General features: G+C 63.0%; 54 protein-coding genes (1 of these 54 only partly in view). 26 read left to right on the top strand and 28 right to left on the bottom strand.

Annotation, left to right across the window (positions count from 1 at the left end; all coding sequences use genetic code 11):
• Nucleotides 1–82: 82 nt before the first annotated feature.
• Nucleotides 83–412, top strand: a complete 330-nt coding sequence (trxA, locus tag RCH91_RS18525) for a thioredoxin TrxA (RefSeq protein ID WP_306536473.1) — start codon at nt 83–85, stop codon at nt 410–412.
• Nucleotides 413–436: 24 nt separating this feature from the next.
• Complete coding sequence (locus RCH91_RS18520) at nt 437–949, top strand: TlpA disulfide reductase family protein (protein ID WP_306536472.1); 513 nt, start codon at nt 437–439, stop codon at nt 947–949.
• 36 nt (nt 950–985) lie between these two features.
• Here RCH91_RS18520 and uvrC read toward each other — a convergent pair whose 3' ends face one another.
• On the bottom strand, nt 986–2833 hold the full coding sequence (gene uvrC / locus RCH91_RS18515) for an excinuclease ABC subunit UvrC (RefSeq protein WP_306536471.1): 1848 nt from the start codon (nt 2831–2833) through the stop codon (nt 986–988).
• Between the two features lie 219 nt (nt 2834–3052).
• On the opposite strand from uvrC, the gene RCH91_RS18510 reads away from it, so the two are divergent.
• Both RCH91_RS18510 and RCH91_RS18505 read left to right on the top strand, forming a co-directional pair.
• A complete protein-coding gene (locus tag RCH91_RS18510; RefSeq protein ID WP_306536581.1) occupies nt 3053–5899 on the top strand; it encodes a tetratricopeptide repeat protein in 2847 nt (948 codons plus the stop codon).
• 1 nt (nt 5900) lies between these two features.
• Complete coding sequence (locus RCH91_RS18505) at nt 5901–6605, top strand: LysM peptidoglycan-binding domain-containing protein (RefSeq protein ID WP_306536470.1); 705 nt, start codon at nt 5901–5903, stop codon at nt 6603–6605.
• A gap of 208 nt (nt 6606–6813) precedes the next feature.
• On the opposite strand, the gene RCH91_RS18500 is transcribed toward RCH91_RS18505, so the two are convergent.
• The 7 genes from RCH91_RS18500 to RCH91_RS18470 form a co-directional block, all read right to left on the bottom strand.
• Nucleotides 6814–8502, bottom strand: a complete 1689-nt coding sequence (locus RCH91_RS18500) for a LysM domain-containing protein (protein WP_306536469.1) — start codon at nt 8500–8502, stop codon at nt 6814–6816.
• Between the two features lie 30 nt (nt 8503–8532).
• Nucleotides 8533–9921, bottom strand: coding sequence for a hypothetical protein (locus RCH91_RS18495; RefSeq protein ID WP_306536468.1), 1389 nt, complete (start codon nt 9919–9921; stop codon nt 8533–8535).
• A gap of 184 nt (nt 9922–10105) precedes the next feature.
• Nucleotides 10106–10771: an NAD(P)/FAD-dependent oxidoreductase gene (locus RCH91_RS18490; RefSeq protein WP_306536467.1), complete on the bottom strand. Its 666-nt coding sequence runs from the start codon at nt 10769–10771 to the stop codon at nt 10106–10108.
• Nucleotides 10772–10842: 71 nt separating this feature from the next.
• Entirely contained in the window at nt 10843–12096 is a 1254-nt protein-coding gene (locus RCH91_RS18485; RefSeq protein ID WP_306536466.1) for an MFS transporter, read from the bottom strand.
• A gap of 18 nt (nt 12097–12114) precedes the next feature.
• Nucleotides 12115–12816 carry a response regulator gene (locus RCH91_RS18480; RefSeq protein ID WP_306536465.1) on the bottom strand — a complete coding sequence of 234 codons (702 nt, stop codon included), beginning with the start codon at nt 12814–12816 and terminating at the stop codon, nt 12115–12117.
• Nucleotides 12817–12832: 16 nt separating this feature from the next.
• Nucleotides 12833–14830 (bottom strand): excinuclease ABC subunit UvrB, encoded by a 1998-nt coding sequence (gene uvrB / locus RCH91_RS18475; protein WP_306536579.1) that lies wholly within the window; start codon nt 14828–14830, stop codon nt 12833–12835.
• Between the two features lie 89 nt (nt 14831–14919).
• Complete coding sequence (locus tag RCH91_RS18470) at nt 14920–15372, bottom strand: response regulator (RefSeq protein WP_306536464.1); 453 nt, start codon at nt 15370–15372, stop codon at nt 14920–14922.
• 15 nt (nt 15373–15387) lie between these two features.
• Here RCH91_RS18470 and RCH91_RS18465 point away from each other — a divergent pair, with 15 nt between their 5' ends.
• Together RCH91_RS18465 and RCH91_RS18460 are read left to right on the top strand one after the other, a co-directional pair.
• Complete coding sequence (locus tag RCH91_RS18465) at nt 15388–15579, top strand: hypothetical protein (protein WP_306536463.1); 192 nt, start codon at nt 15388–15390, stop codon at nt 15577–15579.
• A 59-nt stretch (nt 15580–15638) separates the two neighbouring features.
• Complete coding sequence (locus RCH91_RS18460) at nt 15639–15824, top strand: twin-arginine translocase TatA/TatE family subunit (protein WP_306536462.1); 186 nt, start codon at nt 15639–15641, stop codon at nt 15822–15824.
• A gap of 97 nt (nt 15825–15921) precedes the next feature.
• On the opposite strand, the gene RCH91_RS18455 is transcribed toward RCH91_RS18460, so the two are convergent.
• Complete coding sequence (locus tag RCH91_RS18455) at nt 15922–17853, bottom strand: tetratricopeptide repeat protein (RefSeq protein WP_306536461.1); 1932 nt, start codon at nt 17851–17853, stop codon at nt 15922–15924.
• A gap of 482 nt (nt 17854–18335) precedes the next feature.
• Here RCH91_RS18455 and RCH91_RS18450 point away from each other — a divergent pair, with 482 nt between their 5' ends.
• From RCH91_RS18450 to RCH91_RS18380, 15 genes are all read left to right on the top strand, one after another.
• On the top strand, nt 18336–18800 hold the full coding sequence (locus tag RCH91_RS18450) for an Hsp20/alpha crystallin family protein (protein ID WP_306536460.1): 465 nt from the start codon (nt 18336–18338) through the stop codon (nt 18798–18800).
• Complete coding sequence (lon, locus tag RCH91_RS18445) at nt 18787–21258, top strand: endopeptidase La (protein ID WP_306536459.1); 2472 nt, start codon at nt 18787–18789, stop codon at nt 21256–21258. Before RCH91_RS18450 ends, lon begins: the two co-directional genes overlap by 14 nt.
• Nucleotides 21255–22247 (top strand): thiamine-phosphate kinase, encoded by a 993-nt coding sequence (thiL, locus tag RCH91_RS18440; protein ID WP_306536458.1) that lies wholly within the window; start codon nt 21255–21257, stop codon nt 22245–22247. The genes lon and thiL overlap by 4 nt, the downstream gene beginning before the upstream one ends.
• 77 nt (nt 22248–22324) lie before the next feature.
• Complete coding sequence (locus RCH91_RS18435) at nt 22325–23200, top strand: protein-glutamate O-methyltransferase CheR (RefSeq protein ID WP_306536457.1); 876 nt, start codon at nt 22325–22327, stop codon at nt 23198–23200.
• Nucleotides 23201–23262: 62 nt separating this feature from the next.
• A complete protein-coding gene (locus RCH91_RS18430; RefSeq protein WP_306536456.1) occupies nt 23263–24537 on the top strand; it encodes a methyl-accepting chemotaxis protein in 1275 nt (424 codons plus the stop codon).
• A complete protein-coding gene (locus RCH91_RS18425; protein WP_306536455.1) occupies nt 24534–24980 on the top strand; it encodes a chemotaxis protein CheW in 447 nt (148 codons plus the stop codon). The genes RCH91_RS18430 and RCH91_RS18425 overlap by 4 nt, the downstream gene beginning before the upstream one ends.
• Nucleotides 24973–25341, top strand: a complete 369-nt coding sequence (locus RCH91_RS18420; RefSeq protein ID WP_306536454.1) for a response regulator — start codon at nt 24973–24975, stop codon at nt 25339–25341. Before RCH91_RS18425 ends, RCH91_RS18420 begins: the two co-directional genes overlap by 8 nt.
• Before the next feature lie 4 nt (nt 25342–25345).
• On the top strand, nt 25346–27058 hold the full coding sequence (locus RCH91_RS18415; protein ID WP_306536453.1) for a chemotaxis protein CheA: 1713 nt from the start codon (nt 25346–25348) through the stop codon (nt 27056–27058).
• Nucleotides 27055–27669, top strand: a complete 615-nt coding sequence (locus RCH91_RS18410) for a chemotaxis protein CheC (protein ID WP_306536452.1) — start codon at nt 27055–27057, stop codon at nt 27667–27669. Before RCH91_RS18415 ends, RCH91_RS18410 begins: the two co-directional genes overlap by 4 nt.
• Nucleotides 27666–28154 (top strand): chemotaxis protein CheD, encoded by a 489-nt coding sequence (locus RCH91_RS18405; protein WP_306536451.1) that lies wholly within the window; start codon nt 27666–27668, stop codon nt 28152–28154. The genes RCH91_RS18410 and RCH91_RS18405 overlap by 4 nt, the downstream gene beginning before the upstream one ends.
• Nucleotides 28155–28172: 18 nt before the next feature.
• On the top strand, nt 28173–28988 hold the full coding sequence (locus RCH91_RS18400) for an outer membrane lipoprotein carrier protein LolA (protein ID WP_306536450.1): 816 nt from the start codon (nt 28173–28175) through the stop codon (nt 28986–28988).
• Nucleotides 28989–29081: 93 nt separating this feature from the next.
• Nucleotides 29082–29810: an outer membrane lipoprotein carrier protein LolA gene (locus RCH91_RS18395; protein ID WP_306536449.1), complete on the top strand. Its 729-nt coding sequence runs from the start codon at nt 29082–29084 to the stop codon at nt 29808–29810.
• A 19-nt stretch (nt 29811–29829) separates the two neighbouring features.
• Nucleotides 29830–30315 (top strand): YajQ family cyclic di-GMP-binding protein, encoded by a 486-nt coding sequence (locus RCH91_RS18390; RefSeq protein WP_306536448.1) that lies wholly within the window; start codon nt 29830–29832, stop codon nt 30313–30315.
• Nucleotides 30316–30348: 33 nt separating this feature from the next.
• On the top strand, nt 30349–31686 hold the full coding sequence (gene rimO, locus RCH91_RS18385) for a 30S ribosomal protein S12 methylthiotransferase RimO (RefSeq protein ID WP_306536447.1): 1338 nt from the start codon (nt 30349–30351) through the stop codon (nt 31684–31686).
• Nucleotides 31687–31773: 87 nt separating this feature from the next.
• Nucleotides 31774–32193 carry a TraR/DksA family transcriptional regulator gene (locus tag RCH91_RS18380; RefSeq protein WP_306536446.1) on the top strand — a complete coding sequence of 140 codons (420 nt, stop codon included), beginning with the start codon at nt 31774–31776 and terminating at the stop codon, nt 32191–32193.
• Between the two features lie 96 nt (nt 32194–32289).
• Here the strand turns inward: RCH91_RS18380 and gpmI are convergent, their stop codons facing one another.
• The 12 genes from gpmI to RCH91_RS18320 all read right to left on the bottom strand — a co-directional run bounded on the left by gpmI (nt 32290) and on the right by RCH91_RS18320 (nt 43962).
• On the bottom strand, nt 32290–33828 hold the full coding sequence (gene gpmI / locus RCH91_RS18375; RefSeq protein WP_306536445.1) for a 2,3-bisphosphoglycerate-independent phosphoglycerate mutase: 1539 nt from the start codon (nt 33826–33828) through the stop codon (nt 32290–32292).
• 33 nt (nt 33829–33861) lie between these two features.
• Nucleotides 33862–34323 carry a 23S rRNA (pseudouridine(1915)-N(3))-methyltransferase RlmH gene (locus RCH91_RS18370; protein WP_306536444.1) on the bottom strand — a complete coding sequence of 154 codons (462 nt, stop codon included), beginning with the start codon at nt 34321–34323 and terminating at the stop codon, nt 33862–33864.
• Entirely contained in the window at nt 34320–34715 is a 396-nt protein-coding gene (gene rsfS, locus RCH91_RS18365) for a ribosome silencing factor (RefSeq protein ID WP_306536443.1), read from the bottom strand. Before rsfS ends, RCH91_RS18370 begins: the two co-directional genes overlap by 4 nt.
• Complete coding sequence (gene nadD / locus RCH91_RS18360) at nt 34705–35355, bottom strand: nicotinate-nucleotide adenylyltransferase (protein WP_306536442.1); 651 nt, start codon at nt 35353–35355, stop codon at nt 34705–34707. Before nadD ends, rsfS begins: the two co-directional genes overlap by 11 nt.
• A 12-nt stretch (nt 35356–35367) precedes the next feature.
• The gene (locus RCH91_RS18355; RefSeq protein WP_306536441.1) at nt 35368–36624 is read right to left on the bottom strand and encodes a glutamate-5-semialdehyde dehydrogenase; all 1257 of its coding nucleotides are present in this window, start codon (nt 36622–36624) and stop codon (nt 35368–35370) included.
• A gap of 29 nt (nt 36625–36653) precedes the next feature.
• A complete protein-coding gene (gene proB, locus RCH91_RS18350) occupies nt 36654–37775 on the bottom strand; it encodes a glutamate 5-kinase (protein ID WP_306536440.1) in 1122 nt (373 codons plus the stop codon).
• A 10-nt stretch (nt 37776–37785) separates the two neighbouring features.
• Nucleotides 37786–38802: a GTPase ObgE gene (gene obgE / locus RCH91_RS18345; RefSeq protein ID WP_306536439.1), complete on the bottom strand. Its 1017-nt coding sequence runs from the start codon at nt 38800–38802 to the stop codon at nt 37786–37788.
• Between the two features lie 88 nt (nt 38803–38890).
• Nucleotides 38891–39148, bottom strand: a complete 258-nt coding sequence (gene rpmA, locus RCH91_RS18340) for a 50S ribosomal protein L27 (protein WP_306536438.1) — start codon at nt 39146–39148, stop codon at nt 38891–38893.
• A gap of 77 nt (nt 39149–39225) precedes the next feature.
• Entirely contained in the window at nt 39226–39534 is a 309-nt protein-coding gene (gene rplU / locus RCH91_RS18335; protein WP_306536437.1) for a 50S ribosomal protein L21, read from the bottom strand.
• Nucleotides 39535–39611: 77 nt separating this feature from the next.
• Nucleotides 39612–39914, bottom strand: coding sequence for a Rieske (2Fe-2S) protein (locus RCH91_RS18330; protein ID WP_306536436.1), 303 nt, complete (start codon nt 39912–39914; stop codon nt 39612–39614).
• A 27-nt stretch (nt 39915–39941) separates the two neighbouring features.
• A complete protein-coding gene (gene rng, locus RCH91_RS18325; RefSeq protein WP_306536435.1) occupies nt 39942–41444 on the bottom strand; it encodes a ribonuclease G in 1503 nt (500 codons plus the stop codon).
• Entirely contained in the window at nt 41434–43962 is a 2529-nt protein-coding gene (locus tag RCH91_RS18320) for a TIGR03960 family B12-binding radical SAM protein (RefSeq protein WP_306536434.1), read from the bottom strand. The genes rng and RCH91_RS18320 overlap by 11 nt, the downstream gene beginning before the upstream one ends.
• A 314-nt stretch (nt 43963–44276) precedes the next feature.
• Here RCH91_RS18320 and RCH91_RS18315 point away from each other — a divergent pair, with 314 nt between their 5' ends.
• Complete coding sequence (locus tag RCH91_RS18315; RefSeq protein ID WP_306536433.1) at nt 44277–44528, top strand: hypothetical protein; 252 nt, start codon at nt 44277–44279, stop codon at nt 44526–44528.
• A gap of 92 nt (nt 44529–44620) precedes the next feature.
• Here RCH91_RS18315 and RCH91_RS18310 read toward each other — a convergent pair whose 3' ends face one another.
• From RCH91_RS18310 to RCH91_RS18285, 6 genes are all read right to left on the bottom strand, one after another.
• Nucleotides 44621–44998 (bottom strand): exosortase system-associated protein, TIGR04073 family, encoded by a 378-nt coding sequence (locus tag RCH91_RS18310; RefSeq protein ID WP_306536432.1) that lies wholly within the window; start codon nt 44996–44998, stop codon nt 44621–44623.
• On the bottom strand, nt 44995–45411 hold the full coding sequence (locus tag RCH91_RS18305) for an exosortase system-associated protein, TIGR04073 family (RefSeq protein WP_306536431.1): 417 nt from the start codon (nt 45409–45411) through the stop codon (nt 44995–44997). The genes RCH91_RS18310 and RCH91_RS18305 overlap by 4 nt, the downstream gene beginning before the upstream one ends.
• 73 nt (nt 45412–45484) lie before the next feature.
• Nucleotides 45485–47719, bottom strand: a complete 2235-nt coding sequence (locus RCH91_RS18300) for a DNA polymerase domain-containing protein (RefSeq protein ID WP_306536430.1) — start codon at nt 47717–47719, stop codon at nt 45485–45487.
• 68 nt (nt 47720–47787) lie between these two features.
• A complete protein-coding gene (locus RCH91_RS18295) occupies nt 47788–48393 on the bottom strand; it encodes a peroxiredoxin (protein WP_306536429.1) in 606 nt (201 codons plus the stop codon).
• A gap of 123 nt (nt 48394–48516) precedes the next feature.
• The gene (locus RCH91_RS18290; protein ID WP_306536428.1) at nt 48517–49263 is read right to left on the bottom strand and encodes an ATP-binding protein; all 747 of its coding nucleotides are present in this window, start codon (nt 49261–49263) and stop codon (nt 48517–48519) included.
• Nucleotides 49264–49360: 97 nt separating this feature from the next.
• Nucleotides 49361–49717, bottom strand: a complete 357-nt coding sequence (locus tag RCH91_RS18285; RefSeq protein WP_306536427.1) for a nitrous oxide-stimulated promoter family protein — start codon at nt 49715–49717, stop codon at nt 49361–49363.
• Nucleotides 49718–49830: 113 nt separating this feature from the next.
• Here RCH91_RS18285 and pcnB point away from each other — a divergent pair, with 113 nt between their 5' ends.
• The gene (pcnB, locus tag RCH91_RS18280) at nt 49831–51207 is read left to right on the top strand and encodes a polynucleotide adenylyltransferase PcnB (RefSeq protein WP_306536426.1); all 1377 of its coding nucleotides are present in this window, start codon (nt 49831–49833) and stop codon (nt 51205–51207) included.
• A gap of 90 nt (nt 51208–51297) precedes the next feature.
• Here the strand turns inward: pcnB and RCH91_RS18275 are convergent, their stop codons facing one another.
• Entirely contained in the window at nt 51298–52257 is a 960-nt protein-coding gene (locus RCH91_RS18275) for a DUF523 and DUF1722 domain-containing protein (protein ID WP_306536425.1), read from the bottom strand.
• A 226-nt stretch (nt 52258–52483) separates the two neighbouring features.
• On the opposite strand from RCH91_RS18275, the gene RCH91_RS18270 reads away from it, so the two are divergent.
• The 3 genes in view from RCH91_RS18270 to RCH91_RS18260 are tightly spaced (at most 58 nt apart) and all read left to right on the top strand, a layout consistent with a single transcriptional unit that may run on beyond the window.
• Nucleotides 52484–54130 carry a sensor histidine kinase gene (locus RCH91_RS18270; protein ID WP_306536424.1) on the top strand — a complete coding sequence of 549 codons (1647 nt, stop codon included), beginning with the start codon at nt 52484–52486 and terminating at the stop codon, nt 54128–54130.
• Nucleotides 54108–54470 carry a response regulator gene (locus tag RCH91_RS18265; protein WP_306536423.1) on the top strand — a complete coding sequence of 121 codons (363 nt, stop codon included), beginning with the start codon at nt 54108–54110 and terminating at the stop codon, nt 54468–54470. The genes RCH91_RS18270 and RCH91_RS18265 overlap by 23 nt, the downstream gene beginning before the upstream one ends.
• Nucleotides 54471–54528: 58 nt before the next feature.
• Nucleotides 54529–56489: the 5' portion of a mannose-1-phosphate guanyltransferase gene (locus RCH91_RS18260; protein ID WP_306536422.1), read on the top strand. Its footprint extends 550 nt past the window's final position; 1961 of the gene's 2511 nt are visible here — the first part of the coding sequence; the start codon lies at nt 54529–54531; the stop codon falls past the right edge of the window.

Below are 56489 nucleotides of genomic sequence, written 5' to 3'. Positions count from 1 at the left end.
GGAATAGTCTTTTTCCTCCTTGATGTTTTGGGGAAGCTCGTCTATATTCTGAAAGTACAATTTGTCTGACAAGGAGGCTTCCATGGCCAGTGAAAAAGTGCTGACGTTCAACGATGATAACTTCGACGCCGATGTGCTCAAGGCGACTGTTCCGGTTCTTGTGGACTTCTGGGCCACCTGGTGCGCCCCGTGCAAGGCCATCGCCCCGGTCATCGACGCCATCGCCGATGAGTATGACGGCAAGGTGAAGGTCGGCAAGGTCAATGTGGACGACAACCCCGGCACTCCCGGCAAGTACGGCGTGCGCGGAATCCCGACCGTCATCCTGTTCAAGGACGGCAAGGTTGTCGACCAGGTCGTGGGGGCAGTCCCCAAGGCCCAGCTTGAGGCCCTCATCAAGAAGGCGCTCTAACGTACATCAGGAGTTGAGCCGTTTATGCGGATAGTTCGTGCATTAACCGCGTTCGTCGCGGCAGTCGGCCTCACAGCGGTGGTTGCCGCGCCGTCGTTTGCCATCCCCCAGAAGGGGCAGCCCGCCCCTCCCCTTAAGGTGGTGAGCACCTCGGGGCAGCAGATAAGTCTTGCCAATTACAAAGGGTATGTTCTCGTTATCGATTTCTTCGCCACCTGGTGCCCACCCTGCCGGGAGGCCATTCCGCACCTGAACGGCCTCAGCAGGAAGTACGGCAGGCAGGGGCTCCAGGTCCTGGGACTCTCTCTCGACGACGGCGATGAGGGGACGGTCAAGGACTTCATCGCCAGCAAGCGGATCGTCTATCCGGTGGCCCTTGCCGGCCAGGACGTTCAGACCGACTATGGTCTCCGGTCGCTCCCCACGGTGTATGTCATTGACAAAAAGGGAAACGTGGCCGACAAGTTCATGGGGGGATCGGACGAAACCCTCAAGACCATGGAAAACCTCATCAAGAAGCTTCTGGCCGAGAAGTAAGCCCGGTTCACAGCTGGTCGCCCGAAGGCGGCATCCCTATCCGGGGGTGCCGCCTTCGTCGTTTTCGTGGAGGGCGATCCAGATGCTCTCTGCCAGGGGGGGCGGGATCGACGGCGTGGCAGCCAGTTCCTCACGGCTCGCCTCCCGTATGTGTCTCAGGCTGCCAAATCGCCGCAGAAGCTCCCGGCGTCGCTTCGGGCCGATGCCCGGAATGGCGTCAAGGGTCGACCGGACGGTCTCCTTGCCCCTCAGCTTCTGGTGGTAGGTGATGGCAAAACGGTGGGCCTCGTCGCGGATCCTGGCCAGGAGCAGCAGGGGCGCACTGTTCTGGCGCAGTACCACCGGGTTTTTGCGGCCCGGGAGAAAAATCCGTTCGGTGCTCCGTGCCAGTTCATCCGCAGCCATGTCGCGCTCGACGCGGCTTTTGGCAAGGGAGGCGGCGTCGATTCCCTCCACGTGCAGATCCCGGAGAACAGCGATCAGGATGTTCAGTTGGCCGATGCCGCCGTCCACCACAATCAGGTCGGGGTGTGTGTCCTTTGCGGGGGTATCCCTGAACCGGCGGGAGAGTACTTCGTGCATCATGGCGAAATCGTCGGCTCCGGACACTGTTTTGATCCGGTAGTGACGGTAGCTCCCCTTGTCCGCTTTCCCGTCGAGAAACGAAACCCTGCTTCCCACCGCATAACTACCCTGGATGGTCGATATGTCATAGCACTCGATGCGTCGGGGGATGTTCCGCAGGTGGAGCCGCTCCTTCAATTCCGCCAGCACCGCCTCGGCCCCTTCCTCCCGTTTCCGCCTCTCCCTGAGAGCCGCCTCGGCGTTCTTCCCCGCGAGCCTGACAAGATCGGCCTTTGTGCCGCGCAGGGGGTGCGTGACGCTCATCCGCTTCCCCCGCCGTTCGGAGAGGAGTTCCTCCAGCGCCCCGCTGTCAGCGACGGGAAGCGGGGTGAATACCTGGTCGGGGATGAAGACCTCGCGGCTGTAGTAGTCGTTGAGAAAGGACGAGATAGCTTCGTCATCCTCCAGTTCCCAGGCCAGGTTGAAGCTTCGGCTGCCGATGAGCCGTCCTCCCCGGATGAAGAGGAGGGCCAGGGACAGGGCGCTCCCCTCCCGGTGCATGCCGAGGATGTCCGCATCCCCCCCCCCGGTCACCATTTTCTGCTTCTCCACCGTTACCTCGATGGCGTGGATGAGGTCCCGGAAACGGGCCGCTTCCTCGTAGCGCTGGTCCTCTGCCGCCGCGGCCATCCGTTCCCGGTAGATTTTCATCAAGTCCCGGTTCTTTCCTTCCAGGAAGAGGGCCGCCCCTTGGGCAAGGCCCTGGTACTCCTCAGTGGTGATGAGGCCGTGACATGGCGCCGAGCACTGCCTGAGCTGGTGGAAGAGGCAGGGGCGCCGGCGGCGCCGGCATGTCTCAAGGGGGTAGTGGCGGAGGGGGAAGAGCCTGTAGAGCTCCTTGAGGGCCTCGCGGGCCGAGGCGGCCGACGAGTAGGGGCCGAAATAGCGGGCGCCGTCCCGCAGTACCTTGCGGATGATGGTAAGGCGGGGGAATTCCTCACCCATGTCCATGCGGAGGGAAAAGTAGGTCTTGTCGTCCCGAAGATCCAGGTTGTAGCGGGGGCGATGCTTCTTGATGAGGGTGTTCTCGAGGATGAGGGCCTCTTTTTCCGTGTCGGTGACAATGACCTCCACGTTCGCAACCCGGGCCACGAGAAACCGGATGTGATAGCGGGATTCTCCGGCCGCGCCGAAATAGGAGCGAACCCGTTTCCTGAGGCTCTTGGCCTTTCCCGCATAGAGGATTGTGCCGTCAGAGCCCTTCATGAGGTAGACGCCGGGGGAGTCGGGGAGGGTGTCCAGTCGAGACTTGTCAAACATGGTGCCAGTATAGCGTTTGCCTGCTCCGTTGGAAAGGGGGTGCCGACAGCTTCGGCGTCCCCTAGCAACACCCGTTCCGTACGGCCGTTTTTCGCGTAGTTACAGGGCCTCGCGCCGGCATTCTTCGTTGACAAGCAGGTGTTATGATGCTATGTAACTGAAGCTAATTACTTTAATTCTTCCGCCCCTACGATGGGAAAGGTCAAGCCCGTGGATTTTATGAAATATTTCCGCACTGCCGCTTTCCGGTGCCTGACCGGATGTCTCATAATCGCGTCGCTCCTTTCCACCCCAGCCTATGCCGTCAATTCTGAAGATTCCCAGATCTTCATCGCCGGTTTCAACGCCTACCAGAAAAAAGACTACCAGACTGCCATCGAGCGGATGAAGTCGGTTCTTGAGAAATATCCCGACACGCCATTGCGTGACATGGCCATCTTCTGGCTTGCCCGGGCCAACTTCAAGGCGGGTTTCGAGCGGGACGCAGCCCGGTACATGTCCCAGTTCATGAAGGAGTATCCCGACAGTCCCCTCAAGGGAACCGTTGAGGATGATCTTCTCGGTCTCGTGGCCCGTTTCGACAAGGGAGAACAGCTTCCCACCGTGGCGAAGCGTCCTGTGACCGAGGCGGTGGCCGCCGCGCCGGCACCGGACCGGAAGGCTCTTGCGGACAAGACCGCCGCGGCTAAGCAGGCCGCGGAGCAGGCGGCACGTAGTGTGACCGACGCCGAGCGCATCGCGGCCCAAAAGGTGGCTGCCGAAAAAGTCGCTGCCGAACGGGCGGCTGCCGAAAAAATCGCTGCGGAGCGTGCGGCGGCGGAGAAGTCCGCGGCGGAACGGGTTGCCGCCGAGCGTCTGGCAGCGGAAAAGCTGGCACGGGAGAAGGCCGAGGCCGAACGCGTGGCGACCGAGAAGGCGGCCCGGGAGAAGGCGGAAGCCCAGCGTCTTGCCCTCGAGAAGGCCGCGGCCGAAAAAGCTGCGGCTGAACGTGCCGCGGCCGAAAAAGCAGCTTCGGTGCGGGCTGCTGCAGAAAAGGCTGCCGCTGAGCGGGCTGCTGCCGAGCGTCTGGCAGCGGAGAAGCTCGCACGGGAAAAAACCGAGGCGGAGCGTCTGGCTGCGCTGAAAGCCGCCGACGAAAAAACAGCTGCCGAACGTCTGGTTGCGGAGAAAGCCGCTGCCGAGCGCCTGGCCGCGGAGAAGAGTGCGCGGGAGACAGCTGCTGCTGAACAGGCCGCACGGGAGAAGGCTGAAGCTGAGAAACTGGCCGCCGACCGTATCGCTGCCGAGAAGGTGGCCGCTGAAAAGGCCGCCGCAGAGTTGCGGCTTGCCGAGCAGGCCGCCCGGGAGAAGGCTGAGGCCGGTCGCCTCGCAGCCGAGCAGGCCACGAGGGAGCGTGCTGCCGCGGAAAAAATGTCCGCCGAGAAGGCGGAAGACGGCAAGCGTGCGGCACTCAGGGAAAAGGCCATCGCCGAATACAAGTCGCTCATCGATCGGTTCCCGGGAACGAGGGCCGCAGCCTCGGCGGTGGACAAGCTGAAGGCCCTTGGCATCGTCTACCCGGTTCCGGGAGCCGCGGTTGCTGCGGTCCTGCCGGCGCCCGCCGAGAAAAACGCCCAGGTGCTCTCCCTGGAGGTGGGCCAGTTTGCCGAGGCAGACCTGACCGTCATTTCCGCGGCCCAGAGTCTGGAAGCCGGGAAGCGGCACGACATTCCCTTCGAGGTGGTCAACAGGGGGAACGGTACCGACAGCTTCTATCTCGAATCGGGCTTTCCGGCCGAGTTCGGTGCCCAGTTCGCCGATGCCGCCAGGAAGGAGATGCCGATCAACCTGACCCCCTCCCTCGCGCCGGATGAGCGGTTCAGGGGCGTCATTTCCATTACGGTGCCGCGCGAATGCATCGACGGCCAGAAGATCATCTATCCCATCAAGATCGCTTCGCGGCTCGACCGTGATGCCACCCAGGCGCGGGACATCATGCTTGCCGCTTCGGCGCCGCTCCTGCGCGCCGTGGTCAAGACCGACAAAGGTCAGATCCTTCCGGGCGAAAAGGTTTCCTATCGGGTGGCGCTCTTGAACATCGGTACCGCCACCGCCCAGGACGTGAGCCTGCGACTCAACTACCCCCCCCAGTATGAGCCGGTGAGCCCGGTGGAAACGGGCTTCAAGCAGGAGATGAAGGCGGCTCTGGTTCTGGACGGCCTCCGTCTCGCCTCGGGCGAGAGCAGGGAGTTCGAGGTGGCCTTCCAGTTGAAGGAAGAGGCCATCGCCCAGCAGGAACTCTTCCTGCGGGCCGATGTGGTCAACACCGAGCTTCAGACCCGGGATTCATTCATCTCGGCGGCATCCTTCGTGAAACCGGTGAGCGGTGTCGCCGTGAGGACCAACAGCGACAGGCTGGTCGTCATTCCCGGCCAGTCCATTGCCGTTCCCCTCATCGTCACCAACACCGGCAACGTGCGGGAGGATTTCCTCATCAAGCCGCAACTTCCGCCCAACGTGATCTACACCTTTTACCAGGACCTGAACCGCGACGGCATCCGCCAGGCGAACGAGCCGATCATCAACCACGTGGGGCCGCTGGCGCCGAAGGAGGAGTCCTACGTGATCCTCGATCTTGCCACGCCTGCCACCGAGGCCGATGGGGCCGGCGTTGCCGTAACAATGGCCTTCGAACCCGAGAGCGACAAGGCCAAAAGCACCGTTGCGAACCTGCGGCTCGTCTACTCGCGGCCGGTGGTCGAGCTGGCCATGAGCGGCAAGGGGGGACGGCTCAAGCCGGGAGAGGTTTCCTCCTTCGAGCTCAATTTCACCAACCACGGCTCAAGCATGGCGAAGGCGGTGGAGTTGCAGAGCGTTCTACCAGCCGACCTGGAACTGGTTGCTTCCGATCCTTCCTTCGGCCGCGGGGCAAGCGGCGATTACCTCTGGAGGTTCGACGAACTGGGGGCAGGCGAGAAACGGATCATCAAGGTGACCTTCCGGGTCAAGGCGGGAACTGCGGTCGGCAGAAACATTCAGGTGAAGAACGTCCTGAAGTACCAGGACCAACTCGGGAACAGGTACTGATATGAACGGCACCCTCAGGCTTGTCGCGACGTCCCTTGTGCTCTCCCTCGCTTCGCTGGCCCCCGCCGACGGCGCGGAGTACCTCCGTTACGCCCCCCAGCCGTCGGACGGCAAGCCCCTGGCGGGCCCTGATGAGGGAGTTCTTGTCAAGCGCATCACGATCGAGAAGGGTGATACCCTCTATGCCCTGTCACGCAAGTACAGTGGCAAGGGGACCTACTTTTCCCAGATACTTCTCTTCAACGAGATTGCGAATCCCAACCTGATCTACGCAGGCAACCGGCTTCTGGTTCCGCTGCCGCCTGGTCGCGGGGAGGGAGTGGCGCCATCGCCCCGGCGCGCCAAGCGTGCGGTGAAGGGGAAGAGCGAACGTGGACACCAGGCGGTGACCTCCAAGGTGCGGAAGGCTCCCAAGGAGTCGAAGCAGGAGGCCAAGGTACCGGCTACGGCTCCCCGGGTTGCCCTGCCACCGAAGGTGTCCGACGCGCCGGCTCCGAAGACGGTTTCTCCCCCCCCCGCCCCCCGGAAGGGCGAAGAGAACGAGCAGACCCTCTTCGCGAAGGGGGTGAGCGCCTACAAATTGGGCCAGTACCAGCAGTCGCTCGATGCGTTTGACCGGTTCCTGGCCCGTTACCCTGCCTCTCCCCTCGTGCCCGATGCAACCCTCTATCGGGCCGATGCCCTCCTGAAGCTGGCGGAACAGTAGGGGACTTTTTCACTTCCTCAATGCTCGCGGAAGCTTGATGTGTTGCTCCGGAGCACGCGTTCGCCAGAATCATCTATCCCCGAACCTTCTGCACGTTTCGGTTCGTTGATCTTTCGGCAACGTCTCCCAATAAAGCTCACAATCCCACCACAGATCGTCCGTTTCTTTTCTCACACTGTCGCGAGTTCGCCTCTCCACCCTGTTCCCCTTACTTTTTGGCAGTCGGTTCCCATCGCAGAAGCTCCGCAAACACCGGATCGAAAGGCCGCGAGGTGATCAGGAAACGACCGGTAGAAGTCTCGCGGCGGGTCACCTTGAAGCCGGTGATCGCAATCCGGTAGCGCCCGTAGTCCAGTTCGTGGCGCCCGAAAGTGTGGGGGTAGTTGAGCTCCGTCAGCAGACGCGCTGTCACGGCGTCGAAGTCGTCATTATCCTGGGGCTGGACGACTCCGTATCCTTGGACCTGAAGGAGCCTGAAAAGGGTGTAGTTGTAAGGGTCGTTACCGGTGCAGTTGAGGATGAAGCGCTTCCCCCCTGCCTCAAAGTATCCTTCAACTCTGATACTGAAGCGGTTTTCCGAGCCGTCCCCCATGGCCCCGGAAACGATCCGGTTGCGTTCGAGCTTCAGGGAGAGGGAGTCCAAGAGGGACATTGCCATGTCGCAGGGGGTGGAGGAAGGGATTGCACGCAGGTCATAACCGGGCTCCACGAACGTATCTCGTGAGCCACGGCAGAACTGGGCCACCTGATACCCTTTCCTGCCGAGGTAGTCGCTGAGGGAAGCCGGGAGGCAAGGGCTATGCTCATCGACGAAGAGCAGGACGTTTTCGGGGCCTCGCCCGTTCGCCGGGAGCCGCACGACGCGAAAGTCGGCGCGGATGGTCAGTAAGGGGTCCGCTCCGAAGTCGACAGCAACGTTCTCCTCTACCCGGGCAAATTCGGCGGTTTTCATGAGGGTGGAGAAGAATGCCTTGAGACCATCCTTGCCCCGAGCAACGATGCGCACATCGGGGTATTTCTGGGACAGTTGGCTCCGAAGCTGGGGTGTGAGGGTGTCCCGAAGATCGACGAGAATTCGGCCACCATCGGCAGCCAGGAGGAGCGGGTTGTCGGCCGGATCGAGAACCCTGCCGTTGACCGTCAGGGGCTCGATCAGTTCCTGACCGGGGACGAGCTCTTCCCAGAGGCGGATGAGCGCCGCGGAGAAGGATGACTCGGCGGCCGACGGCATGGTTTTCTGAACGGTTTCAGTCTCCCGGGTCGTCTCACCGACCGGAGGAGTCGGCGGAAGTGCCCCAACAGTCTGCTCTGCTGTGTCGCGCCGCTGGGGCTCCCGCGGTTCGGGGGGGACGGACAGGGTGGGGATAGGCGCAGGAGCTGACGACGGAGCTGGGGGGATGATAAGGGGCGGGGTCTCATCCGGTGCCGGTTCAGAAGTCTGTGCAGGAGTCGCTTTGGCGGCCGCCGCAGCCGTTGGTGCCCGGCGGGGGAGCGGAATGAGGATGGTTTGTCCCACGACGAGGCGCTTGGCGCTCGGCAGTTTGTTGAGCCGCTGGATCTCCGGGATGAGCGCCTCTGCCCTGGCGTTGCTGAGCCCGAAGTCGCGGATGAGGATCTTGAAGAGGAAGTCGCCCGGCTTCACGGTGTAGCGGGTGTAGTCGCCGGATGATTCGGGACCAGGGTCGGTCGGCGCTGTTGTGACTTTTGGGGTACTCTCCTTCCGGGTGGGTCGAACGGCTTGGCGGCGCGGTTTCGGAGCAGGTTTCGTCGCCTCCAGATCCTTCAGGTCGAGCTCGAAGGACGGGGGGGCCGCCAGCGCGGACCCCCCGTGCAGCGGGCCAAGGAGGCCCCAGAGTGCAACAGCTGCACACAAGCTCGTGTAGGTGCGTTGTTTCATGATAGTGTCCGTATCCTTGGCAAGGAATGATCAGTTGAAGTGAACGACGAAGGCTCTGATGGCGCCGTTGGGTACCGTCCGGTAGATGACGAGCCGGACGCCGCCGTTTACCTTCCCCTTTTCGACCCGGAATTTCCCCTGGGTTTCCTTGGCCTCCAGGGTGAACTCCCGTGTCTTGGCCATCTGGCTGAGGGCGCCGCGGAAGAAGGTTTCGGGTATGCCGACGCCGCTGCGGTCGATGGCCTGAACGGCCCGAATCCCGGCGCCGTCGCGGTAGACCTTGAACTCGGTGCGGGCGCCCCGGTAGCGCTCCCAGCCAGGGTGCGACTTTCCGTAATCCCGGTCGTGTCCCTCCCGCGGGATGAAGGGGGGGAGCTGGGCGAGCCCTCCTCCTGCCCCGGCCGGAGTCTGAGGGGGATCGGCGGCAGGGATGGGCTGCTGTGCTGTGGGCGGCGTCGCCGGGAGGGCCGGCGGTGTTGCCGCCGGCGCGGCAGCCGGGAGAGGCTGCTTCGTTGTCGCGACAGCCGCGGAAGGTGCCGCGCTTTTTTCGGGCGATTGCGCCACGACCGGTGCCACGGGCTTCATGGGCTTTTGGGGGGACGGCGCAGTGGGAGACAACTGCAGGACGGCCACTCCGACCGCAACAACAGCGGCAGTGGCGATCCCGATCCAGATGAGCGGTGAGCGGGGCTTTGCCTCTCTCCTCCCGACCTGCCGGCGTTCTCGGGCCCGGGGGCGTTCGGCTGCGGTGGCGCTCGTGAGGGAAACCGTGTCCTCCAGTTCAGCCAGGGGTACCGGTTCGGCTGACTGCTCGATGACGGCCTTGAGTTTTTGGTCGAAGGGAGTTTCAGGAAGCGGCGGCACGGATGAAGGGCCATGGGCGCCATCGTCGGGCTCACTGCTCACCGATGCCGGCCTGGGCTGGTCTGCCTGCTGCTCAGCTATGGGGGGGAGAACGCCGGCAGGCGGTACGGGAGAGTTCGGCTGTTCACCGGCAGTGGGGAAGCCCTCTTGTTCTTCGGTCTGGACGAGGGGAGGCTCCTTGTCGACAGCCGGCGGCGACGGGGCTTCGGAGATAATGCCGATGATGGCCGCCGTCAGTTCTTCATCGGTGCGGGTGATATCGAGGCAGATGTCCAGGGGATCCTGGCCCGCCACCTGCTTGCCGGCCTCGCCAAAGAGGACCACCCGGGGCCTCATCCCTTCCACCTGGCCGATGAGGTGCCGGGCGATGATTTCTCCCGATAGCCCCGAGAGGTGGTTTTGAACGAAGAGCATGTCGGGCGGATCTTCAGCGATGTCCTGACTTCCCTGGCGGAGGGAGCGGGAGACCCTGAACCGAATCTGGGGGTAATCCCGGACAAAGTCGAAGAGCTTTTCGAGCCGGTCCTGGTCGGCAATGAGAAGTATGGTTACCACGTGTACCCCGTGTGCCGGAAAAGTAATCAGTATTCTATGTGACGGTCAATTGAGAATCAAGAACGAATAGAGTGCCTTGTATGCAAAATTGTTGCCGTGCCGCTATGCCCTTGTCGGCGCGGGATCGCAGGCGGTGAGCCGGTGTGCCGGAACTGCCTCCCTGCCACCACCTGCGCGGGGGGCGTTAGCACTCCATGACCGCTTTCCGGAACTCTTCGATCCCCATCTGCTCCACGATCCGCCCCAGCCGCTGCTCGCTGCCACACCCTTTGTAGTAGGCAACGATCCGCCCAACAACTGCCAGAACCTCATCATCATCCGGCGCGGTTTCGGTGAGCAGGTCGCCGATGCGCGGCCGGGCCCCGGCGTTCCCCCCCACGTATATCCGCCACCCCTTCGGCGTTCCCACTACCCCGATGTCTTTCACCATCGTCTCAGCGCAGTTGAGCATGCATCCCGAAATCCCCATCTTCATCTTGTTGGGAAGTTCCATGGCGTGGTAGAGGGTGTCTATCTTCAGTCCCAGAGTCACGGAATCCTGCACCCCCCGCTTGCACCAGGTGGTGCCGGGGCAGATCTTCACGCTCCGGACGCAGAGGCCGATGGCCGCCCCCGGCTGCTGGTCCAGGTCGCTCCAGATGGCGTCCAGGTCCTCTTCTTTCACCCCCATGAGGGCGATGCGCTGGGCAGAGGTGAGCTTCAGTTCCTTGACGCCGTAGCGGTCGGCCACGTCGCAGATCTTACGGAGAGTGACGGTGTCAGTGATGCCGCCGGGGATGTGGGGGGCGATGGCGTAGGTCTCCCGGTCCCGCTGGAGGATCGCCCCCTTTTCGAGGATGTCTTTCTTCATTGGTTGCTCCCGGAATGGAAAATGAGTCTTTCTTTAGCACAGTTCCGGGGGGAACGGAAGGGAATCGGCGGCTACTCCTCGGCCCGGGCCATGTCCTCTTCGATGGTGCGGCAACAGAGGAAGGCGAAGAGGGCCGCGGCGAGTATGGCGACGGGGGTGGAAAGGAGGGCGGCGCGGAGCCCCCAGAGGTCCGAGAGCCGGCCGAGGATGGTGGGAGATACGGCATCCCCCAGGGCGTGGATGAAGAAGATGTTCACGGCGAAGGCCATGGCGCGGATGGTCGGACGGGTGACGTTGACGATGACCGTGTTGAGGGGGCCGGTGTTGAGGAAGAGGAAGAACTCGGCCAGGAACATGGCCCCCAGGCAGTGGGGAAGGGAAGGAGTCAGGATGGCGTAGGCCGCGGCCGGGGTCCCCAGGAGGAACCCCCAGCCGGAGACGAGGAGATACCCCTTGGGGGTGCGGCGCTGGAGCCGGTCGCCGAGCCATCCCCCCGCCAGGGTGCCGCAGATGCCGGTCACCACGGTGAGCCCGCCGAACAGGGTGTTGCCGGTGGCGACACTGAGGCCGTGCTCCCGGTAGAGGAAGGTGGGTATCCACTGGGCGAGCCCCCCTATGGCGAAGGTCATGGCAGCCATGGCGAGGGTGTTGGCGATATAGGAGCGATTCCGGAACAGTGAGCGGTAGCTGCCGTGCCCGGGGGCACCGTTCTGTTCCGGCGTTGCGTCGGGGTTCCGGGGGGGAGGGCGGATCAGCCAGACCGGCAGGACGAGCAGCAGCCCCGGCAGGCCCACCATCAGGAACGCGGCATGCCATCCCCACTGCTGGCCGATGACTCCGCCCAGGAGATAGCCGAGGGCGCTCCCCACCGGGATCGCCAGGTAGAAGAGGGAGAGGGTGCGCCCCCGGCGCTCCCGGTCGAAGAATTCGGTCAGAAGTCCGGGAGAGACGGTGCCGAAGCTCGCCTCGCCGACCCCGACGGTGGTGCGGGCGGCGAGCAGCATCGGGTAGGTGGGTGCAAAGCCCGCGGCGGCGGTGGCAACACTCCAGAGGGCAAGGCCACCTGCGGCGAGACGGGTCCGGCTCCAGCGGTCGCCAATCCACCCGAAGAGGGGGGCGGAGACCATGTAGGTGACCATGAAGGCACTCCCCAGGAGCCCCAGGGCCGTGTCGGAGAGGGCAAAGTCCTTCTGGATGAGGGGAAAGACGGCGTAGAGGACCTGGCGGTCGATGTAGTTGAGGAGGTTGACCCCCAGGAGCAGGGCCAGGACATAGCGCGCGTAGGGGGAGGATTTCGGAGGGGGCGTCGGCGAGAGCTCGTGCATTGGCTGGTCTCTGTTCCCTTACCGTGGACTGCTTTCGGCAATGAAGCGTTTCACCTGGTCGGCGGCGTCGGCGGCGATGCCGATGAATTCGACGCCGAATCCCTCGGGGAGGGCCGGCTTGATCCGTCGGTGTCCCTGATTTATCCACGCTACCCGGGCGTCGGTCTCGATAAGGTCGCTGCCGGGGAGAAAGAAGCCCAGCCGGATCCGGTCCTCCATCCCCACGTCGCATCGGGACACCACATAGACACCACAGAAGCTGATGTCCTCGATGGAGCCGTGATGGCTTGCGCTTCCCCTGCGGAATACGGCCAGGGAACCACACCTGATCCGCGGATGACGCCGCTCCACCTCGGGAATGAAGCGGCGGCCGGTCTCGAGGAACTCCCGGCGGTCGAAGGGTTTTGTGATGATTCCGTCGCATCCGGCCGTCAGGCATTGCTCCCGGTCCCTCTCCTTCCCCTCCTGAACGGACATCACCACTGGGATGGTGCGCAGGTCCTTGTCACCCTTGAGGAGGGCACAGCAGGCGGCGCCGTCCATCTCCGGCATGCGGCAGTCCAGGTAGATCAGGTCGGGACGGTGCTCCCGGGCAATCCTCAGGGCCTCCTCTCCCCCCGTGGCGGTGAGGACCGCGACCTGCGAGCCCTTCAGGAAATCTCGCTGCACGGAGAGGAAAAACCGTTCGTCGTCGACGAGAAGTATCGTTGGTGTCTTCATGGCGTTCTCCGGCATCTCAGGGGTGGAGCTCCAGGTGCCGCTCCTCCAGATTTTTTATCCGGTCACGGAGCTCGGCCGCCTTCTCGAACTCCAGGTTCTTGGCGAAGGCGAGCATCTCCTTGCGCAGCTTTTTGACCAGCTTGGGTATCTCATCGGCAGGAACGTACTTTTCTTGAGGCTCGGCCGCCAGCGGAATCGTGTAGTAGTCCCGTTCCTCGATGGATTCGAGGATGGTGCGGAGCCCCTTCTTCACCGTCTGGGGGGTGATGCCGTGCTCGGTGTTGAAGGCCTCCTGGATCGCCCGGCGCCGAGAGGTCTCGTCAATGCACGCCCGCATGGATCCGGTCACGGTGTCGGCGTACATGATGACCCGTCCCTTCACGTTGCGGGCGGCCCGGCCGCAGGTCTGGATCAGGGAGCGGGCCGAGCGGAGGAACCCCTCCTTGTCGGCGTCGAGGATCGCAACGAGCGAAACCTCGGGGATGTCGAGCCCTTCCCTGAGGAGGTTGATACCGACGAGCACGTCGAACTCGCCGAGGCGCAGATCCCGGATGATCTGCATCCGCTGGATGGTGTCGATGTCCGAGTGGAGGTATTTCACCCGCACCCCCAGGTCCCGGTAGTAGTCGGTGAGCTCCTCGGCCATCCGCTTGGTGAGGGTGGTGACCAGCACCCGTTCGCCCCTGGCCGTGGTCTCCCGCACCTCGTGGAGGAGGTCGTCCACCTGCCCCGATGCGGGCCGAACCTCGATGACAGGGTCCAGGAGGCCGGTGGGGCGGATCACCTGCTCCACCACCACGCCGCCGGCCTGCTGCAGCTCGTGGTCGGCGGGGGTGGCGGAGACGTAGACCGTCTGGTTGAGCCGCGCGGTGAACTCCTGGAAGGTGAGGGGACGGTTGTCCAGGGCCGAGGGGAGGCGGAAGCCGTAGTTCACCAGGGTCTCCTTGCGGCTGCGGTCTCCCCGGTACATCCCTCCCACCTGGGAGACGGTGATGTGGGACTCGTCCACGAAGAGGAGGAAATCCTTCGGGAAGTAGTCGATGAGGGTGTAGGGGGGCTCCCCCGGCGCCCGGCCATCGAAGTGACGGGAGTAGTTCTCGATCCCCTGGCAGAACCCCATCTCCTCCATCATCTCCAGGTCGAACATGGTCCGCTGCTCGATCCGCTGGGCCTCCACGAGCATGTTCTGTTCCCGGAACCACTGGATACGTTCCCGCAGGGCCACCCGGATCTCCTCGATGGCCCGCTCCAGGGTCTCGCGAGTTGCCACGTAGTGGGAGGCGGGGTAGATGGCGCACTTTGTGAGCCGCTGGTGCGCCACTCCCCGCAGGGGGTCGATCTCGCTGATGGCGTCCACCGTGTCGCCGAAAAATTCGATCCGCAGCGCCTTCTCGTCCTCGTGGGCCGGGAAGATCTCCACGATATCCCCCCGCACCCGGAAGGTCCCCCGGTGGAAGTCCACGTCGTTGCGCTCGTACTGGATCTCCACGAGTTTTCGGAGGAGAGCGTCGCGGCCGTACTCCTCCCCCTGGTGGAAGAAGATGTGCATCGCCTGGTACTCGGCCGGGGAGCCGATGCCGTAGATGCACGACACCGACGCGACGATGATCACGTCGCGCCGCGTCAGGAGGCTGCGGGTGGCTGCGTGGCGCAGCTTGTCGATCTCGTCGTTGATGGAGGAGTCCTTCTCGATGAAGGTGTCGGTGGTGGGGAGGTAGGCCTCGGGCTGGTAGTAGTCGTAGTAGGAGACGAAGTACTCCACGGCGTTATGGGGGAACAACTCCTTGAATTCACCGTAGAGCTGGGCCGCCAGGGTCTTGTTGGGGGCCAGGACCAGGGCCGGGCGGTTGGTGGCGGCGATGACGTTCGCCATGGTGAAGGTCTTCCCTGAGCCAGTGACGCCCAGGAGGACCTGGTGCCGGTCCCCCCGCAGGATTCCCTCGCTCAGTTCCTCGATGGCCCTTGGCTGGTCTCCCCGGGGGATATAGTCACTCTCCAGTCTGAAACGCTCCATGGGCGGCATGGTAGCACGTTCGGCGAGTGATTTCATCCGGTTATAACGGTGAATCAAGTGTAAAAAATGCCCCCTGAAGGGGGCGGGCTTTATTTTGCGGATGCAGTGAGTTTGGGGGTGAGGTTCAGGGTGAGCCAGTAGGTTCCGATGAGGCGGAGCGCCTCGCTCAGCTGGTTGAAGTCGACCGGTTTGCGGATGTAGCTGTTGGCGCCCAGGGTGTGGCACTCCAGGATGTCCTGCTCCTCGTTGGAGGAGGTGAAGACTACCACCGGGAGAAGCCGGGTCCGTTCGTCGCTCCTGATCCGGCGAAGAACCTCGAGCCCGTCAATCTTGGGGAGCTTCAGGTCAAGAAGTACCAGGCTGGGCATGGCGTCCGTGGCGCGTCCCACGTGGGCTCCGGTGCTGAAGAGGAAATCGAGGGCTTCGACCCCGTCCCGTGCCACGGTGATCTCGGAGGCGGTGTTGTGCCTGCGGAGGGCGCGGAGTGTCAGTGCTTCGTCATCGGGGTTGTCTTCAACGAGGAGAATGTGTCTGTTGGTCATGGGAGGCCCTTGCACATGGATGTTGTCGACATAGTAACATTACCATACCACGGAGGGAAAATAGTTAAAGGGTATAAATTAAATATTCGGCTGTTTCCTGGAACGGCACAGCAACAAATTATATCGGCAGACAGTGTTAAAATACAGGAAAAAACCGAGGGGAGCCGCAGGCTTCGGGCAGGGGTCGGATGGCGAGGTAGGGCTTGATTTTTGGAATGCCAGATGCAATACTCACTCATATCATTCATAGCAGAAGGAGACTCAGTATGTTCGGATTCGGCATGCCTGAACTTATAGTAATTCTTGTCATCGTCCTGGTGGTCTTCGGCGCCGGCAGGCTTCCGGAGATCGGCGCTGCCCTCGGCAAGAGCATCAGGAACTTCAAACGGTCATCGGAAGGCAAGGAAGAAATCGAGATAAAGCCTGAAAAAAAGGACGAATCCTCGAAGTAGGGGCGAAGAAGCCCGATGCACGAAGGGCCGGCGGATGCCGGCCCTTCGTTTTTTGCCCGTTCGGAATGGGGAGGTGGGTGTCGGGAACGGCCCTCAGCTAGTGGCCCTTCTTGATTTTCTTGGCCTTGGAGGGCGATTTCTTCGACGATTTTCGTGATGCCTTTTTCGTGGCCTTCTTCGAAGACTTCTTCTTCGATGATTTCGACTTCTTTGCCTCTTTCGCCGCTTTCCCTTTGCGGCTTTTCTTGCTGAACCGGGAAGGCTCGGGGGAGAGTTCCTCTTTGATGTTGCTCAGGAGGACGGCGGTTTCCTCCATCCCCGGATCGGCTTTCTTGGCTGCTTCCAGGGCTTCCTTCGCTTCGGGGATCTTTCCCATTTTCAGGTAGATCCGTCCCAGGGCGTTGAGGCTCTTGGCGTGGTCTCCCTTAAGTTCCACAGCTTTCTTGTACCGTTCCTCGGCGGCGTTGTAGTCCTTCTTGAACTCGTAGATGAGCCCAAGCTTGTAATGGCTCGCCGGGTCGTTGGGGGCGAGTTCGACCCCCTCCTTCAGCAGGGTGATCAACTCGTCGTATTTCTTGGACTTCACGTAGAGGGCCGTGAGGACGTTGCGGGCCTCCGGGTCGTCCTTCTTGATCCGGAGGATCTCCCGGTACTGCTTCTCGGCCTCGTCGTTCTGGTTGCTCTTGCGGTAGAGGGTTGCCAGCTCGCGGCGGGCCTCCAGGTTGTCGGGGTCGATCCTTATGGCCTCCTGGTAGGATGCGATGGCCTCCTTGGGGTTCTTTGCGCTCAGGAGGGCCCGGGCGAGCTTCAGGTGGAGCAGCGGATTGCTTTCACCCTTCTTGAGGAGTTCCCGGTACTGTTCGATGGCCTGGGGGTAGCTGCCGCGAAGCGTGTAGATGTCTGCCAACCGCCGGCGGGCGTCGCCGTTGTCGGGAGAAGTGTGGATGGCCTGCTTGTACTCGACCACCGCCTCGTCGATGAGCCCCTTCCGTTCATAGAGGACGCCGAGGTTGTAGTGGGTATCTCCGCCGCCGATCTTGAGCCGGATGAGCTCCTTATTGGTTGCGATGGCCTCGTCGTCGAGCCCGGCCGCCGTCTGGGCGTCGGCGAGCTTCGAGAGGGCCTCGGGCCAGTCGGGCTTCTCCTTGAGGGCCGTCTTGAACTCTTCCGCAGCCCTCGCATACTCCTTTGCCCGCATCAGTTCATCGCCTCTCCTGAGGCGCTCATCGGAGAGGACGCCGCGCTGCTTCCCCGCCAGGAGGGACTCGTAGTCGGCGGCCTGGCGGTCACCCTTTTTCTCGTAGGCCTCGGCGAGCAGGAGGTTGATTTCTTTGTTGCCGGGGTTGGCGATCTGGGCCTGTTTGAGTTCCTCAATTGCCCGGTTGGTCTTTCCTTCCGCCGTGTAGAGGGAGGCAAGGCCCAGGCGGGCCCCTTCGTGGGAGGGAGAGAGGTTAAGGGCCTTGCGGTACTGCTTTTCGGCGTCGCCTTGTTTGCCCATTTCACGGTAGAGCCCGGCAAGCTCGGTGGGGATGACCGGGTCGGAGGGGATCCCTTGAGCTGCCTCGGCGTAATGGTAGAGGGCGAGGGAGTAAAGCTTGCGCTCGCCGAAGATCCTGGCAAGGCCGTGGTGGTAGCGGGGGGCGGGGTGAGAGGAGATGGCCCGGGTCAGCTCCACGACGGCGTCGTCATGGCTTCCTTTTTCGAGAAGGGCGAGCCCCAGGTTTCCCTGGGCGTGGGGGAAGGCCGGTTCGAGGCGGAGGGCCTCGCGGAAGTTCCTGATCGCCTCGTCATGGCGTCCACCCCGTTCAGCCCGGAGCCCCTGGACGAAATAGCCCGCAGCTCCATCAGGACAGGCGTCGAGGATTCGCTCCTCGGTTTGCCTCGCGACATCACCATCGACTTTCACCGGGATGGTGGCGGCCATGCGCTTTGCGTCGTCGCAGCGGCTGTCGGCCCCTGCGGTCAAGGGAATCGAGATGGCAAACTGGAAGAGGAGGGTCGGGATCAAGATCGTTCTGCGGTATATCACGAAGTGTCCTCCTGAAGTCTGAGTGGTGTTTCGATGCCTGTCGTTTCAGACTGCGTGGCAGGCTTGGGTTGTGCGGGAGTGGTGCTCGTCGGCAGTCTCCTCGCAGTTGGCCTCGTGTGGTGAGGCGGTCTTGGTGTGGCGGCAGCGCTGAAGGACCGGTTGGGCGGAGCAGGCGGCCGCCAGGGCGGCACGGTGTCCGGATGGAGGGTGCGGAGTCGGTACAGGACAGTGTCCGGCCGGATGTGCAATTCGGGGGGATTATACACAGGGGGGGGGCAAAATTCAACGGATTAACCTCTTCAGGGTTGCCGGGAGGGGAAAGCGTGCGGTATTCCCGAGGGTTTCCGCCGGCGGGACGGCGTGGATTGCCTTGACTTCGGGCGCAAAGATGATTAGATGATTAAACTGACACACCGGACCCGATCCCCTTTGTGGGGGACAGGGACTCTCATGCTCAGGCCTTTCCGAACCACGGGGGTGCTATGGCCGTTATTCCCAAGGAGCCGCTCGATTGGCTCTCTCTCCTGCATCTGCAGATGGACGAGGTTTTCGACTACATCGCCCGCACCGGAGGGGGTGAGCGGTGGGGAGAGTGCGAATACCTCCCCGCCGTCGACATCTTCGAGACGCTGGACGAATTTGCGGTGGAGTTCGAGCTTCCCGGCATCGAACAGAGCGACCTGTCGCTCAAGCTGTGCTGTAACATGCTGATTCTGGAGGGGGTCAAGCGCGACGACACCCGAGACGGGGTGAGCTACCGTTGCCTGGAGCGGAGGTTCGGGCGTTTCTGTCGCACCGTCGAGATACCGCCCACGGTGGATCTTGGCGCTGTCAAGGCCTGTTTCCGGCAGGGGGTCCTTGTGGTCACCTTCCCCCGTCTCTCGGATCGGGGGAAGATCATCCGCGAGATACCGATAGAACAAGGAGACGATAATGGAAGAGATTGAAGATAAAGAAAACCGGCAGGAGAGCGAGGAGCTGAAGATCCCCGACATCCTGCCGCTGTTGCCGGTGCGGGACGTGGTGGTCTACCCGTACATGATCCTCCCCCTCTTCGTGGGACGCGAGCTCTCCATCAACGCGGTGGACCAGGCCCTCTCCAAGGACCGGCTCATCTTTCTCGCCACCCAGAAGGAGATGGGGGACGAGGAACCGACGCCGGAGGGGATCTACACCGTCGGTACCGTGGCGATGATCATGCGGATGCTGAAGCTCCCCGACGGGCGGGTGAAGGTCCTCGTCCAGGGGCTCGCCAAGGGGCGGATCATCGAGTTCATGGAATCGAAGCCCTCCTATGCGGTCCGGATCGAGCGGATTGTCGAGTCCTCTGTCCCCGATGAGTCCCTGGAGACCGAAGCCCTCATGCGTGCCGTCAAGGAGCAGCTGACCCAGATCGTTTCTTTGGGCAAGGCTGTCTCTCCCGAGGTCCTGGTGATCGTTGAGAACATGCAGGAGCCGGGTAGCCTGGCCGACCTCATCGCCAGCAACATCGGCCTCAAGGTGGACGACGCCCAGAATCTCCTGGAGATCATCGATCCGATCCAGCGGCTCCAGAAGGTGAACGAGCACCTCAACAAGGAGCACGAGCTCCTCGACATGCAGGTGAAGATCCAGTCGGCCGCCAAGGAGGAGATGGGGAAGAGCCAGCGGGAGTACTTCCTCCGGGAACAGCTGAGGGCCATTCAGCAGGAACTGGGAGAGACCGATCCCCGCTCCGAAGAGCTCAACGAGCTCCGCAAGGCCATCGAGCAGGCCAAGATGCCCCCTCCCGTGGAGAAGGAGGCCTTCAAGCAGCTGGGGCGCCTCGAGCAGATGCACCCCGACGCAGCCGAGGCGGGGATGCTCCGCACCTTCCTGGACTGGATGGTGGAACTCCCCTGGGGCAAGGCGACCAAGGATGTCCTCGACATCAAGCGGGCCATGCAGATTCTGGACGAGGACCACTTCTACCTGGAGAAGATCAAGGAGCGGATCCTGGAGTTCCTGGCCGTGCGCAAGCTCCGCAAAAAGATGAAGGGACCGATCCTCTGCTTCGTGGGTCCTCCGGGGGTCGGCAAGACATCCCTCGGCAAATCAATCGCCCGGGCCATGGGGCGGAAGTTCGTCCGCATCTCCCTGGGTGGGGTGCGGGACGAGGCGGAAATCCGGGGGCACCGGCGTACCTACGTGGGGGCCCTCCCCGGCCGGATCATCCAGGGGCTCAAGCAGGCCGGCTCCAACAACCCGGTCTTCATGCTCGACGAGCTGGACAAGCTGGGTGCCGATTTCCGGGGTGACCCCTCCTCGGCCCTGCTGGAGGTGCTGGACCCGGAGCAGAACCACATGTTCTCGGACCACTACATCAATCTCCCCTTCAACCTGTCCAACGTCATGTTCATCGCCACGGCCAACCAGATGGACACGATTCCGGGGCCGCTCCTTGACCGGATGGAGGTGATCCAGCTCTCGGGGTACACCGAGGAAGAGAAGCTGGAGATCGCCAAGCGCTACCTCATTCCGCGGCAGATGAAGGAGAACGGCATCTCTGAGAAGGAGATCGCCATCACCGACGAGTCGGTGCGCACGATCATCGCCAAGTACACCCGGGAGGCGGGGCTTCGGAACCTGGAGCGGGAGATCGGCAGCGTCTGCCGCAAGGTGGCCCGCAAGGTGGCCGAGGGGGAGACGCGGCGTTTCCGGATTACCCCGGCAACGGTGGCAAAGTACCTGGGTCCGGCCCGCTTCATCCGCGAAGGGGAGATGGAGAAGAACGAGGTGGGGGTCGTCACCGGCCTTGCCTGGACGCCGGTGGGAGGCGAGGTCCTCTTCGTGGAGGCCACCATCATGAAGGGGAAGGGGGGGCTCACCCTCACCGGACACCTGGGGGACGTAATGAAGGAATCGGTCCAGGCGGCCCTCTCCTATATCCGCTCCAAGGCCAAGGAGTTCCACCTGGCCGAGGACTTCCTCTCCGGCGTCGACATCCACGTCCACGTGCCGGCGGGGGCCATTCCCAAGGACGGCCCCTCGGCCGGTGTCACCATGGCCACGGCGCTCGTCTCGGCACTGACGCGGGTCCCGGTCCGCAAGGACGTGGCCATGACCGGCGAGATCACCCTGCGGGGAAAGGTTCTCCCCATCGGCGGCCTCAAGGAGAAGATGCTCGCTGCCATCCGGGCCGGGATCAAGACCATCGTCATCCCTGAACAGAACATGAAGGACCTCGAAGAGGTCCCCAAGCATATCCTCAAGAAAGTGACCGTGACCTCCGCCAAGGTGATCGATGACGTCCTTGCGGTGGCCCTGGAGACCTTCCCCCCTTCGCCCCCCGTCGGCGAGGGGAAACCTGCTGCCGCACCAAAGGTACCGCCGCGGCGAGGGCTTGCGGCCCCGCGTAAAGGGGCTGTCGCCGGGGCGAAGAGTTGAAGCTCCGGGAGATCGGGGAATTCGGCCTCATCGGCCGGATTTCCTCCCGGGTTTCCGACGGCGTGGGGGTTCGGATCGGCATCGGTGACGATGCCGCCGCCGCGGAGCCCACCCCCGGCCGGTGGCTTCTCGTTACCTCCGACATGCTTCTGGAGGGGGTCCACTTCGACCTTGCCTACACCGACCCATTTCGCCTCGGGAGAAAGTCCCTGGCAGTGAACCTCTCGGACGTGGCCGCCATGGGAGGGGAGCCCCGCCACTTTCTCCTCTCCCTCGCCGTTCCGCCGGGGGTGACCGTGGAGTTCCTCGACCGGTTCACCGAGGGGATGCTTGAGCTGGCCCGGGAACATGGCGTTACCCTCATCGGCGGCGACACCTGCCGCTCGCCCCACGGCCTCGTGATTTCCGTCACCCTCCACGGCGAGCAGGCGCCGGAACTCGTTGTCCGTCGCAGCGGCGCCCGCCCCGGCGACCGTCTCTTTGTCACCGGAACCGTAGGCGATTCTGCCCTGGGGCTAGAGCTCCTGCGGCGGGGAGAACGTCAGGGGTGGGCCATCGATCGCCACCTGGACCCGACCCCCCGCGTCCGGGCCGGCGTGGCCCTGGCCCGGGCGGGGCTCTGCAGCGCCATGATCGACGTGAGCGACGGCCTTGCCGCCGATCTGGGGCACATTCTCGACGGTTCCGGCGTCGGAGCCCGGGTGGAGCTCGATCTCCTTCCCCTCTCCCCCTTTTTCCGTGAACATGCACCCCTGGTCTCTCCGACCCCCTCGATTCTTGCGCTGACCGGCGGCGAGGACTACGAGCTTCTTTTTACGGTGCCCCCCGAGAGGAGCGGAGAGGTTGCTCCGCTGCTGGCGGAAACCGGCGTGGCCGTCACCGCCATCGGGGAGATAATCGCCGGCAGCGGGCTTGCGGTGGTGGGGCCCGACGGCCGTGAGGCCGCCGTAGGTCGCGGCGGATATAACCATTTTTGCGATGGTCAGTGAGGGCAGCAGGGCATTTGTCCGCAGTAGGGAACGGTTCTTGCTGCCAGTTGCCGGCATCCCCGGTGGTACCAGAGATTATGATTCCGCCTACGCTCACTAAATCAGCGACAGACGAAACCTCCCTTGACTTTCCCGACCACGCCCTGGCGCGGGTCCGTGACATTCTCAAGGCTCGTCGCAATTTTGACATCGGGAGCTATAAGGACAAGTACCTGAAGCGGCGGATTGCCATCCGGGTGAGGGCGACCCACTCCGCCACGGCGGACGCTTACTGCGAACTCGTGGCCCGCAACGAGGGGGAGCTGGAGCTCCTCGTCAAGGGGCTCACCATTCATGTGAGCCAGTTCTTCCGCAATCGCCCCACCTTCGAGAAGCTGGGGGAAGAGGTGCTCCCCGCGCTCTTTGAGCGGCTGCGGTGCGATGGTCGGGACCACGTCACCTTCTGGAGCGTTGGCTGCGCCAGCGGCGAGGAGCCCTACTCTCTGGCGATCATCCTGAGGGATTCGTTCGGGGAGGAGTTGAAACAGTTCAAGGTTTCCCTCGTGGCGACCGATATAAATGAAGGGATCCTCAACGCGGCCCGCACGGGGGCATATAGTCCCGAACGCCTCGCAGAGGTCCCTGCCGGGGTGAAGGAGCGGTACTTCTCCCCGGTGGGGGACCGGTTTCTCTTGGCACCGGCCGTCAGGGAAATGGTCGAGTTCCGCCGCAGCGACCTGTTCAACCCCGATTCTTCCATTGAGAGCGACTTGATCCTCTGCCGCAACGTCCTCATCTACTTCGAGCGGGGTGAGCAGGCGCGGATCCTCCACGGGTTCGCCTCCTCCCTCCGCACAGGGGGGGTACTGGTGCTCGGCAAGGCGGAAACCCTTGTCGGCGAGGTGCGGCAGCGATTCACCACCCTGTGCCCCGTAGAGCGGATTTACCAGAAGAGCCGTTTTTCTGTTTATTGAGATCCCGTCTCGGTGTCGAAGCCTTCGCTCTCCCGGCCGGCACCGCAGCATGGAGAACCGTGATGCGTATTCCCATCGGTTACAAGTTCATCCTCGGGTTTGTCGTGGTCGTGGCGGCCGTCGCCTTCGCCCCCGCAGGGGTGGGCCTCCTGGGCTACGCGCCGGAGATTGCCAGCGTTCTCAGCTATCTGGTGGCGATGACCATCGGCCTTATCCTCGGGTGGTTCTTTTCCCGCGGCTTTTCCCGGAACATCGCCCATCTCACCGAATCGGCCGAGGCTATCAGCCAGGGGAACCTGACCCGGGACGTGGTGATTCCGGCAACCCGTTTCCCCGACGAAACCGCCGATCTGGGTGACTCCATCAACCGGATGGTGGAAAACCTCCGGGAGCTGGTGGGGCACATCAGGGTAACGGCCGAAAAGGTGGCCTCCTCCGCCCGGACCCTTTCCGGCTCGGCCGTGGAGATCAACGCCTCCACCGGGGAAGTGTCCCAGGCAATCGAGCAGATCGCCCGGGGGACCGGCACCCAGGCGGAGATGGTGGAGAAGAGCTCCCGGGTCATCCACGAGATGGCGATATCGGTGGAGCTCGTGGCCAAGCGGGCCCGCGAGTCGGCCAAGGCAGCCCAGGAAACAAGCCTGACCGCACGGAAGGGACAGGAGCTCGCCAGTGACTCCCTCGAGCGGATGACGGCCTTCTTCGACCGGGTGGAGGAGAGCGGCCGGCAGTTCCTCTCGTTCAACGCCCGGCTCCAGCAGGTGGGGAAAATCGCCGACTTCATTGCCGAGATCGCCCGGCAGACGAACCTCCTGGCCCTCAATGCCTCCATCGAGGCAGCCCGGGCCGGCGAGTACGGCAAGGGGTTCGCCGTGGTGGCCGAAGAGGTGCGCAAGCTGGCCGACGGAACAGGCACTTCGGCCGCCTCCATCATCGACCTGATCGGTGCCGTTCGCGAAGAGAGCCACCGGCTCCAACGACTCATGGAGGAGAGTTCCCGGGAGATCGTCGAAGGGAAGCGAAACGTGAACGTCACCGCCGCCGCCTTCCAGAACATCCTCCAGACCGCCGTGGAGACCGAGCGGCGCGCCGGGAGCATCGCGGATCTCTCCCATATCCAGACCGACGGGGCCGCAAAGATGGTCAAGGCGGTGGACGAGATCGCGCGGGTGGCCGAGGACAATGCGGCTGCCGGCGAGGAGGTTTCGACCGCCACCGAGGAGCAGGCCACCGCCATGCAGGAGATGTCGCTGGCCGCCCGGGAGATGGCTGCCCTTGCCGATGCCCTCATGCAGGTGGTCGAGCGGTTCACCCTTCCCGGGGCGCAAACCCCGTGAGCGATTCCGTCGGCCGCCTCATAACCTTTTTCGTGGCCGGCAAGCGTCACGCCCTGAGGCTGGAGCAGGCGGCCGAAGTGCTGGAAGAAATTCCCACCTTCCCGGTGCCGGGGGTTCCCCCCTGGCTGGGGGAGGCCATTAATTGCCACGGTCGCATCGTGCCTGTGCTGGATCTTGCGGCTTTTCTTGGTGCGCCTGTTCTGACCCGCGGCGGGACGGTTGTCGTCCTCGACCGGCGGGCGGGCGATCTGGCGCTGCGTGTGGAAGGGGCCGTTGCCATCGTGGCTATGGATGCGGCCATGGAAGAGTTGGGGGAGGCCGAATCCCCCGTCGAGCGGTACCTTGTCGTTGCCGGCCAGCGGTTGGCGTTGCTTTCACCGGAAGCAGTGGTGGAAGCCCTGGAAGAAATCCTGAAAGCCGAAACGTGGAGGATGCATGGCTAAGAAGAGAGTGATGATTGTTGACGATGCCCTGTTCATGCGGAACATGCTGCGGGGCATTCTGGAGGAGGATGGCTACGAGGTGGTGGCTGAGGCGGCGGACGGGGGCGAGGCGGTGATCACCTATCGCGACGTCCGCCCCGACATCGTGACCCTCGACATCATCATGCCCGTCAAGAACGGCATAGAGGCGCTCCGCGAAATTATGGCCATGGACCCCAACGCGCGGGTCGTCATCTGCAGCGCCGTGGGGCAGGAGTCCCTGGTCCAGAAGGCCCAGGACGTGGGGGCCAGGGATTTCATCCTGAAACCATTCAATCCCGACCGGGTCAAGGAGGTCATCCGGCGAATCGCCGAAGGATAAGCCCATGGACATGTCCCCCTACCGGGAGATGTTCATTGCCGAGGCCCGGGAAAATCTGGAGCGGATGGGGAGCGACATTGTGGCGCTGGAGAAGGATGCGGCAAACGCCGACCTGATCGGGTCGCTCTTTCGCTCCGTCCATTCGATCAAGGGGATGGCGGCCTCCATGGAGTACCAGGGAATAGGGGGGCTCGCCCACCGGATGGAAGACCTCATGGATCGGGTGCGCAAGGGGCGTCTTTCTTTCGATGGCGGGGTTGCGGACCTCCTCCTTGCCGGTGCGGATCTGCTGGGGCACATGATCGACGATGTGGCCGCCGGGCGAGCTGGTGACCACGATACCGCCGAACTCATCAAAAAGCTTCTCGCCTACGATGGTACCACCGGTGAAGGGGAAGGGCCCGTCTCTCCCAATACTCCCGCTGAACTGCTTTCGCAGCCGTCGGAACCCGGTCGTGCCGCTGAGGGTGAAAGGAATGCCCCCCCGCACGGCAACCGGGAGGAGCAGCGGACGGTGCGGGTCCGGTCCGACCTTCTGGACCGCTTGGTGAATATGGCCGGAGAACTGGTAACCTGCAAGAACCGACTCACGGAGCTTGGGAAGGAACTGGAGTCGGATCGGCTCCGGGGGACGGTCAATGAGCTGGCTGGCCTGGTGCGGGAGCTTCGCAATGAGGTGATGGCGGTACGGATGCTTCCCTTTGGCAGCGTCTGCGAGTACTTCCCGCGGATGGTCCGGGATCTGGCCCGACAGGGGGGGAAGCAGGCCAGTCTTGTCATCGAAGGAAAGGATCAGGAACTGGACCGGGGGATGCTCGAACTCCTCACTGATCCCTTGGTCCACATCCTGCGAAACGCCGTGGATCACGGCATAGAGTCTCCCGTTATACGGGCCGCGGCGGGGAAAGATCCGGAGGGGCGCATTGGCCTCACGGTCAGGCGCCAACGGGACCATATCCTCGTTACCGTGGAGGACGACGGGAGGGGGATGGACCCGGAGGCCCTCGTGGCCTCTGCCGTGGCAAAGGGGCTCATCGGCGCCGCGGAGGGACGGGGGATGGGTCCCCAGGAAGCGCTCATGCTCTCCTGCCTCCCGGGCTTTTCCACGGCCGGCACCGTCACTGACGTCTCGGGCCGGGGAGTCGGCATGGACGCCGTGCAGGCGGCGGTCCGCCAGGTGGGGGGTGCCCTCGCCATCGGGTCGGAACTGGGGAAGGGGAGCAGGGTGACCCTCCGGCTCCCCCTCACCGTAGCCATCATCCAGGCCCTCCTCGTTGCCTGCGGCAACCTGACCCTGGCAGTTCCGGTCACGGCTATCCACCGGACGGTGGAGCTGGAGCCGAACCGGATCAGAATCGACGGCAAACGGAGCGTGTTCGATCTTGAGGGTGAGACGGTGCCGCTTGTGGGGCTCGGGCGCATTCTCGGGAGTGGGGACAGCCGTCCCGCGGGGGGGCTCGTTCCCGTCATTGCCGCCGACGTGCAGGGGGGCACGGTTGGATTCGCGGTCGACAGTTTCCTCGGCCAGACCGAGGTGTTTGTCAAGCCTCTCGGACGGCCCCTCGACGCGGTCAGGGGGTTGGCAGGCGCGGCCATTCTTGGAGACGGGCGGGTTGTGTTTATCCTGGACGTCTCGACACTTGTGACGCCGATCGAGCGTCGGCGCATGGTTTCCACTCACCAAGCCGGTAACGGAATAGGGGGAAAAGCCGCATGAAATTCGATGCATTGACAGAGGAGCACCTGGACGCCCTGCGGGAGGTGAGCAATATCGGGGTGGCCCACGCCGCCACGGCCCTTTCGCAACTCATCGGCAGGAGCATCTCGCTCTCGGTTCCGAAAGTTCTCCTGACCGATATCGCCAAGGTACCGGAAGTCTTCGGCGGCGCCGAGAAGCTCGTCGTCGGGATCTACCTCCAGATGCTCGGCGACGCCCGGGGGAACATCCTCATCGTCCTTCCCCGGGATAGCGCCCTGAAGCTCCTCTCGCGGCTTCTCCCGCGGGAGAAGAGCGAGGGGTCTCTCCTCACCGAGCTTGAGATTTCGGCCCTGAAGGAGGTGGGGAACATTCTCGCCTCGGCCTACCTGAACGCCCTCGGCACCCTCATGGGGAAGACCCTGATCCCTTCGGTGCCGGTCCTCTCCTTCGATATGGCCGGTGCGGTCATCGACTACGCCCTCATTGCGTTGGGCGAAGTGGGGGACCTTGCTCTCATGGTCGAAACCGACTTTTTCGGCGAGGAAGAGAAGATTAACGGCCAGTTTTTCCTTCTCCCCGATCCCGAGTCCCTCAAGATAATCCTCACCGCCATAGGGGTGCACCTTTGAGCAAGATCATCAGCGTCAGCATATCGGAGTTCAAGGTGGCCATTGCCCCGGCGGTTCTCGTGACCTACGGGCTCGGTTCCTGCGTCGGCATTGCCCTCTACGATCCGGAGGCCCGGACCGGAGGGCTTGCCCATACCCTCCTGCCTGCCCCGGTGCGGGACACGCAAGGGGTCGAAAAGTCGGCAAAGTTCACCTGCTGGGCCGTTGATCTCATGGTCGATGAACTCGTCAAATGCGGTTGCGCCCCTGAACGACTTGTGGCAAAATTGGCCGGTGGTGCCACCATGTTCGAATCCCAGTATCGCTCGACCCACGGCGGCATCGGCGAGCGCAACGTTGCGGCGGCCAAGGCGGCGCTGGAGCGGTGCGGCATTCCCCTCGTGGCTGAAGATACGGGGGGGGACTACGGGCGGAGCCTGGAGTTCAACACGGCTACGGGGATTATCATGGTCAGGGCGCTGCAGCAGCCCATCAAGCAGATTTAGCATTCACGTGGAGGGTGCATGAAGGCTATCAGGCTGGTCACGGCATTCCTGGCGCTTCTCGTGACGGCGCTTCCCGCCACGGCGGCTTCGGTGGGGACAGTTAACGCCGGTCTCCAGGACGTCATCGACACGGTGGAAAAGTCGTTCAAGCCGGACAGGAATACCGGCCTTCCCCCCCTCTCCACGGTGACCGCCGACTTCTTCCAGCGCTCGACCATGGCCGGCAAGGAGCGGGAAATGCGGGCCGACGGCCAGATGTACTTCAAGGCGGCAACAAGCCGCGAGCCGCTCATGTTCCGCTTTGACTATTTTCGCCCCCTGAAGCAGGAGATTGTCTCCGACGGCCGGACCCTCTGGATGTACCTCCCCGAGAACCGCCAGGTGATCCTGAGCGATGTGACGCCGGTTTTCAATCCCTTTACCTTCGACCCCGACCGGGATCGGGCTTCGAACTTTCTCCAGGGGCTGCCGCGGATCTCGAAAGATTTTCTTGTGGTTTTTTCACCCCAGGGGCAGGACATCGCCGGCAACTACGTGCTGGAGTTGACCCCCCGGCGGGCCACTGCGGCCATCACCAAGCTCTTCATCGTCGTTCCCCGGGAGGCGGTCCTGAGCTACGTCCGGAGCGGAAGGACCACCGTGAATACTGTCTCCAACCTGGGGCGGCAGGAGTGGCCGTTTCCGATCCTCTCCACCACCATGGTGGACCACCAGGGAAGCACGACCCTCATGGAATTCAGCAACGTGAGGACGAACATGATGCTGAGCGATAGTCTCTTCACCTTTGCCGTTCCGCCGGGAGTCCAAGTGGTGAAACCACCCCAGAAACGCTGAGGTCAGCATTTCGTAACGGTTCGTTGGCGGGGGCGGTATGGATCATGCCGCCCCCGCTGTTTGCATGCAGCACCAACCGCTCAGGAGGAGCCCATGATACTTCGTCGTTTTCTGCCGTGCCTTGTAGCGGCAGCCATGTCCATAGCCCCGTCCTTCGCCGCTGCCGCCTCGGTCACTGATGTGGTTACGGCCCTTGAGAAGGGGTATGCCTCCCTCAGGGACCTGCAGGCCTCCTTCACCCAGCGATCCGAACTGGCCTCGGTTAAAAAGGCCCAGACCGGCGCCGGTGAGGTTTTCATCCGAAAAGGGGCAGGAGCGGGGGCCATGTTCCGCTTCAACTACACCAAGCCCCGCCAGGAGATCATTTCCAACGGGAAGACCGTCTGGTACTACCTCCCCGAAAACCGCCAGGTGATGACCATGGATGCCGCCTCCCTCTTCGCGGGAGGGGGTGGGGTGGCCCTGTCGTACCTCACGGGGATGGGAGAGGTCTCCCGGGACTTCACGGCGCGCTTCGTGGGGGAGGGGAAGGATGCCCGGGGGAACTACCTCCTGGAGCTTGTGCCTAAGAAGCAGGGCCAGGCCTTCCAGAAGCTTCACCTCACCGTGTCGGGCCGTGCCGTTGACGACTATCTGGCGAGTGGCCGGGCAACTGTGCCGTTTCCCATCGTCTCGTCCGTGGTCTTCGACCAGCTCGGGAACCGGACCGCAATCGAGTTCAGCAAGGTAAAGGTAAACCGGGGGGTGAAGGCCTCGCTCTTCACCTTCACGGCCCCCCCGGGGGTTGAAGTGATAGAGAACCCCCTGGGGGGGATCCAATAACTACGCAAAGGAGGAGAGGATGCCTTCATTCGACATTGTTTCCAAGGTGGACATGCAGGAAGTGGACAACGCGATCAACCAGACCGTCAAGGAGATCGGCCAGCGCTACGATTTCAAGGGGTCCAAGAGCGAGCTAACCCTGGAGAAGGATTCGCTCAAGATCCTCGCCGATGATGACTTCCGGTTGAAGGCCATCGTCGAAATTCTCCAGTCCAAGTTCATCAAGCGGGGGATTTCGCCAAAGGCCCTCCAGTACGGCAAGGCCGAGACCGCCTCCGGCGGCATGGTGCGGCAGATCGTCACCATCCAGCAGGGGATCTCCAAGGAGAAGGGGAAGGAGGTCGTGGCCGTCATCAAGGATACCAAGCTCAAGGTCCAGGGGCAGATCCAGGACGACCAGGTGCGGGTTACCGGCAAGAACCGGGACGACCTGCAGGAGGCGATCCAGGCCCTCAAGGGGAAAGACTTGGGGATTGAGCTGCAGTTTGTGAATTTCAGGGATTAGACGCCACAGAAGCGCGGAGAGGGAGTCGATTTAATGAAGGAAAAAGTAAGCATGGTCAGCCTCGGCTGCCCGAAGAACCTGGTGGACGCCGAGGTTATGCTCGGCTGCCTGGCCAAGGACCAGTACGAGATCACTACCGATGAGCACGCGGCCGACATCATCATCGTCAACACCTGCTCCTTCATCGGCGATGCCAAGAAAGAGAGCATCGACACGATCCTCGATCTGGCCGACCGCAAGCACGACGGCCGCTGCAGGCTCCTCGTCGTGACCGGCTGTCTCCCCCAGCGTTACCAGGAGGAACTGGCAGCGGAGCTCCCCGAGGTGGATATCTTCGTGGGCACCGCCGACTACCCGAGAATCGCCGAAATCATCGCCGCGAAGCGTGGCGTTGCCGAGCAGCTCCGCTACATCAGCGACCCCAACTACATCTTCGACGAAAGCCTGCCGCGGCTCAAGTCGTCCCCCGCATACACCGCCTATCTGAAGATCGCCGAGGGGTGCTCCAACTGCTGCTCCTACTGCGTCATCCCGTCCCTGCGGGGCGCCCTCCGCTCCCGTCCCCTGGACAACCTCCTCATGGAGGCCCGGACCCTGGTTTCCAACGGCACCAAGGAGATCAACCTCATCGCCCAGGACATCACCGCCTGGGGGCGCGACCTGCCGGGAACCCCGACCCTGGAGGAACTCATCCGCGAGCTGGCGAAGATCGCGGGGTTGCGCTGGATCAGGCTCCTCTATGCCTACCCCGACGGGATCACCGACGGGCTCATCGAGATCATCAAGACCGAGCCGAAGGTCTGCAAGTACCTGGACATCCCGATCCAGCACATCAGCGACCCGGTCCTGAAACGGATGAACCGTCGGAGCACAGAGCCCCAGATCCGGGAGCTCATCGCAAAGATGCGGTCCGAGATTCCCGAGATTGCCCTCCGCACCTCCCTTATCGTCGGCTTCCCCGGTGAAACCGACGATGATTTCCGCACGCTCCTTACCTACGTGGAGGAGACCCAGTTCGACCGCCTCGGCGTCTTCTGCTACTCCCGGGAGGAGGGTACCCCGGCCGCCGAGATGGACGATCAGGTGTCCGAGCGGGTCAAGCGCGACCGCTACAAGAAGCTCATGAAGGTCCAGGCCCGGCTCTCCTTCAAGCGCAACCGCCGCCTCATCGACACCGAGGAAGAGGTCATCGTTGAGGGGTACAGCGACGAGACCGATCTGCTTCTCAAGGGGCGCTCGTCGCGGCAGGCACCCGACATCGACGGGCAGGTCTACATCACCGCCGGCACCGCCAATGTGGGGGACATCGTGCGGCTGAGGATCACCGATTCGTCCGACTACGACCTCATCGGCGAGATCGTTGAGGAGTGATGGGCCTGGATTTTGCTTGACAATCGTAGGTTTTTGAGTACCATTTCGGGACCTTTGGGCCCACCTTATCACGATGGAGTAATGTAAATGGTTGAAAAACAAGACGAAATGAAGGCTCTTCTCCTCAAGTCCAAGGACGAGATCCTGGCAGGGATAAACAAGGCGATCAAGTCGGGGTCCGAGACGGCCACCAGCGAGCCCACCGGCGACATCTATGACCAGGCTTCCAGCGAGCGCGACCGCGAACTGGGGCTCCTCCTCAACGACCGGGAGCGGGACAAGCTGCGCCAGATCGACGAGGCGCTGCTGCGGATCGCCGAGGGGGAGTACGGAATCTGCGAGGAGTGCGAGGAGGAGATCCCCCTCGGGCGTCTCAAGGTAATGCCTTTTGCCCGCTTCTGCGTCCGGTGCCAGTCGGACATGGAAAAGCTCCAGGCCCAGACCCGCCGCGTCGAGGAAGAACGGGAATACCGGGAGATTTCTTTCGGCGAGGAAGAGGAAGGGTAACAGCCGGTTATATCGGGCAGGAAAACGGAAAAAGGGCGTCGCATCCAGTGCGGCGCCCTTTTTTTGTCAGCGAATGGGTGGAGAGTCAAAAAAGCGTCAAGATTGGACGATGAGGCTCTTCCCGGTCATCTCCGCCGGCTGGGGGAGTCCCAGGATCTCCAGCATGGTGGGGGCTATGTCGGCCAGGGTGCCGGTACGGAGCCGCGCCCCTTTTCTGTTGTCGTCCACGAGGACCAGGTGCACCGGCTCGCTCGTGTGGGCCGTGTGTGGGCCGCCGGTATCGTCCGCCATCACCTCGGCGTTGCCGTGGTCGGCGGTGATGATGACGGCGCCCCCCTTCTCCCGCACCTTGGTCACGATGCGCCCCACGCAGCTGTCCACCGCCTCAACGGCCTTTGCAGCCGCTTCCAGCATGCCGGTGTGACCCACCATGTCGGCGTTGGCGAAGTTGACGATGACAACGTCGTAGGCATCGCTCTCAAGCCGCTTCAGGAGTTCTTCTGTGACCAGGTAGGCGCTCATCTCCGGCTTGAGGTCGTAGGTGGCCACCTCCTTGGGGGAGGGGATGAGGCACCGCTCCTCATGGGGGAAGGGCTTCTCGACGCCGCCGTTGAAGAAGAAGGTGACGTGGGCGTACTTCTCGGTCTCGGCGATCCGCAGCTGCCTGAGTCCCGCGCGGCCCAGGACATCGCCGAGGATGTTCTTCAACTCCTCGGGGCCGAAGGCGATGGGGATGCCGAAGGTTGCGTCGTACTCGGTCATGCAGACGTAGGAGGCGAGCTTTGGCCACGATTGCCGCGCAAAGTCCGGACAGTCGGGGAGGGCCAGGGCCCGGGTGATCTCCCGGGCCCGGTCGGAGCGGAAGTTGAAGAAGATGCAGCCGTCGCCGTCCCGCAGTTGTCCCACCGGCGCGCCGTCCCGCACGATCACCGCCGGCTCCACGAATTCGTCGGTCCCGTCGGCGGCATAGCTTGCCTTGATGGCGTCGGTTGAGCTTGCCCGCTGAACCCCTTCGCCCCGGACCATGGCGTTGTAAGCCCGTTCCACCCGCTCCCAGCGGTTGTCCCGGTCCATGGCCCAGTAGCGGCCGATGACCGTGGCGATGGCGCCGACTCCAATGCGGGAGATTTCCGTTTCCAGTTGGGCCAGGTAGCCGGCGCCGCTCTTGGGTGGGGTGTCGCGGCCGTCGAGGATGGCATGGACGAATACCTCGCGGATTCCCTGGCGCTTTGCCAGCTCCAGCAGGGCATAGAGGTGGGTGTTGTGGGAGTGGACCCCGCCGTCGGAGAGGAGCCCCGCCAGGTGGAGCCGCCCTCCGGCGCTCTTCGTCTTGGCGATGCACTCAAGGAGGACCGGGTTGGTGAAGAAGTCGCCATCCTGAATCGCCTTGGTTATGCGGGTGAGATCCTGGTAGACAACCCTTCCCGCGCCGATGTTCAGGTGTCCCACCTCGGAGTTCCCCATCTGGCCGTCGGGAAGCCCCACCGCCATGCCGGATGTCTGTATCTCGGCGGAGGGATAGGTGGCGAGGAGGTAGTCCAGGTTCGGGGTTCGGGCCAGGGCCACGGCGTTGTTCTCGGCGCTGGGATTGATCCCCCAGCCGTCGAGGATCATGAGCATGAGCGGTCGGGTCATGGTTCCTCCGGAAAAGGTGAGGATTGAAAATCTTTAGTGGTGATAGGGTTCGCCGTTGATGATGGTGTGGGCCCGGTAGATCTGTTCGAGGAGGATGACCCGCACCATCTGGTGGGTGAAGGTGAGCTGCGAGAGGGCCAGTACCCTGTCGGCCCGGGACCGGAAGTTGTCGGCGAAGCCGTAGGCGCCACCGATGGCAAAGACCATCTCAGGCACTGCACTGTCCCGGCACTTGGCGATGAAGGCCGCCAGCTGGGGGGAGGTCATGCCGTCGCCCCGCTCGTCCAGAAGGACAAGGCGGGCATTCTTCGGCACCAGTTTCTCCAGCCGCTCGCACTCCCTGGCCCGCATGGCCTCTGCCGCGGCTCCCTTCTCCTCCCGTGCCTCGGCGATCTCCAGGGGGGCGTAGCGCCTGATCCGGCCGGCGTATTCGTCGATGCCGCGCCGCACCCACTCCTCCTGGGTCCTGCCGACCCAGAGGACCTTCAGCTTCACGCAGGAGTTCCTTCTTTTCCTTCCCAGAGATAGGCGTCCGGGATCTCCTCCTGGGGAGCCGCGGACCAGAGGCCGTCCAGGTCGTAGTAGTGACGGATCTCCTCCTGGAAGATGTGGACAAGGACGTCGCCGTAGTCGATGACGATCCAGTTCCCTTCCTTCAGACCCTCTATGTCGATGGCCTTGCCGTATTTCTTGAGCCCCTTCTTGACCGAGTCGGCAATGGCCTGGGCCTGCCTGTCGGAGCGGCCCGAGGCGAGCACGAGATAGTCGGCTATGGATGACAGGCGGCCGATCTCCAGGATCTTCACGTCGAGGGCCTTCTTGTCGAGGGCGAGACGGGCGCATTCAAGGGCCCGCTCACGGGGGGTGAGCGTCAGTTTATCGGTCATGGGTGTAAATCCTTTGTTCCGTGATGTAGCGCGCGACCGGTTCCGGCACCAGGTACCTGATGGAGCGGCCCTTGCGGGCAAGTCCGCGGATTGCGCTTGATGAGATGTCCAGGGGGATGCCGGCCAGGTAGTAGACCGAGTATCCCGAGCGGTGGGCGAGTCGTTTTTCGGCGGCATGATAGCAGAACTGCGGCGCTATCGCAACGGGGAGGGCCGCCGCCAGGTCCCGGATGACGGCACCCGGACGCTCCACCGCCACGATGTTGCACGAGGAGAAGATGGCCTCATACTCGTGCCAGGAGCCGAAATCCAGAAACGAGTCGCTGCCGATGACGAAGAAAAACTCGTCGCCGGGGCGCTCCCGCCGCAATTCCCGGAGGGTGTCGATGGAGTAGGACTTTCCCGCCCGCCTCCCTTCCATGTCGGAGACGACAAAAGAGGGGTTGTCTGCCGTGGCGAGACGGACCATCTCGCAGCGGACGTGGAAGGGGAGCTCACCCTCCATCGGCTTGTGGGGGGGGGCCGCTGCGGGGATGAAGATGACCTGGTCAAGGGCGAACGAGTCCCGAACCTCCTCCGCGATGCGGAGGTGGGCATGGTGGATCGGATTAAAGGTGCCCCCCAGGATGGCTACGCGCATAACGTTCCGTGGTTAAGCCCGGATCTGCCCGTCGCCGTAGACGATGAACTTGGTGGTCGTCAGGTCCTCCAGCCCCATGGGGCCGAAGGAGTGGAGCTTGGTGGTGGAGATGCCGATCTCGGCACCGAGGCCCAGCTGGTTTCCGTCGGCGAAGCGGGTGGAGGCGTTCACGAGGACGGTGCTGGAGTTTACCTCCCGGATGAAGCGCTGGGAATTGTGATAATCCCCCGTGACGATGGCTTCCGTGTGGAGGGAGCCGTAGGCGTTGATGTGGTCGATGGCCTCGTCCAGGTCGTCCACCACCCGGACGGCCAGGATCAGTTCCAGGTACTCGGCCTGCCAGTCCTCCTCCGTGGCCTTCTTCGCCTGGGGGGCGAACTGGCGGACGCAGTCGTCGCCCCGCAGCTCCACCTTGAGGTCGGTCAGGGTGCGGGCGATGCGGGGGATAAAGGTTTCGGCCACGTCCTTGTGGATGAGGAGGGTCTCCAGGGCGTTGCAGACGCCGGGGCGCTGGACCTTGCCGTTCACCACGATCCGCTCGGCCATGTCGAAGTCGGCCGAGGCGTCGACGAAAACGTGGCAGACCCCCTTGTAGTGCTTGATGACCGGGATCTTCGAGTGCTCCACCACGAAGCGGATCAGGCTCTCGCCCCCTCGGGGGATGATGAGGTCGATGAACTCCTCCTGCTTGAGCATTTCCAAGACCCCCTCACGCTCCGGGAAGGGGATGACCGACAGGGCCGCTTTCGGGATGCCGGCCCGCTCCATCTCGCCACCCAGGATGCGGGCGATGGCAAGATTGGAGTGGATCGCCTCGGAGCCTCCCCGCAGGATCACGCTATTCCCCGCCTTGAGGCAGAGGGCGGCGGCGTCGGCCGTCACGTTGGGGCGCGCCTCGTAGATGATGCCGATGACCCCGAGGGGAATCCGCATCTTTCCCACCATGAGACCGTTGGGGCGCTTCCACATCCGCGTTACCTCACCCACCGGGTCGGGGAGGTTCGCCACTTCCCGCAGTCCGTCGGCCATGGCCTTGACGCGCGCTTCATCCAGCATGAGCCGGTCGAGCATGGCGGCGGAAAGCCCCTTTTTCTCCCCCGCCTCCAGGTCTTTCCGGTTTTCCTCGATCAGGTGGGGGGTGTTGTTGATGAGGGCCATGGACATGGCCATGAGGAGGTCGTTCTTGGCCGTGGTGGGGAGCTTCGCCATGGCGATGGCTGCCTGGCGGGCGTCGGCGGCAATGGTGCGGATTTGTTCAGCGATGGTCACGGAAGGTACCTCCTTGCGCGTAGTCGGCATTACAAAACTACCAGGTTGTCCCGGTGGATGATCTCGTCCCCGTACCTGTAGCCGAGGATCGCTTCGATCTCGCCACTCCGGTGACCGAGGATCCGCTCGATCTCGGCATGAGAGTAGTCCACCACCCCCCGGGCGATCTCGGCGCCGTCGGTCCCGCAGACACGGACGCAGGCCCCCCGGTCGAACTCACCCTCCACCCGGACCACCCCCGACGGGAGGAGGCTTTTCCCCTGGCGGGAGAGGACCGTCCGGGCCCCTTCGTCCACGATGACCCGGCCGCTGGGGCGAAGGGTATGAGCGATCCAGTGCTTGCGGCGGTTGAGACTCTCCCGGGCAGGGAGGAAGAGGGTCCCCACCTCCCGGCCGGCGAAGGCCTCGGTGAGGATTCCCGGCACCGTGCCGTTGAGCATGAGGGTCGGCACCCCGAACTGCCCCGCCTTCTTGGCGGCTGCCAGCTTTGTCACCATGCCGCCGGTGCCGACGGTGGAGCCGCTGTCTCCGGCGGCCCGTTCGGTCTCACGGGTGATGCTCTTCACCAGGTGAATCAGTTGCGCGTCGGGGTTTGCCCGGGGATCGGAGTCGTAGAAGCCGTCGATATCGGTCAGGATCACCAGGAGGTGGGCCTCGGTCAGGTTGGTCACCAGGGCCGAGAGGTTGTCGTTATCGCCGAACTTGATCTCGTCCACCACCACGGTGTCGTTTTCGTTGATGACCGGGATGACGCCGAAGCCGAGGAGCGTGTCGATGGTTGCCCGGGCGTTCAGGAAGCGGCGGCGGTTGGCCAGATCGTCACGGGTGAGGAGGATCTGGGCCACCTTGTGACCGAAGTGGCCGAAGTCCTCCTCGTAGGCCCGCATGAGGCGCGACTGGCCGATGGCCGCCGCAGCCTGCTTCTGGGGGATGCTTTTCGGCCGCCCCTCGATGCCCAACTCCCGCCGGCCGGCGGCCACGGCCCCAGACGACACGATGATCACCTCGCGCCCCTGCCGGCGCAGGGTTGCCGTCTCGGCGGCAAGCCGGGCGATGAAGGCGTGGTCGAGGCCGTTCTCGTCGCCGGTGAGGACCCGGCTCCCGATCTTGATGACGATCCGTTTGACTTTTTTTAGGATGGAAGAGCGCATTGGTACCAATTTACCACTCTTCCTCGGCTGCGCCCCAGAGGTGTCGGGCGATCTCGTCCAGGAGCGGCGGGATCCCCTCGCCGGTGGCGGCGGAGATGGGGAACACCTTGATGCCCCGTTCCTGAAACCAAGCCATAACCGGCGGGAGGTTCTCCCGGACCACCGGCAGGTCGATCTTGTTGATGACGGCGATCTGCTCCTTCCTGGCCAGTTCCGGGCTGAAGAGTGCCAGTTCCCGGTTCAGGGTCTCGTACTCCCGGATTGGGTCCCGGTCGGGAATCCAGGAGAGGTCGATGAGGTGGAGGAGGATGTTGGTCCGCTCCACGTGCTTCAGGAACCGGTGTCCCAGCCCTGCCCCCTCGGAAGCCCCCTCGATGATGCCGGGGATGTCGGCAACCACGAAGGAGCGGTAGTTCTTGTAGGGTACCACCCCCAGGTTCGGCTTGATGGTCGTGAAGGGGTAGTCGGCTATCTTGGGGCGGGCCGCGGAAACCTTGGTGATGAACGATGACTTTCCCACGTTGGGGAAGCCGAGGAGCCCCACGTCGGCCATGAGCTTCAGCTCCAGCCGCAGCCAGCGCTCCTCTTCATCCTCCCCCGGTTGGGCGAACTTGGGTGCACGGTTGGTGGAGGTGGTGAAGCGGGCGTTGCCCTGGCCACCCCTGCCTCCCTTGAGGAGGATAACGGTCTGTCCCGGCTCGATCAGGTCGGCAAGGATCTCCCCCGTCTCCGCATCCTTCACTATGGTGCCTGGAGGGACGGGTATCGTGAGGTCCTCGCCGTTGGCGCCGTGGCGGTCCTTCCCCATGCCGTTCTTCCCTCTCCCCGCCTTCAGGTGGGGACGGTAGCGGAGATCCATGAGGGTGGAGAGGTTCGGGTCGACGGTGAAGATTATATCTCCACCCTTGCCGCCGTCGCCGCCGTCGGGGCCGCCGAAGGGGATGAACTTCTCCCGGCGGAAGGAGACGCACCCTGCGCCGCCGTGTCCCGACTGGACGTGGATTTTCACTTCATCGATGAACTGCATGGTCGTCTTCCCTATCCTGTTTCAAGAAACAACAAGAGCCCGGAACTCGAAAGTCCCAGGCTCTTCGGTTCTTGCGACCCGCCACCATTTAGCTGGCCGGGTAGACGGAAACCTTCTTCTTGTCGCGGCCCAGTCGCTCGAACTTCACCACGCCATCGATGAGGGCGAAGAGGGTATAGTCCTTGCCGCAGCCGACGTTGGTGCCCGGGTGGATCTGGGTGCCACGCTGGCGGTAGATGATGTTCCCCGCCTTGACGTTCTCGCCGCCGTACTTCTTGCAGCCGAGTCGTTTTGATTCCGAATCGCGTCCGTTCCGTGTGGAGCCGACGCCTTTCTTGTGTGCCATGGTGTTAAACCTCCTGACGGCTTGCCGTATCGGTAGTCAGGACTGCCGGGCCGTCGCTGCAAAATACGTGTTGCTGATTACCCGTTGATCTTCTCGATCTTGAGTACGGTTCTCGGTTGACGGTGCCCACGCAGTTTCCTGCTGTTTTTGCGCCGCTTGGACTTGAAGACAAGGACCTTCTTGTCCTTGCCCTGCTCGACAATCTTGCCGACCACAGAGGCGCTGGGCACTAACGGTGTTCCGATTTTGACCGTTTCGCCGCCAACCATCAGGATGTCCTTGAGTTCGATGGTATCGCCTACCGCCCCCTCAAGCTTCTCGACTTTCAGAAAGTCGCCTTCGGAAACTTTGTACTGCTTCCCTCCGGTTCTCACTACCGCGTACATGTACTTCACCACCTTTACACAAATTTTTTGAAGAGCTTGGAAGGTTAACCGGAACAGCGCGATGAGTCAAGGAATTTTTATTCCAGCCCCACCATCACGTCGTCGCCAACGACTTCCACCGGATAGACTTTGAGGGTGTACTCGGGGAATTCCTTGCAGGTGCCTGTCTTCAGGTTGAAGCGGTAGCCGTGGCGCTGGCAGGAGAGGTGCTCGGCGTCCTTGACCAGGGCCCCGGAGAGGGGGGCTCCCTGGTGGGGGCACTCGGTCTCGCAGGCGTAGACGCTTCCCTTGGCCTTGACGAGGAGGATCTCCTGGCCATTGACGGTGACGACCTTTTTCCCCCAGTCGGGGATTTCTGAAACCTTGGCGGCGAATACCATGTGCAATCCTCCTTGCGAGAGATGATATCAGCTGATGGCGATCTCGAACTGCTCCTGGTGGAAACCGGGCTTGGCCCGGACGGTGATCCGCTTCTTGAATTTTTTCTCCAGCTCCTCCAGCCCCCGGCGTTCCTCGTCGTAGAGGAGGTCTGCCACCTGGGGATGGACGGTGAGGGTCGCCTTGGTGCCGCGGATGTCGAGCATCTCCCGGCGCAGTTCCCGGAAGATCTCGTGGCAGACGGTGGTCTTGGACTTCACGTAGCCGCGCCCCTCGCAGTAGGGGCAGGGCTCGCACATCATCCTGCCGATGGACTCCCGGACCCGCTTGCGGGTCATCTCCACGAGGCCCAGCTCCGAGATCTTCAGGATGTTGGTCTTGGACTTGTCGGCCTTCATGGCCTCTTCCAACGCCGTGAAGATCTTCTCCCGGTTCACCTCCTTCTCCATGTCGATGAAGTCGATGATGATGATCCCGCCGATGTTGCGGAGCCGGAGCTGGTAGGCGATCTCCTTGACCGATTCCAGATTGGTCTTGAGGATCGTGTCCTCCAGGTTGTGCTTCCCCACGTAGCGGCCGGTGTTGACGTCGATGGCGGTCAGGGCCTCGGTCTGCTCGATGATGATGTAGCCGCCGCTCTTGAGCCAGACCTTGCGCCCCAGGGCCCGGCTGATTTCCACCTCCAGCCCGAAATGGTCGAAAATGGGCTCCTCGTCGTCGTAGAGCTCCATGGAGTACTTCATCTTGGGCATGAAGGTGGAGATGAACTGGACGATCTTGTCGTGCTCGTTCTTGGAGTCGACCACGATGCGGGAGACGTCCTCGGTGAGGATGTCGCGGATCACCTTCTGGGTCACGTCCAGGTCGGCGTGGATGAGGGAAGGGGCGTGCCCCTTCTCGTTGCGCTTCACCACCTCGTCCCAGAGCTTGGTCAGATAGTGCATGTCGGCCACGAGGTCCTCTTCGCTCTTCCCCTCGGCGGCGGTCCGGACGATGAAGCCGCCATTCTGGGGCTTCATACGTTCGACGATCTCCTTGAGCCGTTCCCGCTCCGCCTCTTCCTCGATGCGGCGGGAGATCCCCACGTGGTCCACGGTGGGCATGTAGACCAGATGCCGGCCGGGAAGGGAGATGTGGGAGGTGATCCGCGCCCCCTTGGTGCCGATGGGCTCCTTGGATACCTGTACCAGGATCTCCTGCCCCTCCTGGAGGAGCTCCTCGATGGGGTGAAGGGGCTGGAGCACCTGCTGTTCGCTGTCTCCGTCCTCCCCGCTTCGTTCCATGAAGGAGTCGAACTCTTCCATGGCGTCGAAGACGTCCGCCACGTAGAGGAAGGCCGCCTTTTCCAGGCCGATGTCCACGAAGGCCGCCTGCATGCCGGGGAGGACCCGGACGACTTTCCCCTTGTAGATGTTGCCGACGATCCCCTTCTCGCGGCTCCGCTCGATGTAGAGCTCGGCGATGGTGCCGTTCTCGATGAGGGCGATGCGGGTCTCGTGGGAGGATGTGTTGATTACCAGTTCATTGGCCATTGCAGGTACCCTGTATAGGTGAAATCAAAGATTTTTTGAAGAGGACGTCGAGCTTTTCGATGCGGGCATCGGCCAGCTCTTCGGGCGAAAGCCCCGTGATGGCGGCAGCGTATTCGAGGGGTTTGCCCCGGCCGATGGTCAGCTCCAGCGTTGGGCCATCGACGGTGAGCCCTGCCAGCTCGTGGCGCAGATCGTATTCCTGAACCCGCCCCTTCTTTTCCCGGCGGAGCGGGAAGCTGTCGCGGGTAAGGAAGGCCTCCGCCCGGGCGGAAAGGTTGCTGGCTGCTTTCTCCGGCAGGGTGATCCGATAGCGGACCTTGTCCATGAGCACCGACAGGGATTGGGTTCCCGGCGGGACCACGACTGCCTCGATAATCCGCATCCCCTGGGGGAGGGCGGCGTTGAGCCGGTGCTGCACCTCCTCCGGCGTCGGGCCGGGAACGAGCTCCATGTCGAGATACTCGGCCCACGATTCTACACCTACCGAAAGGGCGGTGGCAAACGAGAATTTGGGGTGGGGATGGAATCCCTGGGAGAAGCGGATGGGGAGCCGCGCGCGCCCCACGGCCCGGGTGAAGAGGCCGATCATCTCCAGGTGGCTCAGATACCGCATAGCGTCGGTCTTGGTGTAGCGCAGCCGCATGGTCACCTTGGCGTCGGCTGCGGCGGGGGGCGCCATGGTAGGTGACGTGCCGCTTTTCTGCCATGCCGGGTCGGTGGTTCGCATGGCGATCCTGTCGAAGTCGCAGATTCCGCAGCCGGTGCAGCGGCCGGTGCGGCAGTCACCGGTGGCTTCCCCTGCCCAGGCCTTTTCAAGCTCCTGCCGCAGGAACGACCTGGTTACGCCGAAATCCAGGTGGTCCCAGGGGAGGACTTCGTCGAGCCCCCGGCGACGGTGGTAGAAGGCGGGGTCCATGCCGCAGGCCGAGAAGGCCTCGCGCCACGCAGTGCTGTTCAGCCGGTCTCCCCACCCGTCGAAGCGGCAGCCCAGCTTCCACGCCTTTGCCAGCACAGCGCCCAGGCGCCGGTCCCCCCGGGCGAAGACCCCTTCCATGAAGGAGAGGGGGGCGTCGTGCCACTTGAGGGTGAGTTTCCGCTTCTTGAGCTCGTCCCGGAGAAACCGCTGCTTTGCCACGGTTTCTTCGGTGGTGATCTGGGGCTCCCACTGGAAGGGGGTGTGGGGCTTGGGGACGAAGGTGGAGACCGAGACGTTCACCTCGCCGCCGCCGGCCCGCTTCCCCTCCAGCTTCACCTTGCGGGCCAAGTCGGCGATGCCAAGGAGGTCCTCGTCGGTTTCGCCGGGGAGCCCGATCATGAAGTAGAGCTTGATGACCCGCCAGCCGCTGGAGAAGGCCTCGAAGGCGTTGCGGAGCAGGTCCTCCTCGGAGATCCCCTTGTTGATGATCTGCCGCAGCCGCTCGCTCCCCGCCTCGGGGGCCAGGGTGAAGCCGGTCTTGCGGACCTTGCGGATCTCCTCCACCAGTTCCTGGCTGAGGCTGCCGACCCGAAGCGACGGGAGGGCCACGGCGATCTTCTCGTGGGCATAGCGCACCATCAGCTCCCGCAGAAGCGGCGTGAGGCAGCCGTAGTCGCCGGTGGAAAGCGAAAGAAGCGACACCTCGTCGTAGCCGGTATTCCGCAGCGTCTCCTCCACGAGCCGGAGGATCGTTTCCGGGGAGCGCTCCCGCACCGGCCGGTAGAGGTAGCCCGCCTGGCAGAAGCGGCAGCCGCGGGTGCACCCCCGGCCGATCTCGATGCTCACCCGGTCGTGGATCGTCTTGAGAAACGGCACCACCGGCGCCGTGGGGTAGGGGGCCGTATCCAGGTTCGAGAGAAAACGCCGCCGTACCCGGTCGTAGCCGGGCCGCAGGGGGGTGATGGCGTCGATGGTGTCGTCACCGTTATAGCGGGTCTCGAAAAAGGAGGGGACGTAGACCCCCGCGATGTCGGCAAGGCGCTCCAGGAGCCACTGCTTCGTCTCGCCGTTCCGCTTTCGCTCTCGACAGGCTGCGGCGATCTCCACCACCGCCTCCTCGCCGTCTCCCAGGAGGACGGCGTCCAGGAAGTCGGCCAGGGGCTCAGGGTTGCAGGCGCAGGGGCCCCCGGCAATCACCATGGGGAATTCATTTCCACGATCCGCGGCCCGGAAGGGGATGCCGGCCAGGTCGAGCATGGTGAGGATATTGGTGTAGGAGAGCTCGTACTGGAGGGTGAAGCCGATGATGTCGGCCCGGGCCAGGGGTGTATGGCTCTCCAGGGTGGCGAGGGGCTCGCCGAGACTTCTCAGTTGGGCCTCCCGGTCAGGCCAGGGGGTGTAGACCCGTTCCGCGGCGATTCCCTCTTCCCCGTTCAGGATGTCGTAGAGTATCTGGAACCCCAGGTGGCTCATCCCCACCTCGTAGACATCGGGGAAGGCGAGAACGAAGCGGAGTTCGGCCCCTTCCTTGGGACGGGTTCCGATTTCATCTCCCGTGTATCGGACTGGTTTTTCTATGGCTAACAGCTTGTTATGCGACACCGGGGTTTCTCCATGGAGGGGCGACAGGGAGGCTGCCGCACAGGTTAAATGTATAAATCTAGTGAAAGAGTTGGCGTTTGGCAAGGCAAAAGACCCCCCGTTCGTCCTGGCTGTCCCATTCGGTCCGGCGGGACGCGTTGCCTCATATACGGTAATCACTGGATGATATGGGGCCGAGATCTGTCCGTTTGCGCTGTCCGTTCGTTGCAACTTGAGCCTGAATACACGTCAATTCAGAGCGTTAGATATTTTGCTTCGCAGTGGCACGCTCCCTGCCTAAGGGAAAAAACAAAATATCCTTTGGAGGTGTTGTAATGAAAAAAGTTGTTTCCTCGATCGTTGCTGCTCTTGTAGCCGTTGCCTTTGCCGGTGCTGTTTTCGCCACCGAGCCAAAGAAAGAAGCCGCTCCTGCTGCCGCTCCGGCCGCTCCTGCTGCTGAAGTGAAGAAAGAAGAGAAGCCGGTCAAGAAGGCCAAGAAAGTCAAGAAAGCCAAGAAAGCCGTGAAGAAGGAAGAAGCTGCCACCCCGGCTACCCCGGCTGCTCCTGCTGCTCCTGCTGCGAAGTAACAAGTCCCCTAAGGACGCAAAAAAGCCGCATCTTCGGATGCGGCTTTTTTTGTGTCCACGTTGCCGGCTTGGTGATCCGACCACTGTCCGGACTATTCTTCCTGCCAGACATAGGGTGGATCCACGTACGGTTCGAAGAAACCGGGCCAGGAGACGAAGAAGGTGGCCGCCTCTCCCGCGCCGGCAAGGGTCCTCACCACGGTCATTCCCACCCCTTTCAGCGGTCCGACGGTCAACCCCTTTGCCGGGCCTTCTTCCTGCCATGTGACATAGATCTGTTTGGGGAACTCCAGCCATCCCGTCGCCGCGTTGGCAACGCCCCTGGCGAATTTGTTGGCCATGCCGTCCACCACCTCCTGGGCCGAGGCGCTGTCGATGGAGTTCGGTCCAATGGCGTGGGCCTGCCGGTGCGGGCCGAGGACGAGCAGGGCGGCCATGGTGGCCCCGGCAATCAGCGGGGCCGGTTTCATTGCACATCACCCTGTGCGGCTGGGGTCGTCTCTCCGCTTTCAGTCACGGTTGTCCGCTCGGGAGCATCCCATCCCTTCCAGACGAAATCGGGGTCGATCATGGGATCGTAATAGCCCGGCTGGGGGACGGCGAAAAAGACCGCCTCGGTGGCGCCGATGAAGGCCCGGTACAGCGTCATGCCGATCCCCTTGAGGGGGCCAATGACGTAACCGACGTCCCCGCGGTCCCGGACGGTCAGATACGACTGCTTCGGCAGTTCCACGATGGAGGTGGCGACATTGGTCACGCCCCGGGCCAGTTTGTAGGCCATCTTCTCCACGATGAATTCTGCCTTCGGTTCATCCTGGGCAAGGAGGGGTGTGGAGCAGGAAAGGGTCAGCGTCAGGGCAAGAAACCATGCGAAACCGCGCATAAATTCTCCTTTTTCGGCAAGGTTGGGACCTGCTTTCCCTTGTAGCATACTTACAGGCAGGTGGCAAGCGACCTCAGTCGAAGAGGGTGGGCTCTTTGGGTAGGTACGGCGCGAGTTTTTTCATCAGCTGGTTGAGCTTGTCGATGTAATGCTCGGTGTTCTCGTCGGGCCGTGCCGGGTCGTGGCGGGAGACCGGTTTGCAGTTTTCGTAGACGGTTACCCCTTTCCCGTGTCCGGTGACGTAGTAGCTGATCTGGTCGCCGGCCCGGAACGGGCGTTCGGCGCGTAGGGCGATCTCGAAGGCGGCCGACGGGTTACGCTTCCCCTGGCGGACCTTCTGGAGGTAGGTGGCCGGCGCTTCGCCGAGGGTTTCAGTGCGGGCGAGGCCCTCGATGGGTATGAGGTGGTCCCGTAGTCGCCGGATGCAGTCGTCGTGCATGGCCGGGATTTTCCCCCCTTCGCCATGCAGCAGGAGCCGGATCGCCTCTGCCATGAAGTCGCGCAGATACCGCTCTATACCCCGGGAGCGGAGGGCACTTCCCCTGACGGTAACTTTCCCGGCGTGGTCGAGGAGGGCGTAATTCTTCATCTTGTAGGAGAAGATGGCGCGGTAGCGGCCGTCCATTTCCACCGCGATTCCTTCGGGGAGGGTTGTGGAGAGGTCCCGGACAAGGGCCTCCTCCTGCTCGCTGTTCTCCACCCCCGGTGGCGGTATGAAGTAGATGCCGTCGGTATCCACCTCCACGGGGCGGGCTCCCCGCTGACGGAGCCAGTCGATCATGGCCTGGATCATCCCCCGCCCCCTGCGGGTCACCGCGGCGGCGAGGCCCACATCGGAAAAGGTGTGGATGGTGGTCCCTAGATAGCCGTAGAAGGAGTTTATGAGCACCTTAAAGGTCTGCTGGAGCGCGTTGAAGTAGTCGCGCTCGTGGGTTTCTGTGGCTGTTCGGGCGCGTTCCTTGGCGGCGAGGCGGAACTGCCGCAGCTCCGCCAGAAGCGGCAGGAAGAGTCCCAGGTGCTCCCTTTGGGGGGAGAGGCCGTAGGCGAGCATGATGGAGGGGTAGAGGGAAGCTACGTCGCAGTGGACGATGGGGCCGAGAACGCCCGTCTCGAAGACGTCGGTGTATCCCCCCTCAAAGGCCCCGCCGGCACCGGAAGGCTTCGGGACCGCGGCACCCCGCCGCAGGTATTCCCGGAGAAAGAGGGCGTTGATCCGCGTGGCGTTACCCCGGATGACGCAGTTCTGGTATGAGTAGGGAAAGATGCGTGCCTGGAGGAACCAGGGGTAGGAGAGGAGCCGCGACAGGGCCAGGGTTTCCCGCACGTCGTCCAGGTTGTAGCGCCTGAGGGCCTCCGGGTCGGTGCGGAAGGCTTCGTCCATGGCCTGGCGGTCCAGGTAGACCCGGTCGGGGGCGGCGAAGCCGAAGTGGATGGCCGCCTGCTTGAGGCCGTGGCTCTCCAGTGCCCGGCTGGAGACGTCGTAGATCTGGAGGAGGAAGTAGGTGTCCATGACCGAGCGGCCGTAGATGTCCCAGCGGGGATAGTCGATGATCCGCTCCGCCACGGTGAACCGGGAGGGGTGGACCCGGGGTTCGCTCCCGTCGCGTCCCCATCGGAGCCTGACCCCGTGCCGGGCCGCCCGGGCACGGATGTATTCCAGATCGAAGCGGAAGAGGTTGTGCCCCTCGATCACGTCCGGGTCCCGCTCCCGGATGATGGCGGTGAGCCGCTCCAGCATCGCCTGCTCGGACATTTCGTGGGCCGACAGGTATTCCTCGTATCCCCCCTCCTCCATGACGGCGATGGAGAGGATGCGGTCCTCCTCCCGGGCCGGGTTGGAGAACTCGAATCCCTCGGCGCAGGCGGTCTCGATGTCCAGGGCCAGGCGGCGCAACTGGGTGAATTCAAGCCCCTTGAAAAAGGTGGCGCCGGTGAGGAGGAGGTGCTGGTGAACCGGGTCCGAGAGAAAGAGGTAGGGGGCGTCGGGTGCCGAGGGGGTATGGCCCGTCCGTTTCGCGAGGAAATCCCGGGCGGCGAGGCATTCCGACCAGTCGTTGAAGAGGGCCAGGTGGCGGTAGTCGCCGGGGCCGGCGAGGGGGCGGAGGTGGACGGTGCTCCGAAAGTCAGCCAGGAGCGCCGGGTCCTCCAGGAGGATGAAGGGGTGGAAGGGGGAGTCCCGGAAGACGACACCGTCAGGTGTGCGGATGAAGAGGCGGATGAAGCGCCCCGCCAGCTCGGCGGCAACGATCCCTTCCGTGGGGTCGGCGCCGGACAGGATGGGATTGTCGGTGAGGCGGAGCTCGGCCATGGCGGCCCTCGGGGAGACAAAAAAGGCACGGTCTTGGGACCGTGCCTTTCGTTTGTAGCCGCGTAAGGCTACCCTGCGGCGTGCTTCGCCAGGTAGTCGGCGACGCCGGCGGCCGTCGGTTTCATGGCCTCGTCACCTTCCTTCCAGTTGGCGGGGCAGACCTGGTCGCCGTGGGTTTCCACGAACTGGAGGGCGTCGAGCATCCGCAGGGCCTCGTCAACGCTCCGCCCCAGGGGGAGGTCGTTGATGACGGCGTGGCGGACCACCCCCTTGGTGTCGATGAGGAAGAGCCCCCGCAGGGCAACGCCGGCGCTCTCGAACAGGACTCCGTACTGGGTAGCGATCTCCTTCTTCAGGTCGGCCACCAGAGGGTACTGGATGTTGCCGATGCCGCCGTCCTCAAGGGGGGTGTTCTTCCAGGCCAGGTGGGTAAACTTGGAGTCCACGGAGACGCCGATGACCTCGCAGTTCTTGGCCTTGAACTGGTCCAGCTTTTTGTTGAAGGCGAGGATCTCCGAGGGGCAGACGAAGGTGAAATCCAGGGGATAGAAAAACAGGATAACGTATTTGCCGCGATAGCTCGACAGCTTGATGGTGGCAAAGGTGTTGTCGGGCAGAACCGCGTCGGCGGCGAAATCAGGGGCCTCTTTGGTGACAAGGGTACACATGCACATGGTATGGTCTCTCCTTTCGTGCGGCTGAATAAATTGAATTGACAGAGAAAGGGATACCAGCCGATGGGCGCCTTGTCAACGAAAAAAGATAAAAAGAATCCTGTTTATCTTTTGAAGGTGGATTTACCCCTTCACATCCCCCTGGATGCCGATGGTCACTTCCCTGAAGGGGATATCCTTTCCGCTGGCGGCCAGGGCTTGGCGGGCCGCCATGACGATGCCTCCGCAGCAGGGGACCTCCATCCGCAGGACCGTGATGCTCTTGATGGAAGAGACCTTGAACAGTTCGGTCAGCTTCTGGAGATAGGCGTTGTTGTCATCCAGCTTGGGACAGCCAATGACCAGAGCCTTTCCCTCCAGGAACTCCCGGTGAAAGTCGCCGTGGGCGAAGGCCGCGCAGTCGGCGGCGATGAGGAGGTCGGCGTCCTGGAAGTAGGGGGCCGTGGTGGGGACCAGGTGGAGCTGCACGGGCCACTGGCGGAGCCGGCTGGCGATCGCTACCCCCGCGGGCTGTTCGCCGGCGGGCTCGGGATTCGCGAAGCTCATGGCCCGGGAGCCGGGGCAGCCGCCGCCGGCGTGGTGCCCGTGGGGCTGCGGGGCAGGGGGCTCGTGGTGGGCTGGTTCGCGGCCGATCCTTTTCAAGTGATTATCCACTGCCGCCTCGTCGAACTCGTCCGCTTCCCGCTCGATGATGCGGATGGCGTCCTGGGGGCAGTCGCCGAGGCAGGCCCCGAGGCCGTCGCAGAGGTTGTCGGCGGCGAGGACCGCCTTGCCGTTTACGATGGAGATGGCCCCTTCGGCGCAGGCGGGGACGCAGAGGCCGCAGCCGTTGCACTTCTCCGCGTCGATGGTAACGATTTTCCGGATCATGGTCTTGCTCCTCTATTGGTTCATTTTAGGAATCTTCTGTAGGGGCGCGGTTTCCGCGCCCTGGGCGGGGTGACCCCGCCCCTACGAATTGGCTGTTTCAGGAAAAAAAGTGCCAGAGGTAGTCGAGCCTCCCCCGCATGATCATCCTCCGCCCAGAGAAGCCCATGACCTCCCGGATCTTCGCCCGGTACTCCTTGCTGTAACAGTGAACACGGCAGTGCTTGCACGAGGGCTTCGGGTCCAGGGGGCATGTGCGGCGCTTCTGGATGCCGTGGGCCAGGAGCCCGGCGCAGTCGGGGCAGAGCTCCACTCCCCTGGAATAGCGGTGCCGCAACTCCGGCGGCAGGTCAAGGAGTGTCCGGAGGGAGCGATTGTGGCGGGCATGGCAGTAGACCCTGACGAAGTCGACGAGTACCCTCACATCCTTCAGCTGCTTGTTCGTGAACGTTTTCATGGGGCCATAATAGGGCAGCTGGACCGCGTTTGTCATGACCCATGTCAAAAAAGCGCGCTTTCGCCAAAACCGTACCGGCAGGGGCCTTTTTGCTTTTCCCCCCGTTCTGTGCTATGAAACCCCCTATGAACAGTGAACCCGTCATTATCCCCCGCCCCGATCATCCCATTTCCCGCTCCCTCGTGAGCCCCAACGCCCTCCGGGTCCTCTACCGGCTCAAGGACAACGGCTACATCGCCTACCTGGTGGGGGGATGCGTCCGGGACCTCCTCCTGGGGCGGGAGCCCAAGGATTTCGATGTTGCCACCGACGCCACCCCCAACCAGGTGAAACGCCTCTTCCGCAACTGCCGCCTGGTGGGGCGCAGGTTCCGGCTCGCCCACATCCATTACCAGGACGAGATCATCGAGGTGGCCACCTTTCGGGCCCTGGCGCCCGAAGAACTGGCGGAGGCGGATACGGCGCCGGCGGCAGTGGAGGCTGTGCCGGCCGACGGGGAACGTCCCCGGGCGCCGCGGCACGTGGTGAGCGATGAGGGGATGGTCCTGCGGGACAACGTCTTCGGGACGCCGGGAGAGGACGCCCTGCGCCGGGACTTCACCGTGAACGCCCTGGCCTACAGTATCGCCGACTTTTCCATCATCGACTTTGCGAAGGGCATGGAGGATCTGCGCAACGGGGTGATCCGGACCATCGGCGACCCCGTGGTCCGCTTCATCGAAGACCCGGTCCGGATGATCCGGGCGGTGCGCTTTGCCGCCATCCTGGGCTTTACCGTGGAGAAGGCCACCTGGAGGGCACTCCGGGAGCTGGCTCCTGCCATTACCCGGGCCACGGCGCCCCGGCTCTACGAGGAGGTGCTGAAACTCTTCCTCTCGGGCGAAGGGGAGCGGGTCTACCAGCTCTTGCGCCAGGCCGGGCTCTTCGGTTATCTCTTCCCCGGTTTCAGCGCTTGGCTCGACAGGGAGAGCGATGGCTTCCCCCACTCCCAGATCGGCAAGGCCCTGGAATGGGTGGACGGGCAAGTGGGGAGCGGGGAGCCGGTGTCGCCGCCGCTGCTTCTTGCACTCATGTTCGGCGAGTACGTGGAGGAGCGAGCAGAGGAGCTAATGACGGCCGGGATGCAGGTTACGGACGCGGTCAATGAGGCCCTGGCCGGGTTTCTCGGCGAGCAGGGGCCGATCATTGCCATTCCCCAGCGCATTGGCCTCGCCATGCGGGAGATTCTGCTGCTCCAGCACCGCCTCGCGAAGATACCGGGGAAGCGGCCCCAGGGGGTGCTTGCCCGGTCATGCTTCGCCGAGGCCCTGGCCTATCTGCGCTGCCGGTGCGCGGTGACGGGGGAAGGGGAGAAGATTCTCGCCTGGTGGGAGCGGTACAGCCGTGACAACACCATGCCGCCGGTGGAACCGGGGACTGGTGAAACGGAGGAGAAGTCCGCAAAGCGCCGCCGGCGCCGGGGAAAAAGGCGCAAGCCCGCTCCCGCCTGAGTGCCGCCAAGCTCGCCGGTTTTGTTCGCCATGCATTCACCATGACCCGTTGTGGGGGGACCCCTGCGTCGTCCCTGCGGCACAGGGGAATCACACATGATTCCTCAGCATCAGCTCCTGGGGAGTGGGGCTCAGGTAGACCTGCTTCAGAAGATAGTCCTGCCCGTACTTCCTGATATAGTGCCGCAGGAGCGTCACCGGCACGATAAGCGGCACGAGCCGCTGATGGTACTCCCCGATCACCTCCTGGAGCTCTCCCTTTTCCTCGGGGGTCAGCTCTTTCTTGAAGTAGCCGGCGATGTGCTGGAGCACGTTGGTGTTCTTGCGTACCGTGGCGTGGAGGGCGAGGGCCTTCAGAAAAAGCTCCTGGTAACGGTGAAAGAGTTCGTCGCGCGGCATCTCCTTGCCGTGGGCCACCAGTTTCCCCATCTCCCGGTAGATTGCGGGGCTGTGGGCCATGATGAGGAGCTTGTGGGCCGTGTGGAACTCCACGAGCCGCCCCACGGTTTTTCCCCCTTTGAGGAGGTCCTTCCAGCGCCGGTAGGCGAAGACCCGTTCGATGAAGTTCTCTCTGAGCCCCATGTCGTGGAGCCGCCCCTCCTCTTCCACGGGGAGGAGCGGAAAATGCTCCGTCACCGCCCTGGCGAAGAGCCCTCGTCCCACTTTTGCCGGCATACCCGTGCTGTAGACCTTGACGTTGAAGAGTCCTGAGCTCGGTGAATCCTTCTTGAAAATGAAGCCGCAGAGGTCCTCCCGCTCCAGTTCTGTGACCCGCTTTGCGCACCAGGAGAGCATGCGGTTGGTGTGGTCGACGTGGGTTTTGTTGGTGACGAGCCTGACGCCTTCCCCGTCGCGCTCCAGCCGCATGGCCTCCCGGGGGACCGGCAGGCCGCACCCCACTTCGGGACAGACCGGAACGAACCGGAAGAACCGGCCCAGGGTGTCGGTGATGTAGCGGTCGTGCTTATGGCCGCCGTCGTAGCGGACTTTTTCGCCCAGGAGGCAAGAGCTGACGCCGATCTTGATGGGGGAAGGAGTGGTCATGGTCATGGCGCTAACGGCTCCTTTCAAAAAAAAGATTCATGAACTGCCGCGTTGTGCCGATGATATCTCATGAAGGTGTATGTGCACTTCACTCTTTCTTTCTGGGTTTTCAGAGTAAAAGGTTAATTAATAAAGATCGCGGACGGTGGCTGACCGGTCTTGAAAAGAAGGCGTCGGCTGATATAATTGTGCCGTCTGATGCTTGTAAATCAAGCCCTTCGGGAGAAATTTAGTGGATTTGGTCTGTTGTTGGCACAAGGAAGTGGTGGAACCGGGGGGATGCCCCAATATCGGCGAGGGGGAGGAGGTTCTCTATACCTCCTACCAGCGGCGGGTCCTTGAAAAATGTATCGACTGTCCCAACTTCCGCAACGATATCCTGAAACTCCAGGAGACGGGACACCCCCTGGGGGCAGTGGTTCCGTTCCTCGTCGGCGAGGTTCAGGAGCAGCGGGGAAGGCTCCAGTCCATGGGAAGCTTCCTTGACAGCCGGGATCGGGAAATCAAGTTCCTGCACGAAATCAGCCTCGTTCTCCAGACCTCCGTCGACCTGGACGAAGTCCTTTCGGTGGTCATGACCGCCATCACCGCCGGCAAGGGGTTCGGCATGAACCGGGCGTTCCTGCTGCTGGCCGACAAGGAGCGGAAGCTCCTCCGGGGCTACCTGGGAGTGGGCCCCCGGGACTACGGCGAGGCGTGGGGGATCTGGCAGGAGATTCAGCAGGGCGATTTCACCCTCAAGGAGATGGCCAAGGACTTCTACCAGACCAAGCTCACCTCCGAGAAGCAGAAGTTCCACGACATCCTGGAGCGGATGACCATTCCCCTGGCGGATCAGAACCATGTTCTCGTCCGGTCCCTGCGGGAAAAAAGGCCGATCCTTGTGGAGAACGCCTTCCATAACCCCGACTGCGACCACTCCCTGGTCCAGGCACTGGGGGTGGACACTTTTCTGATCACCCCCCTCATCTCCCGGAACCGCCGGATCGGGGTGATCATCTCCGACAACTGCATCACCCACAAGCAGATCACCCCCCAGGACGTACAGTCCCTGGAAACCTTCGCCTTTTCGGTGGCCTTTGCCATCGAGCGGGCTTCCCTGTACGAGCGGCTCCAGGAGGAGCTTCTCAAGGTGACGGCCGCCAACGTGAAGCTCAAGGAGCAGCAGGAATTGATCGTGAAGATGGAGCGTATGGCGCTGGTGGGGAAGATCACCTCCAGCATCGCCCATTCCATCCGCAACCCCCTCATGATCATCGGCGGCTTTGCCCGGACGCTCCTTCGGGGGGCAGCCCAGGACGACCCCAAGCGGGAATACCTGGAGTCCATCGGCCAGGAGGCGCGCCAGCTGGAGGAGGTCCTGGAGGACATTCTCAACTATTCCGATTCCCTCTACCCGACTCTGGATACCTGGGACGTGAACCAGCTGGTGAGCTCCGTCTGCCGCGAGCTGAACGGGCGCCTCCAGGAGCGGCGGGTGGCCTGCCGGCTCCGTCTCGAAGCCAGTATTCCCCCCGCCCGCATCGACTACAAGCAGGTGGCCTACTGTGTGCGGACCATCATCAATACGGCCATGGAACGGATGCCGGAGGGGGGGGAGATCAGGGCCGAAACCCTTCGCGAGAACGGCTGGATCGTGGTGGAGGTCTGGGTCAGCGGCGTGCCCCTGAGCCCGGAGAGCATCGAGGCCATGACGACCCCCTTCGGCTCCACCGAGGAGTTGGGATCAGGGCTCGGCGTCGCCATCTGCAAGACAATCATGGAGAAGCACGGAAACATCTTCGAGGTCAGCACCCCTGCCGGGGGTGGGACCCGGTATATCATCAAATTACCCGTGAACAGGGAGGAGACGCAACATGGCACGATTGCTGGTGGTTGACGACGAAAGCGGCATCAGGCTGCTCTATTCACAGGAGCTGGCGGACGAAGGGCACGAGGTGGCGACCGCCGCCACCGCCGCCGAGGCGGTAGAGCGGATCAAGGAGAGCGAATTCGACCTGATCGTCCTCGACATCAAGCTCAAGAACGAGAGCGGCCTCGACCTCCTCCAGAAAATCGTCAAGGAGCGGCACAACCTTCCGGTGATCCTCTGCACCGCCTTCTCCTGCTTCAAGGATGATTTCTCCGCCTGGCTCGCCGATGGCTACGTGGTGAAATCCAGCGACCTGACGGAACTCAAGGAGGAGGTCAAGCGCGTTCTGGCGAAGAAAGGGAAGTGAGATGGCGAGGTGCCTCGCTCCCTCGCTCGATACTATAACCATATAAAAGGAGCATCCCATGAAAGCAGTCATTATGGCCGGCGGGTTCGGCACCCGCATCCAGCCCCTGACGAGCAGCATCCCGAAACCGATGATTCCGCTGCTGAACCGTCCCATCATGCTCCACATCGTGGAACTGCTGAAGAAATACGAGATCACCGACCTCGTGATGCTCCTCTATCACCAGCCGGGGGTCATCAAGAACTTCTTCCGGGACGGCACCGACTTCGGGGTGAAGATCACCTACGTGACCCCGCTCCAGGACATGGGGACCGCCGGCGCGGTCAAGTGTGCCGAAAAGTTCCTGGACGAACGGTTCCTCGTCATCAGCGCCGACCTCCTGACCGACTTCAATCTCCAGAAGATCATAGACTCCCACGAGGACAACAAGGCCCTGGCCACCATCACCCTCACCTCGGTGAAGGATCCGCTCCAGTTCGGCGTCGTCATCACCGACAAGGAGAAGCGGATCACCCAGTTCCTGGAGAAACCGGGGTGGGGCGAGGTGATCTCCGACACCATCAACACCGGCATCTACGTCTTCGAGCCGGAGATTTTTACCCATATCCCCCCCGAGGAGAACTACGACTTCTCCCAGGATCTCTTCCCGAAGCTCCTGGCGCAGCAGAAGCCCCTTTTCGGCTACACCGCCAAGGGGTACTGGCGCGACATCGGCAACACCGACTCCTACCGTGAGGCCCACCACGACATCTTCAAGGGGAAGGTGAACGTGAAGATCGACGAGACGAAACAGGACCTGGTGGGGAAGGACCTGCGGCTCGGCTCCGACGTGAACCTTGACGAGCACATTACCCTGGAGGGGACGGTGGTCGTCGGCGACAACTCCCAGGTCTTCGAGAGCGCCCACATCAAGGACACGGTCATCGGCCGCAACTGCACCATCGAGGCGGGGGTCCGCCTCAACCGCTGCGTCATCTGGGACAACGTCTACGTGAAGAAGGGGGCAAAGCTTCACGACAGTGTCCTCTGCAGCAACGTGAGGGTGGGGCATGGGGTCGTTATGGAAGAGGGTGTCATCGTGGCCGACGACACCTCCATCGGCGAAGAGGCCTACATCAAGCGCGACGTGAAGATCTGGCCCCGGAAGGTGATCGAGGCGGGGGCCACCGTCACCGGCAACCTGATATGGGGGGAGAAGTGGAAGAAGGCCCTCTTCGAGGGGGCCATGGTCAAGGGCCTCACCAACATGGAGCTCACGCCCGAGTTCGTGGCCAAGCTGGGCTGTGCCTATGGCACCACCCTCCCCAAGGGGAGCTTTGTCATCTCGGGCCGCGACGCCTACCGCTCGTGCCGGATGCTGAAAAGGAGCTTCATCGGCGGGCTCCTCTCCGCAGGCATCAGCGTGCGTGACCTGACCATGGTGCCGATGCCGGTTCTGCGCTACAAGCTCCGCACCTTCGGCGAGGCGGGGGGGCTCTTTTTCCGCCAGGCCCTCGACGACCCCGCATCCACCGAGATCGTCTTTCTGGACAGCGACGGACTCGACTTCTCCAGTTCCATGGGGAAGAACGTGGAGCGGATCTTCTTCAAGGAGAACTTCCGCCGGGCCCACCACACGGAGCCGGGCGCCCTGGCCGAGATACCCCAGCAGGTGATGGATTTCTACCGGGAGGGGTTCCTCCACGCCATCGGCAAGTCGCCCCTCCAGAAGAAGCAGTTCAAGGTGGTGATCGACTTCAACCACTCCTCGGCCAGCCAGCTCCTCCCCGGCATCCTGACCCAGATGGGGTGCGAGGTCATCAGCCTCAACGCCTACGTGGACGAAGAGCGGGGGGTCCAGGCCGTGTCGGAGCGTAAGCAGAGCCTGAGCCAGCTCTCCAAGATCGTCGCCACCCTGGAGGCCAACGCCGGATTCTGGCTCGACCCCGGCACCGAGGGGGTCATCGTGGTGGATGAGGCCGGCAAGGTCTACGAAGGGGCCGATCTCCTGCCGCTCATGGTGGGGCTGGCACTTCGCTC

It is taken from the genome of Geobacter sp. (genome assembly GCF_030834625.1).
Taxonomy (GTDB): Bacteria; Desulfobacterota; Desulfuromonadia; order Geobacterales; family Geobacteraceae; genus Geobacter.
Note: the sequence above shows the minus strand (reverse complement) of the source record. Positions and strands in the feature narration are given on the sequence as shown.

Coding starts and splice junctions, on each gene's coding strand:
- RCH91_RS18485 (WP_306536466.1), bottom strand. CDS start 12,096: ATGCACGAGCTCTCGCCGACGCCCCCTCCGAAATCCTCCCCCTACGCG.
- RCH91_RS18300 (WP_306536430.1), bottom strand. CDS start 47,719: ATGGCCGAGCTCCGCCTCACCGACAATCCCATCCTGTCCGGCGCCGAC.
- lon (WP_306536459.1), top strand. CDS start 18,787: ATGGAAGAGATTGAAGATAAAGAAAACCGGCAGGAGAGCGAGGAGCTG.
- rpmA (WP_306536438.1), bottom strand. CDS start 39,148: ATGGCACACAAGAAAGGCGTCGGCTCCACACGGAACGGACGCGATTCG.
- RCH91_RS18380 (WP_306536446.1), top strand. CDS start 31,774: ATGGTTGAAAAACAAGACGAAATGAAGGCTCTTCTCCTCAAGTCCAAG.
- uvrC (WP_306536471.1), bottom strand. CDS start 2,833: ATGTTTGACAAGTCTCGACTGGACACCCTCCCCGACTCCCCCGGCGTC.
- RCH91_RS18410 (WP_306536452.1), top strand. CDS start 27,055: ATGAAATTCGATGCATTGACAGAGGAGCACCTGGACGCCCTGCGGGAG.
- RCH91_RS18465 (WP_306536463.1), top strand. CDS start 15,388: ATGGATGTTGTCGACATAGTAACATTACCATACCACGGAGGGAAAATA.
- gpmI (WP_306536445.1), bottom strand. CDS start 33,828: ATGACCCGACCGCTCATGCTCATGATCCTCGACGGCTGGGGGATCAAT.
- RCH91_RS18420 (WP_306536454.1), top strand. CDS start 24,973: ATGGCTAAGAAGAGAGTGATGATTGTTGACGATGCCCTGTTCATGCGG.
- rng (WP_306536435.1), bottom strand. CDS start 41,444: ATGGCCAATGAACTGGTAATCAACACATCCTCCCACGAGACCCGCATC.
- rsfS (WP_306536443.1), bottom strand. CDS start 34,715: ATGACCGATAAACTGACGCTCACCCCCCGTGAGCGGGCCCTTGAATGC.
- RCH91_RS18305 (WP_306536431.1), bottom strand. CDS start 45,411: ATGCGCGGTTTCGCATGGTTTCTTGCCCTGACGCTGACCCTTTCCTGC.
- RCH91_RS18490 (WP_306536467.1), bottom strand. CDS start 10,771: ATGAAGAAAGACATCCTCGAAAAGGGGGCGATCCTCCAGCGGGACCGG.
- RCH91_RS18430 (WP_306536456.1), top strand. CDS start 23,263: ATGCGTATTCCCATCGGTTACAAGTTCATCCTCGGGTTTGTCGTGGTC.
- proB (WP_306536440.1), bottom strand. CDS start 37,775: ATGCGCTCTTCCATCCTAAAAAAAGTCAAACGGATCGTCATCAAGATC.
- RCH91_RS18510 (WP_306536581.1), top strand. CDS start 3,053: ATGAAATATTTCCGCACTGCCGCTTTCCGGTGCCTGACCGGATGTCTC.
- RCH91_RS18315 (WP_306536433.1), top strand. CDS start 44,277: ATGAAAAAAGTTGTTTCCTCGATCGTTGCTGCTCTTGTAGCCGTTGCC.
- RCH91_RS18395 (WP_306536449.1), top strand. CDS start 29,082: ATGATACTTCGTCGTTTTCTGCCGTGCCTTGTAGCGGCAGCCATGTCC.
- nadD (WP_306536442.1), bottom strand. CDS start 35,355: ATGCGCGTAGCCATCCTGGGGGGCACCTTTAATCCGATCCACCATGCC.
- RCH91_RS18390 (WP_306536448.1), top strand. CDS start 29,830: ATGCCTTCATTCGACATTGTTTCCAAGGTGGACATGCAGGAAGTGGAC.
- obgE (WP_306536439.1), bottom strand. CDS start 38,802: ATGCAGTTCATCGATGAAGTGAAAATCCACGTCCAGTCGGGACACGGC.
- RCH91_RS18470 (WP_306536464.1), bottom strand. CDS start 15,372: ATGACCAACAGACACATTCTCCTCGTTGAAGACAACCCCGATGACGAA.
- pcnB (WP_306536426.1), top strand. CDS start 49,831: ATGAAACCCCCTATGAACAGTGAACCCGTCATTATCCCCCGCCCCGAT.
- RCH91_RS18275 (WP_306536425.1), bottom strand. CDS start 52,257: ATGACCATGACCACTCCTTCCCCCATCAAGATCGGCGTCAGCTCTTGC.
- RCH91_RS18400 (WP_306536450.1), top strand. CDS start 28,173: ATGAAGGCTATCAGGCTGGTCACGGCATTCCTGGCGCTTCTCGTGACG.
- trxA (WP_306536473.1), top strand. CDS start 83: ATGGCCAGTGAAAAAGTGCTGACGTTCAACGATGATAACTTCGACGCC.
- RCH91_RS18290 (WP_306536428.1), bottom strand. CDS start 49,263: ATGATCCGGAAAATCGTTACCATCGACGCGGAGAAGTGCAACGGCTGC.
- RCH91_RS18505 (WP_306536470.1), top strand. CDS start 5,901: ATGAACGGCACCCTCAGGCTTGTCGCGACGTCCCTTGTGCTCTCCCTC.
- RCH91_RS18295 (WP_306536429.1), bottom strand. CDS start 48,393: ATGTGCATGTGTACCCTTGTCACCAAAGAGGCCCCTGATTTCGCCGCC.
- RCH91_RS18285 (WP_306536427.1), bottom strand. CDS start 49,717: ATGAAAACGTTCACGAACAAGCAGCTGAAGGATGTGAGGGTACTCGTC.
- RCH91_RS18450 (WP_306536460.1), top strand. CDS start 18,336: ATGGCCGTTATTCCCAAGGAGCCGCTCGATTGGCTCTCTCTCCTGCAT.
- RCH91_RS18415 (WP_306536453.1), top strand. CDS start 25,346: ATGGACATGTCCCCCTACCGGGAGATGTTCATTGCCGAGGCCCGGGAA.
- RCH91_RS18460 (WP_306536462.1), top strand. CDS start 15,639: ATGTTCGGATTCGGCATGCCTGAACTTATAGTAATTCTTGTCATCGTC.
- RCH91_RS18520 (WP_306536472.1), top strand. CDS start 437: ATGCGGATAGTTCGTGCATTAACCGCGTTCGTCGCGGCAGTCGGCCTC.
- RCH91_RS18435 (WP_306536457.1), top strand. CDS start 22,325: ATGATTCCGCCTACGCTCACTAAATCAGCGACAGACGAAACCTCCCTT.
- RCH91_RS18265 (WP_306536423.1), top strand. CDS start 54,108: ATGGCACGATTGCTGGTGGTTGACGACGAAAGCGGCATCAGGCTGCTC.
- RCH91_RS18500 (WP_306536469.1), bottom strand. CDS start 8,502: ATGAAACAACGCACCTACACGAGCTTGTGTGCAGCTGTTGCACTCTGG.
- RCH91_RS18330 (WP_306536436.1), bottom strand. CDS start 39,914: ATGGTATTCGCCGCCAAGGTTTCAGAAATCCCCGACTGGGGGAAAAAG.
- rimO (WP_306536447.1), top strand. CDS start 30,349: ATGAAGGAAAAAGTAAGCATGGTCAGCCTCGGCTGCCCGAAGAACCTG.
- RCH91_RS18480 (WP_306536465.1), bottom strand. CDS start 12,816: ATGAAGACACCAACGATACTTCTCGTCGACGACGAACGGTTTTTCCTC.
- rplU (WP_306536437.1), bottom strand. CDS start 39,534: ATGTACGCGGTAGTGAGAACCGGAGGGAAGCAGTACAAAGTTTCCGAA.
- uvrB (WP_306536579.1), bottom strand. CDS start 14,830: ATGGAGCGTTTCAGACTGGAGAGTGACTATATCCCCCGGGGAGACCAG.
- RCH91_RS18310 (WP_306536432.1), bottom strand. CDS start 44,998: ATGAAACCGGCCCCGCTGATTGCCGGGGCCACCATGGCCGCCCTGCTC.